The 47,598-nt window shown below is 68.4% G+C and carries 42 protein-coding genes and 3 tRNA genes; 22 read left to right on the top strand and 23 right to left on the bottom strand.

The genetic code is table 11. From position 1 onward, the window contains the following. Positions 1-43 precede the first annotated feature (43 nt). Positions 44-1,462: a family 2B encapsulin nanocompartment shell protein gene (locus KDK95_RS17875; protein WP_212519330.1), complete on the bottom strand. Its 1,419-nt coding sequence runs from the start codon at positions 1,460-1,462 to the stop codon at positions 44-46. Positions 1,463-1,585: 123 nt separating this feature from the next. On the opposite strand from KDK95_RS17875, the gene KDK95_RS17870 reads away from it, so the two are divergent. Together KDK95_RS17870 and KDK95_RS17865 are read left to right on the top strand one after the other, a co-directional pair. Then, positions 1,586-3,952, top strand: coding sequence for a terpene synthase family protein (locus tag KDK95_RS17870; protein ID WP_212519329.1), 2,367 nt, complete (start codon positions 1,586-1,588; stop codon positions 3,950-3,952). A gap of 107 nt (positions 3,953-4,059) precedes the next feature. Beyond that, positions 4,060-4,644 (top strand): GNAT family N-acetyltransferase, encoded by a 585-nt coding sequence (locus KDK95_RS17865; RefSeq protein ID WP_212519328.1) that lies wholly within the window; start codon positions 4,060-4,062, stop codon positions 4,642-4,644. A gap of 365 nt (positions 4,645-5,009) precedes the next feature. Here the strand turns inward: KDK95_RS17865 and KDK95_RS17860 are convergent, their stop codons facing one another. Both KDK95_RS17860 and KDK95_RS17855 read right to left on the bottom strand, forming a co-directional pair. Further along, complete coding sequence (locus KDK95_RS17860; protein ID WP_212519327.1) at positions 5,010-5,414, bottom strand: DnaJ family domain-containing protein; 405 nt, start codon at positions 5,412-5,414, stop codon at positions 5,010-5,012. Positions 5,415-5,431: 17 nt separating this feature from the next. After that, a complete protein-coding gene (locus KDK95_RS17855; protein ID WP_212519326.1) occupies positions 5,432-6,382 on the bottom strand; it encodes a DUF2218 domain-containing protein in 951 nt (316 codons plus the stop codon). Between the two features lie 135 nt (positions 6,383-6,517). On the opposite strand from KDK95_RS17855, the gene KDK95_RS17850 reads away from it, so the two are divergent. Continuing rightward, positions 6,518-6,925 carry a PPOX class F420-dependent oxidoreductase gene (locus KDK95_RS17850; RefSeq protein ID WP_212519325.1) on the top strand — a complete coding sequence of 136 codons (408 nt, stop codon included), beginning with the start codon at positions 6,518-6,520 and terminating at the stop codon, positions 6,923-6,925. Positions 6,926-7,462: 537 nt separating this feature from the next. Here KDK95_RS17850 and KDK95_RS17845 read toward each other — a convergent pair. Then, entirely contained in the window at positions 7,463-7,816 is a 354-nt protein-coding gene (locus tag KDK95_RS17845) for an SHOCT domain-containing protein (protein ID WP_212519324.1), read from the bottom strand. Between the two features lie 172 nt (positions 7,817-7,988). On the opposite strand from KDK95_RS17845, the gene KDK95_RS17840 reads away from it, so the two are divergent. Together KDK95_RS17840 and KDK95_RS17835 are read left to right on the top strand one after the other, a co-directional pair. After that, positions 7,989-9,197 carry a serine hydrolase domain-containing protein gene (locus KDK95_RS17840; protein ID WP_212519323.1) on the top strand — a complete coding sequence of 403 codons (1,209 nt, stop codon included), beginning with the start codon at positions 7,989-7,991 and terminating at the stop codon, positions 9,195-9,197. 509 nt (positions 9,198-9,706) lie between these two features. Beyond that, complete coding sequence (locus tag KDK95_RS17835; RefSeq protein WP_212519322.1) at positions 9,707-10,120, top strand: SsgA family sporulation/cell division regulator; 414 nt, start codon at positions 9,707-9,709, stop codon at positions 10,118-10,120. A gap of 61 nt (positions 10,121-10,181) precedes the next feature. Here KDK95_RS17835 and KDK95_RS17830 read toward each other — a convergent pair whose 3' ends face one another. Continuing rightward, the gene (locus tag KDK95_RS17830; protein WP_307844431.1) at positions 10,182-11,180 is read right to left on the bottom strand and encodes a chorismate-binding protein; all 999 of its coding nucleotides are present in this window, start codon (positions 11,178-11,180) and stop codon (positions 10,182-10,184) included. Positions 11,181-11,269: 89 nt separating this feature from the next. Then, a complete protein-coding gene (locus KDK95_RS17825; RefSeq protein WP_212519320.1) occupies positions 11,270-12,136 on the bottom strand; it encodes a S1 family peptidase in 867 nt (288 codons plus the stop codon). 165 nt (positions 12,137-12,301) lie between these two features. Here KDK95_RS17825 and KDK95_RS17820 point away from each other — a divergent pair. From KDK95_RS17820 to KDK95_RS17810, 3 genes are all read left to right on the top strand, one after another. Continuing rightward, positions 12,302-12,373: transfer RNA gene (locus tag KDK95_RS17820), tRNA-Gly, on the top strand. A gap of 44 nt (positions 12,374-12,417) precedes the next feature. Further along, a tRNA-Cys gene (locus KDK95_RS17815) sits at positions 12,418-12,488 on the top strand. Between the two features lie 31 nt (positions 12,489-12,519). After that, positions 12,520-12,591 (top strand) — tRNA-Val (locus KDK95_RS17810). A 721-nt stretch (positions 12,592-13,312) separates the two neighbouring features. Here the strand turns inward: KDK95_RS17810 and KDK95_RS17805 are convergent. From KDK95_RS17805 to KDK95_RS17795, 3 genes are all read right to left on the bottom strand, one after another. Then, a protein-coding gene (locus KDK95_RS17805; RefSeq protein WP_372463342.1) for an IS3 family transposase occupies positions 13,313-14,553 on the bottom strand; the annotation gives its coding sequence in 2 pieces (ribosomal slippage) (positions 13,313-14,271 and positions 14,271-14,553; 1,242 coding nt in all). Between the two features lie 39 nt (positions 14,554-14,592). Next, positions 14,593-14,937 (bottom strand): tyrosine-type recombinase/integrase, encoded by a 345-nt coding sequence (locus tag KDK95_RS17800; RefSeq protein WP_212519319.1) that lies wholly within the window; start codon positions 14,935-14,937, stop codon positions 14,593-14,595. After that, positions 14,934-15,575 (bottom strand): hypothetical protein, encoded by a 642-nt coding sequence (locus tag KDK95_RS17795; protein ID WP_212519318.1) that lies wholly within the window; start codon positions 15,573-15,575, stop codon positions 14,934-14,936. The genes KDK95_RS17800 and KDK95_RS17795 overlap by 4 nt, the downstream gene beginning before the upstream one ends. 522 nt (positions 15,576-16,097) lie before the next feature. On the opposite strand from KDK95_RS17795, the gene KDK95_RS17790 reads away from it, so the two are divergent. Then, positions 16,098-16,961, top strand: coding sequence for an IS5 family transposase (locus KDK95_RS17790; protein ID WP_372463341.1), 864 nt, complete (start codon positions 16,098-16,100; stop codon positions 16,959-16,961). Here KDK95_RS17790 and KDK95_RS17785 read toward each other — a convergent pair. Beyond that, positions 16,956-17,297 carry a hypothetical protein gene (locus KDK95_RS17785; protein WP_212519317.1) on the bottom strand — a complete coding sequence of 114 codons (342 nt, stop codon included), beginning with the start codon at positions 17,295-17,297 and terminating at the stop codon, positions 16,956-16,958. The two genes, KDK95_RS17790 and KDK95_RS17785, sit on opposite strands and share 6 nt — an antisense overlap. A 928-nt stretch (positions 17,298-18,225) precedes the next feature. Between KDK95_RS17785 and KDK95_RS17780 the strand changes: the two genes are divergently transcribed. Beyond that, positions 18,226-21,324 carry a type ISP restriction/modification enzyme gene (locus KDK95_RS17780; RefSeq protein WP_212519316.1) on the top strand — a complete coding sequence of 1,033 codons (3,099 nt, stop codon included), beginning with the start codon at positions 18,226-18,228 and terminating at the stop codon, positions 21,322-21,324. A gap of 683 nt (positions 21,325-22,007) precedes the next feature. On the opposite strand, the gene KDK95_RS17775 is transcribed toward KDK95_RS17780, so the two are convergent. Further along, the gene (locus tag KDK95_RS17775; protein WP_212519315.1) at positions 22,008-22,145 is read right to left on the bottom strand and encodes a hypothetical protein; all 138 of its coding nucleotides are present in this window, start codon (positions 22,143-22,145) and stop codon (positions 22,008-22,010) included. 620 nt (positions 22,146-22,765) lie between these two features. Here KDK95_RS17775 and KDK95_RS17770 point away from each other — a divergent pair. The 5 genes from KDK95_RS17770 to KDK95_RS17750 all read left to right on the top strand — a co-directional run bounded on the left by KDK95_RS17770 (position 22,766) and on the right by KDK95_RS17750 (position 30,093). Next, the gene (locus KDK95_RS17770; protein ID WP_212519314.1) at positions 22,766-23,239 is read left to right on the top strand and encodes a helix-turn-helix domain-containing protein; all 474 of its coding nucleotides are present in this window, start codon (positions 22,766-22,768) and stop codon (positions 23,237-23,239) included. 211 nt (positions 23,240-23,450) lie between these two features. After that, complete coding sequence (locus tag KDK95_RS17765) at positions 23,451-26,570, top strand: AfsR/SARP family transcriptional regulator (RefSeq protein WP_212519313.1); 3,120 nt, start codon at positions 23,451-23,453, stop codon at positions 26,568-26,570. A gap of 264 nt (positions 26,571-26,834) precedes the next feature. Further along, positions 26,835-27,035 (top strand): DUF397 domain-containing protein, encoded by a 201-nt coding sequence (locus KDK95_RS17760; protein WP_212519312.1) that lies wholly within the window; start codon positions 26,835-26,837, stop codon positions 27,033-27,035. Positions 27,036-27,198: 163 nt separating this feature from the next. Next, the gene (locus KDK95_RS17755) at positions 27,199-29,586 is read left to right on the top strand and encodes an ATP-binding protein (RefSeq protein ID WP_249161457.1); all 2,388 of its coding nucleotides are present in this window, start codon (positions 27,199-27,201) and stop codon (positions 29,584-29,586) included. Positions 29,587-29,736: 150 nt separating this feature from the next. After that, positions 29,737-30,093 carry a hypothetical protein gene (locus KDK95_RS17750; protein ID WP_212519310.1) on the top strand — a complete coding sequence of 119 codons (357 nt, stop codon included), beginning with the start codon at positions 29,737-29,739 and terminating at the stop codon, positions 30,091-30,093. Positions 30,094-30,242: 149 nt separating this feature from the next. Here KDK95_RS17750 and KDK95_RS17745 read toward each other — a convergent pair whose 3' ends face one another. Genes KDK95_RS17745 through KDK95_RS17735 form a run of 3 tightly spaced genes read right to left on the bottom strand, consistent with a single transcriptional unit; the run spans position 30,243 to position 35,334 of the window. Further along, positions 30,243-30,722, bottom strand: coding sequence for a hypothetical protein (locus tag KDK95_RS17745; RefSeq protein ID WP_212519309.1), 480 nt, complete (start codon positions 30,720-30,722; stop codon positions 30,243-30,245). Next, positions 30,722-34,624 carry an RHS repeat-associated core domain-containing protein gene (locus tag KDK95_RS17740; protein ID WP_212519308.1) on the bottom strand — a complete coding sequence of 1,301 codons (3,903 nt, stop codon included), beginning with the start codon at positions 34,622-34,624 and terminating at the stop codon, positions 30,722-30,724. Before KDK95_RS17740 ends, KDK95_RS17745 begins: the two co-directional genes overlap by 1 nt. Next, a complete protein-coding gene (locus tag KDK95_RS17735) occupies positions 34,624-35,334 on the bottom strand; it encodes a WXG100-like domain-containing protein (protein WP_212519307.1) in 711 nt (236 codons plus the stop codon). Before KDK95_RS17735 ends, KDK95_RS17740 begins: the two co-directional genes overlap by 1 nt. Before the next feature lie 908 nt (positions 35,335-36,242). Here KDK95_RS17735 and KDK95_RS17730 point away from each other — a divergent pair. Together KDK95_RS17730 and KDK95_RS17725 are read left to right on the top strand one after the other, a co-directional pair. Then, positions 36,243-36,602 (top strand): hypothetical protein, encoded by a 360-nt coding sequence (locus KDK95_RS17730; protein ID WP_212519306.1) that lies wholly within the window; start codon positions 36,243-36,245, stop codon positions 36,600-36,602. Between the two features lie 132 nt (positions 36,603-36,734). After that, positions 36,735-37,307, top strand: coding sequence for a GNAT family N-acetyltransferase (locus KDK95_RS17725; RefSeq protein ID WP_212519305.1), 573 nt, complete (start codon positions 36,735-36,737; stop codon positions 37,305-37,307). A 33-nt stretch (positions 37,308-37,340) separates the two neighbouring features. Here KDK95_RS17725 and KDK95_RS17720 read toward each other — a convergent pair whose 3' ends face one another. Next, entirely contained in the window at positions 37,341-38,018 is a 678-nt protein-coding gene (locus tag KDK95_RS17720) for a hypothetical protein (protein ID WP_212519304.1), read from the bottom strand. Positions 38,019-38,518: 500 nt separating this feature from the next. Between KDK95_RS17720 and KDK95_RS17715 the strand changes: the two genes are divergently transcribed. Genes KDK95_RS17715 through KDK95_RS17705 form a run of 3 tightly spaced genes read left to right on the top strand, consistent with a single transcriptional unit; the run spans position 38,519 to position 40,027 of the window. Beyond that, entirely contained in the window at positions 38,519-39,334 is an 816-nt protein-coding gene (locus KDK95_RS17715; RefSeq protein ID WP_212519303.1) for a class I SAM-dependent methyltransferase, read from the top strand. 31 nt (positions 39,335-39,365) lie between these two features. Further along, on the top strand, positions 39,366-39,542 hold the full coding sequence (locus KDK95_RS17710) for a hypothetical protein (protein ID WP_212519302.1): 177 nt from the start codon (positions 39,366-39,368) through the stop codon (positions 39,540-39,542). Further along, the gene (locus KDK95_RS17705) at positions 39,539-40,027 is read left to right on the top strand and encodes an NUDIX domain-containing protein (protein WP_212519301.1); all 489 of its coding nucleotides are present in this window, start codon (positions 39,539-39,541) and stop codon (positions 40,025-40,027) included. Before KDK95_RS17710 ends, KDK95_RS17705 begins: the two co-directional genes overlap by 4 nt. A gap of 55 nt (positions 40,028-40,082) precedes the next feature. Here KDK95_RS17705 and srmL read toward each other — a convergent pair whose 3' ends face one another. Beyond that, on the bottom strand, positions 40,083-40,916 hold the full coding sequence (gene srmL, locus KDK95_RS17700) for a PheS-related mystery ligase SrmL (RefSeq protein ID WP_443612921.1): 834 nt from the start codon (positions 40,914-40,916) through the stop codon (positions 40,083-40,085). Between the two features lie 28 nt (positions 40,917-40,944). After that, complete coding sequence (locus tag KDK95_RS17695) at positions 40,945-41,502, bottom strand: NUDIX domain-containing protein (protein WP_212519299.1); 558 nt, start codon at positions 41,500-41,502, stop codon at positions 40,945-40,947. Positions 41,503-41,637: 135 nt separating this feature from the next. Here KDK95_RS17695 and KDK95_RS17690 point away from each other — a divergent pair, with 135 nt between their 5' ends. Next, a complete protein-coding gene (locus KDK95_RS17690) occupies positions 41,638-42,852 on the top strand; it encodes a hypothetical protein (RefSeq protein ID WP_212519298.1) in 1,215 nt (404 codons plus the stop codon). Here the strand turns inward: KDK95_RS17690 and KDK95_RS17685 are convergent. The 6 genes from KDK95_RS17685 to KDK95_RS17660 all read right to left on the bottom strand — a co-directional run bounded on the left by KDK95_RS17685 (position 42,849) and on the right by KDK95_RS17660 (position 46,205). Continuing rightward, positions 42,849-43,433, bottom strand: a complete 585-nt coding sequence (locus KDK95_RS17685; RefSeq protein ID WP_212519297.1) for an SUKH-4 family immunity protein — start codon at positions 43,431-43,433, stop codon at positions 42,849-42,851. The two genes, KDK95_RS17690 and KDK95_RS17685, sit on opposite strands and share 4 nt — an antisense overlap. A 119-nt stretch (positions 43,434-43,552) precedes the next feature. Next, positions 43,553-44,185, bottom strand: a complete 633-nt coding sequence (locus tag KDK95_RS17680; RefSeq protein ID WP_212519296.1) for an SUKH-4 family immunity protein — start codon at positions 44,183-44,185, stop codon at positions 43,553-43,555. Positions 44,186-44,239: 54 nt separating this feature from the next. Further along, positions 44,240-44,671: a hypothetical protein gene (locus tag KDK95_RS17675; protein ID WP_212519295.1), complete on the bottom strand. Its 432-nt coding sequence runs from the start codon at positions 44,669-44,671 to the stop codon at positions 44,240-44,242. A 12-nt stretch (positions 44,672-44,683) separates the two neighbouring features. Beyond that, complete coding sequence (locus KDK95_RS17670; RefSeq protein ID WP_212519294.1) at positions 44,684-45,064, bottom strand: hypothetical protein; 381 nt, start codon at positions 45,062-45,064, stop codon at positions 44,684-44,686. Between the two features lie 209 nt (positions 45,065-45,273). Next, positions 45,274-45,693, bottom strand: coding sequence for an Imm10 family immunity protein (locus KDK95_RS17665; protein WP_212519293.1), 420 nt, complete (start codon positions 45,691-45,693; stop codon positions 45,274-45,276). 38 nt (positions 45,694-45,731) lie between these two features. Next, positions 45,732-46,205 (bottom strand): DUF5959 family protein, encoded by a 474-nt coding sequence (locus KDK95_RS17660; protein ID WP_212519292.1) that lies wholly within the window; start codon positions 46,203-46,205, stop codon positions 45,732-45,734. Positions 46,206-46,534: 329 nt separating this feature from the next. On the opposite strand from KDK95_RS17660, the gene KDK95_RS17655 reads away from it, so the two are divergent. Beyond that, positions 46,535-46,996, top strand: a complete 462-nt coding sequence (locus KDK95_RS17655; protein ID WP_212519291.1) for a hypothetical protein — start codon at positions 46,535-46,537, stop codon at positions 46,994-46,996. Positions 46,997-47,598: the final 602 nt, after the last annotated feature.

Here is a 47,598-nt window from a genome sequence, read left to right as displayed (position 1 = left end):
TATAAGAGACAGGAGGGGGGCCGGTTACGCCGGCGTCGGGCGCTCAGCTGTTGCCGTTGCTCACGATCTCGACGTTCTCCAGCACGCCGAGCGCGTCCGGAACCAGCACGGCCGCCGAGTAGTAAGCGCTGACCAGGTACGACATGACCGCCTGGTCGTTGATGCCCATGAAGCGCACCGAGAGCGAGGGCTGGTACTCGTCGGGGATGCCGGTCTGGTGCAGGCCGACGACGCCCTGGTTGTCCTCGCCGGTCCGCATGGCGATGATCGAGGTGGTGTGGTCCTTGCCGATCGGGATCTTGTTGCAGGGCAGCAGCGGCACGTCGCGCCACGCGGGCACGCGGTGGCCGAGGTACTCGGCACCGGCCGGATAGATGCCGGCCTTCGTGCACTGCTTCGCGAAAGCGGCGATCGCCTTCGGGTGCGCGAGCAGCACCTTCGTCTCTCGTCGGCGGGAGAGCAGTTCGTCGAGGTCGTCCGGCGTCGGCGGGCCGCTGTGCGTCTGCACGCGTTGGCGCAGGTCGGCGTTGTGCAGCAGGCCGAAATCGGTGTTGTTGACGAGCTCGTGCTCCTGGCGCTCGCGCAGGGCCTCGATCGTCAGCTTGAGCTGCTGCTCCACCTGGTTCATCGGCTGGTTGTAGAGGTCCGCGACGCGCGAATGCACGCGGAGCACCGTCTGCGCGACGGAGAGGTCGTATTCGCGGGGGCTGAGCTCGTAGTCGACGAAGGTTCCGGGCAGCGTCGGCTCGCCGTCGTGGCCCGAGGAGATCTCGATCTCGGCCTCGCCGTGCTTGTTCTGCCGCGCCTCGGTTTGCGCGAGGTAGCTGCTGACCTGCGCGGCGAGCGCGGGCGAGGCGTCCCGGACCGCGAGGAACGCGGCGCGCGGCAGCAGGAGGGCGATGACCCTCGTCTCGGCGCGTGCGGTGAACGGCCATTCGCCGGGCTCGTCGCCGGTCAGCGCGGAATCCCCGAAGTAGTCGCAGTCGCCGAGGAGCTTGAGCCGCACCTCGTTGCCGTACTTGCCGCTGGTGTGCCGGGTCACCTTGCCGTGCGCGATCAGCACGGCGTAGTCGGCCTCCGCGCCGCTCTGCGCGATGACCTCGCCCGCGGCGTACTCGCGCTGCTCGCAGCGGCCGGCCAGGTCGGCGAGGACCGCGCCGTCCGTGAAGCCGTGCAGCACGGGGAGTTCGCCGAGTTCCTCGGGGACGACGCTCACCCGGTCGCCGATGTTCGTGAAGGTCAGTTTGCCGTCGCCGACGACGAAGGACAGCCGCCGGTTGACGCGGTAGGTGCCACCGTCGACCTGCACCCAGGGCAGGACCCTGAGCAGCCAGCGGGATGAGATCCCCTGCATCTGCGGGGGCGTCTTGGTGGTGGTGGCCAGGTTCCGCGCGGCGGCGGTGCTCAGACTCTGCCGGGCTGCCTCTTCGGTGTCCGCGCTGAGCGCGGGTTCTATCGTCACGCTGCCGGACACTAGGCGGGGATTCCGCGGCCGATAAGGCCTTTTCCCGCCGCTTTACACGATCGAGTGAATACGTCAGCAGACGTGGTATGTCAGTTCTCCGATGCGGGGAGGCGTCCCCGCATGGCGCAGCCTTTCGAACTGCCCGATTTCTACGTTCCCTACCCGGCCCGGCTGAGTCCCTACGTTCAGCACGCCCGCGTGGAGTCGACCCGGTGGGCCCGCGACCTGGGCATGCTCGAGGATTCCGACGTGTGGACGGGAGAAGACCTCGCCGCGCACGACTATGCGCTCTTGTGCGGCTACACCCATCCTGATACGTCGCCCGACATGCTCACGCTCATCACCGAATGGTATGTGTGGGTTTTCTTTTTCGACGACCATTTCCTCGCGCGATTCAAGGCCGAGGGCGACCGGGCGCAGGCGCACGCCTATCTCACCCGATTGTGCGCCTTCATGGCGCCGGACCACGGTCTGGAGCCGACGAATCCGTGCGAGGCCGGCCTCGTCGATCTGTGGGAGCGCACGGCGCCGCACCGGGGCGCGGACTGGATCCGCCGGTTCACCGAGGCGACGCGTCACCTGATCATGGCCTCGATGTGGGAGCTGGACAACATCAGGGCAGCGCGGATCGCGAATCCGGTCGAGTACATCGAGATGCGGCGGCGGGTGGGTGGCGCGCCGTGGTCCGCGTGCCTCGTCGAGCACGCCGCGAACGCCGAGGTGCCGGCGGCCATCTCCCGGACGCGGCCGATGCGCGTGCTCAGCGACACGTTCTCGGACTCGATCCACTTCCGCAACGACATCTTCTCCTACCAGCGCGAGGTCGAGCAGGAGGGCGAGCTCGACAACGGCGTGCTGGTGTTCCAGGTCTTCCTGGACTGCCCGCCCCAGGAAGCCGCGGACCGTCTCAATGACCTGCTGACCTCGCGCCTGCAGCAGTTCGAGCACACGGCGCTCGTCGAAGTGCCCGCGCTGATCCTCGAATCGGGGCTGGATCCGGAGTCGTGCGCGCGGATCGCCGCGTACGTCAGGGGTCTGCAGGACTGGCAGTCGGGCGGCCACGAGTGGCACATGAGGTCGAGCCGGTACATGAACAAGGGCGGCGCGACGCGGTCGCAGAGCCCGTGGATCCTGCCCCCGGCGAGCGTCTTCAGCGTTCCCGGCCTGGGGAACGCAGCGTTCACCGTCAAGCATCTCGCGGACCGCGTACGCACGTTCGCGCACGTGCCCTACCAGCGCGTGGGCCCCTCGCAGATCCCGCACCTCGACCTGCCGTTCCCGCTGAGGCTCAACGAGCACCTCCCGACGGCTCGCGCGCACGTGACGGAGTGGTTCGGGCGGATGGGGCTGTTCGGCGACGGCCTGTGGGACTCCGCGACGCTCGAGGACTTCGACCTCGGGCTGGCCGCCGCCGGCCTCGACCCGACCGGCTCGGCCGCCGACGTGTGCCTGAGCGCTGCCTGGCTCACGTGGGGAACATACGCCGACGACTACTACCCCGCCGTCTTCGGCAGCAAGCGCGACCGGCTCGGCGCCACCCTGCAGACCGAGCGCCTCAAGATGTTCGTTCCGACGCAGGACGGAGCCGTTCCGCCGCAGCCGCAGAACGGCCTGGAGCGCGGCCTCGCCGACCTCTGGGCCAGAACGGCCGCCGACATGACCCCGTCGGCGCGCAGCCACCTGCGCAAGTCGCTCGTCGGCATGCTCGAAAGCTGGCTTTGGGAGCTCGACAACCACGCGCTGAACAAGGTCCCCGATCCGATCGATTACCTCGAGATGCGCCGCAAGTCCTTCGGCGCGGAGTTCACGACGTGCCTGGCTGCCCTCAGGCAGGGCGACCTCGTCCCGCCGGAGCTAGCGCGGCACGAGGCGATCGTGTCGCTGGAGAACAGCGCGGCCGACTACGGCCTGATGATCAACGACGTGTTCTCGTACCAGAAGGAGATCGAGTACGAGGGCGAGGTGCACAACCTCCTGCTCGTCGTGCAGACCTTCTTCGACTGCTCGTACGAGGATGCCCTGCGCATCGTGGAAGACGTGATGGCGCAACGCCTGGCCCAGTTCCAGCGCGCCGCAGACGTCGAACTCCCCCTCGCTTGCGCCGACTACGGCCTGGACGCGCAGACCCGCGCCGCCCTCGACGCGCGTGCCGCGCAGCTACGCGACTGGCTCGCCTGCCTACTCGGCTGGCATCGCCGTACCCGCCGATACCGCGAAGAGGACCTGCTGCGCCGCTACCGTCGTCCGTTGTCCATGCGAACCCCGGACAAGGGCCTAGGTGCGCCGATCCGTCCGTTGTCCACGCGAACCCCGGACGACGGCCTACACGCGCCGATCCGTCCGTTGTCCGCGGGAACCCCGAACGACGGCCTAGGTGCGCTGATCCGTCCGCTGTCCGCGGGAACCCCGAACGACGGCCTACACGCGCCGATCCTGCCGCTAAGCGAGGCTGTAGGTGCCGACGATGCCAGGTCAGCTTGGGACTGAGATTCTGACCGTAGCACCCGGCGTCGCCTGCGGGACGGGGCCGAGGCGGCGGCCGACGCACGCCACCGGCATGGGATCCACAGCCGCCGGATGAGACCATGGTCGCCGTGACGAAACCGCTGATGGTTCACCCCGGCACCGACGACGCCGTCCTAGACCAGGTCGCGGATATCATCGCCGCCGCCGTGGGCCGCCAGGAGGCCCTGGGCCTGGCCGCGCCGCTCGCCGCGGCCGACTACCGCGGGCACCTGGACGGCCTGATGAAGCACGCCGCCGTCGGCGACGCGGGCCTTGGCGTCGTCCTGGATCCGAACGGCGCCATACTCGGCACCGCGCAGTGGACCCGCAGCGGCTACCGCACCCGCCGCGTCCTAGCCGAACTGGACCGCGTCTGCGTCCAGCCCGCCGCGCGCGGCCTCGGCGTCGGACGCATGCTGGTCGGCCTCCTCGCCACCGACGCCGCCGAGCACGGCATCGAGGTCCTGGGTCTGGAGGTCCGCGGCAACAACCACGGCGCGATCGCCGTGTACGAACGCTGCGGCTTCCGCCGCACCGGCGTGATCCCCAACGCCGTCGCCGTCGACAAGGACCGCTACGACGTAGTCCTCATGCACCGCGAACTGGTCCGCCCCTCCGGCGTCCGCCTCATCGGCTCCGAACCCACCGGCGCCGGCTCCAGCAACCGCCGCTGACATCCGACCATCTGACTAACCGACCAACCGGGCAGTCGGACGATCGGAGAACCGCGCAACCGGGCATCCGGAGAACCAGGCACCAGAGAACCAATCAACCGGACGTGATTCCGGGGACCTGATCTCGTTCCGGCTGACGGGACGCTGACCAACCGGCAGCCACGCCGCCCAGGACACGATCCTGTGCATCACCGTCGCCGTCGCCGTCGCCGTCGCCGTCGCCGTCTCCGTCACGGTCACCGTCACCGTCGCCGTCACGGTCACCGTCACGGTCACCGCCGGCCGAGGCCCGACCGCCGAGCTCTCCGACGCCACCCTGTTCGTCCGGCAGTGGGCTCGGTGACGTAGAGAATCCCCGCGGGCGATCAGCGCCGGGCGCGCCAGGTCTCGACGATCTCGTCCGGCTTGAGGCGCGGGAGGATGATTGCGCGGCGGCCTTCCTGCGGGAGGGAGCGGACTGCGTCGGCGCGCTCGTTGTAGTCGTCGACGGCCTCACGGACCTCGTGCTCGGAGGAGAAGGCGGTCGCGCCGGCGCGGAGTTCGTCGGCGATCTTGCGGAGGGCCAGTACCGGCGGGATCGCGAAGGAGCCCGCGTTCTCGCGCTGCACGACCTGGTTCACCCACCAGTCGGGGCGGTACGGGACCGACTCGGATGGCAGGGGCTTGCCCTTGCCGGGCAGGTCGTCGAACTCTCCGCGCTCCTCCGCGGCCCGGATCTGCCGGTCGAGCGCGCTCTCGAACCGGCTGGCCCAATCGGCGTTCTGACTCATGTCCGAATTTTACCTGCTTATCGCCTGCGGGCGATCGTCACCCCGTCCCGCAGCGGCAGCATGACGACGTCGACGCGCCCGTCGGCGGCGAGGCGGGTATTGAGTTCGCGCATCACCACCACGTGCGACTCGGTGAACGCCGGGTCGACGACGCGGCCGCCACGCAGCACGTTGTCCAGCACGACGAGGCCGCCGGGGCGCAGCCGTCGGACGATCTCCTCGTAGTACAGCGGGTAGCTCTCCTTGTCCGCGTCGATGAAGGCGAAGTCGATCGAGGCGGTCGCGGGTAGTCCGCGGAGCGTCTCGATCGCCGGTGCGATCTTCAGATCGATCCTGTCCGCGACGCCCGCCCGCTGCCAGTATTCGCGGGCGATCGAGGTCCACTCCTCGCTTACGTCGCAGGCCAGCAGCCGTCCGCCGGGCGCAAGGCCGCGTGCGATGCAGATCGAGGAGTAGCCGGTGAACGTGCCGACCTCGACGGCGCTCTTCGCACCGACGAGCTGGACGAGCATCGTGAGGAGCGTGCCTTCGTCGTGCGAGACCTGCATGGTGGCCCGACCGCCGGTCGCCTCCCGCGTCCGCGCGATCAGTTCGCCGAGCAGGTCGTCCGGCGGCGTCGAGTTGACCAGCGCATAGTCGGCGACGGCCAAGTGCACCGGCTCGACCTCGTCGCCCGACGTCGTGGGCGACCAGTCGATCCGTACGCCCGAGCCTTCGCCCGCGAAACGCAGCAGGTGCCGCGCGACCACGTCCTTGACCGACTCCAAGCCATCAGTGTCCTGTGACGTGGCGATCAGCTCCAGGTGCCGCGCACCCGGCGCGACCACGCAGGTACCGGCGCTCAGGGTGATCGTCGCGCGGCCGTCGGCGGACTGAGCCGTCTCAGCCCGGTGGCCGAGGTGCGAGACGAGTTGCCTGGCATAGCGCGCGGGACGTTCGATGGAGACAAGGGCGGTGGCGAAGGGCATGACTCCACCGTATCTGCGGCCGTGACCGGAAGATCACCCCGTCCGGTGGCAGGAATACACCCGGATGACCTAGTGCGGCGGGGCAGCCGGGCGAATCGGGGAATCCACAGCGCCCCTGCGACGGTTTCACCGAACATGACCGACATCGACGAAGCGCGCCGCTTCCTCGCCGAGAACCACCACGGCGTGCTGGCCACCTACCGCCGCGACGGCAAGGTCCAGCAGTCCCCCGTCTCCGCCGGGATCGACGCGGCCGGCCGGGTGATCATCAGCGTCACCGAGGACCGCGCCAAGGCCCGCAACGCCCGCCGCGACCCGCGCGTCTCGCTCTGCGTCTTCAACGACGCCTTCTACGGCCGCTGGGTGCAGGTCGAGGGAACCGCCGAATTCGCCGACGGCCCGGACCGGATCGACGCCCTGGTCGACTACTACCGCATCCTGCGCGGCGAGGAGCACCCCGACTGGGACGAGTACCGCGCGACCATGGAACGGGACGACAGGGTGCTGCTTCGCTTCGAGATCGAGCGCGCTTCAGGACTCTGACGGGCAGGCGAGGTGGTCACCTGGGGAAACTCCTTACCTCACCCCCGACGTCGGCTGCTCCGGCGCGTCGGACGAACTGGTCTTGGAGGAGCTTGCCGACGCCGCTATTGGGGGGTTGGTACCGCGGGGTCGGTTACCGCGGGGTCGGTGGTCACCGCGGGGTCGGTTACCGCGGGGTCGGTGGTCACCGCGGGGTCGGTTACCGCGGGGTCGGTTACCGCGGGGTCGGTGGTCACCGCGGGGTTGGTTACCGCGGGGTTGGTCGTCTGCCACTGCGGACGTGGTGCTGGCTGCGGTCCGCGATCGGGCGTGCCTCGGGGACAGGCTGTGCCCAGGCGCCGCCGTATGTGCCAACGCTATGCGTACTCTCGCCGTAAGCGCGCCGGTCTGCACACCTCCGCCGTAAGCGCTGCCGGCCTGCACACTTCCGCCATAAGCGCTACCTGTATCCGCACTTCCGCCGTAAGCGCTACCGGTCTGCGCACTTCCGCCATAAGCGCTACCTGTATCCGCACTTCCGCCATAAGCGCTGTCGGTCTACCCCCTGACGGCCGGGCCGCGGGCGCCCGGTTCGGTGCCGGCTGCGGCGAAACCGGTCTGGCGCAGGACCTCCAGTCTGTCGCGGTACTCCTCCTCGGAGATCTCGCCGCGGGCGTAGCGCTCGGCGAGTATTCGCTCGGCGCTCTGCGCGCCGGGGCCGTGGCCCGGCCCGGGACCCGCGGCGGGCCAGACCGGCCTGGACACCATGCCAGGGCCCTGCCGACGGCCGCCGGACAGCAGCCTGATCAGCAGCAGGATCGCCATCGTGACCAGCACGACGAACAGCGCCGTACTGAAGATCGACCACAACCAGTCGCCCGTGCCGTAGCCGTACCCTGAGTGGAACGGCATCCCCATCCTCCCGTCTATGCCTCGGTACTGATACCGGTGCAACGAGCCGCCGATCTTCGCGGTTCCCCCGTTTCCGCCCTGACCGCCCTTCTTCGTTGATTCTCAGGAATTTCGGACTTCTCCGCGGAACGCCGCACGGGCGTTTGTCGGGGCGGCGGTGTTGACTTGTGCCATGGCAGCGAACGATTTCACTCCGCGGGGTCTGAGCCGCGTCCACCGCATCCTGTCGGGCTACGTCCAGCGGGGTACGGTGCCCGGTCTGGTGGCGGCGGTGGCGAAGGGCGATTCGACGCACGTCGAGGTGCTCGGGCGGCGGGACGGGGACCGCGGCGAGGCGATGAGCCGGGATTCGATCTTCCGGATCGCCTCGATGAGCAAGCCGATCACGGCCGTGGCCGCGCTGACGCTGGTGGAGGACTGCGTGCTGCGCCTCGACGATCCGGTGGACCGATTCCTGCCGGAGCTCGCCGAGATGCGCGTGCTCAAGACGCCGGCGAGCCCGCTTTCGGAGACCGTGCCCGCCGAGCGGGCGATCACGCTGCGCGATCTGCTGAGCTTCCGGGCCGGCTTCGGCCTGGTCTTCGAGCCGGACTGGCCGATCACCGCGGCGCTGGAGGAGGCCGGGGTCGCGGTCGGGCCGCCGCGGCTCAAGCCGGAGCCGACGCCGGAGCCCGACCTTTTCATGCGCCGCCTCGGCGCGCTTCCGCTGCTCTACCAGCCGGGCGAGGCGTGGCTCTACCACCAGGGCCTCGCCGTGGCCGGGGTGCTGATCGCGCGCGCGTGCGGCAGCTCGTTCCCGGAGTACCTGCACAAGCGGATCTTCGAGCCGCTGGGCATGGACGACACGGCGTTCCACGTGCCGCCGGAGAAGCAGGAGCGGCTCGTCTCGGCGTACCGCGCGGACCCGGAGTCGGGGGCGCCGGTGCTCGTCGATCCGGGCGAGAACGGGATCTGGAGCGAGCCGCCGCTGTTCCCGGACGGCGGCGGTGACCTCGTCTCGACGGTGGACGACTTTCTCGTCTTCGCGCGGATGCTGCTCGGCGGCGGCGTCTACAGCGGCACCCGGATCCTGTCCCGGCCGAGCGTCGAACTGATGACGACCGACCACCTCACCGAAGGCAACCGGCGGCACGGCGGCCTGACCCCGGGCATGTGGGACGCCGCCGGCTGGGGCTTCGGAGTGCAGATCACCACAGCGCGCACCGGGCTCGGCGCCGTCGGCCGGTACGGCTGGAACGGCGGTCTCGGCACGTCCTGGTTCAACGATCCGCGGGAGGGGCTGATCGGCATCCTGCTCACCCAGAAGCTATGGCAGGGCCCTCAACCGCCCGAGGTCTCGACGGACTTCGAGACCGGCGCGTACGCGGCGCTCGCGGCGTAGTCCGTTGCGCCGAAAGGATGTTCCGGGCGCGCCGCGCGGCGGCCGGGCCCGTCAGGGTTCGAGGTCGCCGGACCCGGCCGGATGGTTCATCAGGGTATTGGGAAGGCGCGCCGGGCGGCACCCGTCCGGACGATCCACCACCGTGTGGCGGCGACCGGGGCCGCCCCGGGATCTCCGGAGGGCGGCCGGAATCCGCCAGGTCAACCGCCGTACGTCGAGCACCGGCCGCCGCGCGCCGCGCCGGATCCGCCGCCGACCGGGTGATCTTGGCCGGCGGCGCGGCGCGCTTGCGTGCATCCCGAACATCCATAGGAGAGCATCAAGACCTGTCCGGAACGGCGCCCTCTGCCTGGCCGCGATCCGATGGGACGGACCCGGCGGCCATCAGCCCAACGGCGCAAGCCTGCGGCGTATCCCGGCCACAGGGGTTTACCGACCACGCTGCGGTGGCATCTTTGCCACGTTCCGTGCGTAACCCCAACGCACTCCTACGGGAAAGGCCGGCCGCCATGAGCACCTCGGTGACCTGTGAGCTGCAGTTGCGCCTTGTCGTCTCCAGCGAATCGTCACTACCGGTGCCGGCGGGCCTGCGATACGACTCGGCGGACCCCTACGCCGTGCACGCTTCGTTCCACACCGGCGGCAACGAGACGGTGGACTGGGTATTCGCCCGCGATCTGCTCGCCGAGGGGCTGCGACGGCCCACCGGCTGCGGCGACGTCCGCGTCTGGCCCTCGCGAAACCGCGGCCAGGGCATCGTCTGCATCGCGCTCTCCTCGCCGGAGGGCGAGGCCCTGCTGGAGGCGCCCGCGCGCGCCCTGGAGAGCTTCCTGAAGCGCACCAACGCCGCCGTGGCGCCCGGCTCCGAGCACCGGCACTACGACATCGACACCGAGCTCGCGCACCTGTTCGCGGACAACTGAACCGGCAAGGCCTCCGGATCCGGCTGCGGATCCGCGGAACCCCGTCGCGACGCGGCGGGGTTCACTTATTCGAGGCGTTGGCCAGGCCGATCAGCCGGGCGGCCTTGAGCTCGGTCTCCGCCCACTCCCGGGCCGGGTCCGAGCCCCAGGTGATCCCGGCTCCGGTGCCGAAGCGCAGCAGGCCGTGCTCGAGCCAGAAGGTGCGGATGCCGACGGCCAGCCGCGCCTGCCGCCGGTCGCCGTCCACCCAGCCGATCGCGCCGCAGTAGGGCCCGCGCGCCTCCCGTTCCAGCTCGGCGATCGTCTTGAGCGCGCTGTACTTCGGGGCGCCGGTCACCGATCCGGGCGGGAACGTCGCGTCCAGGATGCCGGGCCAGCCCTGGCCCTGCCGGATGCGCGCGGTGACCCGGGACTCCAGGTGCACCAGGCCGGGGTGCCGGCGGACGACGCACAGCTCGGGCACGTCCACGGTCCCCGGCTCGGCGACGTGCGCCAGATCGTTGCGCACCAGGTCGACGATCATCACGTTCTCGGCGGTGTCCTTGGGCAGCAGGTCCTCGGCCGTCTTCCCGGTGCCCTTGATCGGCCCGGAGGCGAGCACGTCTCCGCTGCGGGACAGGAAAAGCTCCGGCGAGGCCGAGACGACCCGCACCCCGGCGTCGGGCAGGTCCACGACCCCGGCGTACGGCGCGGGGTTCCCGGCCGCCAGCACGCGCGCGAGCCCGGCCGGCTCGGACCGGCCGGAGACCGGCGCCGTGAGCACGCGGCACAGGTTCACCTGGTAGATCCAGCCCTGGGCGATCTGCTCCCGGATCTCCCGCACGCCCTGCTCGTACGCACGGCGCCCGAGCGAGGTGCGCCACGCGCTCTCGCTCGGGCCCGACCACAGGCCGTCCGGCAGCGGCGCCACCCGGACGTCCGTGAACCGGGCGAAGGTCCACTCCCCCTCGAAGGTGCCCACCACGGCCCACCACCCGGGACCGTCGAGCACGGCCGGGTCGTGGCTCAGCTCGGCCAGCCCGGTGGCCAGCCGTCCGTCGAAGTAGGCGTAATCCCGCACGGACCCATGATCTACCACCGCGGGCCGTCGCACGCGCGCGGCTTGTGAACGCTGAGCGTACGGAGGGAATCTGCCCGGAGGACTGGCGCTCAGCCGTTGATGGTGCTCTTCACGAAGGCGTTGATCTGCTGATCGGACAGCCGCGTGTAGACGCCGGGCACACCGCGCACCGCGCAGCCGGCGCCCCAGCTGACAATCCCGACCTGCGTCCAGCCCGCGGCCCCGTCCATCACCATCAGCGGGCCGCCGCTGTCCCCCACGCACGCGTCGTGCACGCCGTCGCCGCCCGCGCAGAGCATGAGCGTGGTGTGCGCGGCGGGTTCCGAGGTGCCGTTGAAGACCGAACTGCAGGTGCTGTCGGAGTCGATCGCGACGGTCGTCTGCTGGAGCGTCGCGGGGTATTGGATCGCGCCGTTCCCGTTGACGTCCTCGGGATCGACCGAACCGTAGCCGATCACGGTCGCGACCTTTCCGGCCTGCGCGTACGCCGTATCGCCGGAGCCGGCTGGGTCGATCGCGATCGATTGAACGCCGTACGCGGGCGTCGTGAGGTGCACGAGCGCCGCGTCGTAGTCCTCCGAGTTCGCGTCGTACCGCGGGTCCACCACCGTGCGGTCCACGCTGAGCGACTCCCCCGCCGAGCCGTCCCGCGCCGCCTGGTCCACCACCGCGCTCAACTCCGACGCCGTGCGCCCGCTGACGCAGTGCGCGGCCGTCAGCACCCAGGAGGGCGCCACGAGCGTGCCGCCGCAGTAGGCGTAGCCGTTCTCCCGCAGCGACACCATGAACGGGTACTCGCCCTGGGACGCCGCGCTGCCGCCGACGATCGCCCCCGCCGGAGCCGCGCCGAACACCGTCGCCGAGGTCCCGGCCATCAGCGCGGCAAGCGAACAAAGGACCCGGCTCGCACCGCGCGCGGCGCCGCGGTGCTGGTGAAAGGGGTGATCAGGACGCATGCCCCCATCCTGACCCGACGAACCCCGAACCGCGCGCGCTTGGCCCACCCGCTCACCCGATCGAAGGACGGCCAGGCCCGGCGAGCAAAGGAATTTGATCCTGAGACGGAATCCGATACAGTTTTCCTCGTCGCCAGGAGCGCCGAACGGCAACCTGGAAGACACGCGGACGTGGCTCAGTGGTAGAGCATCACCTTGCCAAGGTGAGGGTCGCGGGTTCAAATCCCGTCGTCCGCTCGCGTGGGACTCAGGTCCCGGGTGCACCGCCACCCAAACCGCGCGGTGGAGTGGCCGAGAGGCGAGGCAACGGCCTGCAAAGCCGTGTACACGGGTTCAAATCCCGTCTCCACCTCCGCTCTCGCCTCGCGCGAGGGAGATTTCCCGGACGATTAGCTCAGCGGGAGAGCGCTTCCCTGACACGGAAGAGGTCACTGGTTCAATCCCAGTATCGTCCACTCGCATTACCGCAGGTCAAGGCCGTGGCAGCTATCAAGGTTGTCACGGCCTTTATGATTTGTGTGTGCCATTTTCACCGCTCCCCCTGCTCCCCGGGGAGCAGGGCGGGGAGCAGGTCAGATAAGTGCTCACCTGCGGGTTCGTGTGGTCGCTTTTGACGGTCGGATTCTGTTCAACCTTCCGCAACTGACCGAGTACCGTGATCGCCGCAGTGGGGGCATGTGGCAGCCGACCGCGACACGCGGACGCGAAGCGTCTCGAACCCCCGAGCCGCACCGGTAGTGCCTCCGCTCCGTGTTAATTCGTCAGGAAGGTATGGGCGGAGCTCTTCTGCGCAGGCCGCCACGGCGCGGCGCGACGCGGCATGTCAGCACGTCGGACTGCGAACCGTTTGGGTCAGGGCGTTTGCACCGCGCCTCGTGATGCAATCTCTGCGGCCGCGGCCGGCCTGCAGTTCAGTGCCTGCTGAGCGCAGTTGAGCGGTTGGCCGCCAGACCGGGCAGCACGCCTGTGACGGACATGGTGCACAACGGGCGGCCACCACCGTGGAACTGCCACCAACGGTGGCCCAACCGGCCGTATTGGGCCGTCTGCGGCTCGCTGTGAACGGCCTGCGATGGCGTGGGGCGCCGCCACGCGACTCGGCCGTACCGGATGTCGGTCGCGAGGCTAAAGCGGAGGCGAGCCGGGCGATGAACCGTACCGGGATTGGTCCAGGCTCTAGGGTTGGGGTTCTAGCTGCCGGTTTGGCTGGGTGAGGTAGAAGTTTGCCTCGTATTCGACGGGTGGGACGTGGCCTATCTCACCGTGCAGGCGGCGGTTGTTGTACCAGTCGATCCACTCGGCGGTGGCGAGTTCGACGTCCGTGAGGGTGCGCCAGGGCCCGCGTCGTTTGATCAGTTCGGTCTTGTACAGGCCGATGGTCGATTCCATCAGGGCGTTGTCGAGGGCGTCGCCGACGGTGCCGATCGAGGCCGCGATCTGTTCTGTGGCCAGGTGGGCGGCCAGGCGGAAGCTGGTGTACTGAGATCCGGCGTCGGAGTGGTGGATCAGGCCGGCGCGGTCGGCCCCGTCGCGGTCGCGCTGCCACAGGCCCATCTCGAGCGCGCCGAGCACGAGCGGTGTCGCCCTGCTGGTCGCGGCCGACCAGCCCACGATGCGGCGGGAGAAGGTGTCGAGGGCGAACGCGACGTACACCGTGCCCGAGAACGCGGCGACGTAGGTGAAGTCGGCCACCCACACCCGGTTCGGCGCCGAGGCGACGAAGTTGCGTTTGACCAGGTCCGGTGCACGCTCGTGCGCCGGGTCCGGCACGGTGGTGCGCACCTTCTTGCCGCGTACCGCACCGGACAGTTCGAGCTCGCGCATCAGCCGCTCGACCGTGCAGCGGGCCACCGCCTGGCCGCGGCGGTGAAGCTCGCGCCAGATCTTGCGGGCGCCGTACACGCCGTAGTTCTCCTCGTGCACGGCCGTGATCAGCTGCTTGAGTTCGGCATCGCGCACGGCGCGGGCCGAGGGCAGGCGCTTTTTGAAGTGGTAGTACGTAGAGGGGTCGATGCTGCAGCCGTGCGCGGTGAGCGTCCTGCAGATCGGCTCGACGCCGCCGAAGCGGTCCCGGTACTCGTCGATGAAGCTCACGAGCGCGTGTGTGGCCGGTCGAGCTCGGCCGCGAAGAAAGCCGAGGCCGCCTTCAAGATCTCATTAGCCCGGCGCAGCTCCGCGTTCTCCCGCTTCCGACGCTTGATCTCCTCGGCCTCCGAGGTCGTGACACCGGGCCGCTCACCGGCATCGACCTCGGCCTGGCGCACCCAGTTCCGCAACGACTGAGCGGTCCCGATCCCCAGCTTCGCCGCGATCGACTTGATCGCCGCATCCCGCGACGGGTACTGATCCTCGGTCTCGAGCACCAGACGCACGGCCCGGTCACGAAGATCCCGCGGATACGGCTTCGACTTGTTCACCATAACGGACTCGATCCTTCCAAAAAGATCGAGCCTGGATCAACCCCGGTACGGTTCATTGTGCAGGAGGGTGGCCGGTTTGACACCCTTCGCTTGTTGGCTCGCGACCCACGCGCGTACGTCGGATGCGGTGATGGCCGTCAGGGGCATGCCTCCGAACGTCGGGATCAGGTGGCGGTGCAGAACGTAGATGTAGGTCTGCCGGGTTACGGCCTCGATCACGTGGTGCGGCAGCCAGAACGATTCGGCATAGACGCTGAACGTCACGTCGTGCGGCACAGTCGACACCGCGTCGACTGCAGCGCCGGGCACTTCAATGGAGGAGGGCTGCGATCCCGCCGCGGCATGTGCGCGGGTTTCAGCGGCCCGGGCAGGAGGTGTCATGGCGTCTCCAAAGCGGATGTGATCGGTGCATCGCGGTAGCGGTGAAGCTCGTCGGCGCTAGGCTCGGGGATATCGGGAATCGTCAGTGCCTGCCGGGTTGGATCGATGTGGTCGGCGTGCCCCAAGGCCCAGGTAATCCACCTCGCTGTATCGACCTGGTCCGGCTCGTCGGCGGTGCGCTGCACGCGGGCGCACAGAGCTCGGATCTGTTCGGCCAAGTGCCAGGCTGCAGCGTGCTCACGCAGCACGCCGATGGCGTAGTCGCGGGCGTAGGCGGCCCGATACCTGGCGATCTCGGTTTGCCGCATGATCTCTGCTTCGCGGGCGAGGTGCTCGCGTTCTTGACGGCGCCGCTCGGCCTGCCCGGCGTGCTCTTCCAAGCGGGCGAACACGTCGGTGAGCTTTTGCTCCAGACGGGTGCGCTTGCCATCGACCCAGACGCGGCGGCCGGAGTAGACGCCGTCGAGTTTGAGGGTCAGAATCCCGCCGTGCTCAACCAGCAAGATTCGGTACTCGTGTCCGAACACGACGATGCCAACGGTGTGCGGGCGGTCGACCGGTGACGGCGCACGGATCGTATGGCCGCGAGCCTCAGCTTCGATGAGGATTACGTTCAATACCCGCAGAGCTCGCGGCATTGCGCGCGGCGGTATCGCCGGCAGGCGCGGATCAGGCCGAGGTCCGCAGCCAGCCGGTCCGGATAGAGCGCGAAGTTGAGAAACAAGCGGATGAGTCCGTCGTGTCTTGGGTCGCGCCGCCGGTGCGCTGACGCACGGTTCGGCGGCCGCGTCCGGCTGTGTCGCCGGCTTCGCCTCGACGGCGATGACTACGTCTCCGTGCCGCCGACCGGTGTGATGCAGCCGGTGCCCGGCCTGGAGCGCGGTCTGGATCAGCCCAAGCAGTGTGGCCCGAGTATCCGCGTCGGGATCTGCGAACCGTAGAGATCCTCCGGCGGCGCGCACCTGCGCCACGAGTGCTGCTGCCTGCGATACTGCGGCCGTATTCCTGGGCGCCCTAGGCCGTGTCTTCAAAGGGGGTCGTGGCGTGATGTTGCTGGTCACGGTCTGATTGCTGCGGCGTGTCGCAGCGTACGTATAGGTGAGGTCTCCGGTAGGTGAGTCGTCGACCAAGAAGACTGCCACCACAACCGGAGACCTCGCGTGCAGACGATACCTGCTGGCGCCCGCTTTGACCTGACCGACGCCCAGTGGGCGGTGTTGGTGCCATTGCTGCCGGCCCCGGCGGGCCGTCCTCCGGTTCATCCGCGACGGCGGTTGATCGACGGAGTGCGCTGGCGCGTGCGTGTCGGCGCACCCTGGCGCGACGTGCCCGAACGCTACGGCCCCTGGCAGAGCGTGTACACGTTCTTCCGCCGCTGGCAGTTGGCCGGAGTGTGGGCGACGCTGGTCACCGCTCTGCAAGCACGTGCGGATGCCGACGGGCTGATCACCTGGGACGTCTCGGTCGACTCCACGACCGTACGAGCGCACCAGCACGCCGCGGGAGCCCGGCGGGACGTGGCCGTTGCGGGCGAGCCTGAGGATCATGCGCTCGGGCGCTCGCGCGGGGGATGGACCACGAAGCTGCACGTAGCCTGCGAGCAGGGCCGCAAGCTGATGTCGCTGATGCTTACCGGCGGCCAGCGCGGTGATAGCCCGCAGTTCATCCCCCTGCTCGAGCGCATCCGCGTTCCGCGCCTGGGTCCCGGCCGTCCGCGCACCCGCCCGCAGCGGGTGCTGGCTGACAAGGCGTACGCGTCCCGGGCCAATCGCGCCTACCTGCGCCGACGCGGAATCCGGGGCACCATCCCGATCAAGGCCGACCAGGCGGCCAACCGGCGCAAGCGCGGCAGCAGCGGCGGGCGCGAGTACGCCTTCGAGCCCGAGCACTATAAGCAGCGTCACGCGGTCGAGTGCGGGATCAACAAGCTCAAGCGGCACCGCGCGGTGGCCACAAGGTACGACAAGCTCGCCGTACGCTACGAGGCCACCGCGCAGATCGCCGCCATCAACGACTGGCTATGACCAGCTTTGAAGACACGGCCTAGCCACGCTTTCCGACGTATTCGTCGACGGGCACGTGCCTGGCTCAACCGCAAGATGCTCATAGCAAAGCCGACCGGCGATGGTCGGCTGTGCGACCCACATCCCGTCGGCCCACTTGGTCTCCACCAACCCGCGCCGGCGCAGCGCATAGACACTGGGAGCCAACGCCGACTCGCGCGAGGTCACCGGCTCCCCACCACGCACGATCCTCTGCAACACCGCAATCTGACGCGCATTGAGGCATTCTCTCGATCCCCGAAGAACTTGCTGGCGCTCGGCCTTCGGCTGATGCTGGCGGTCCTCGTCGTCGTTCATCACGAAGATCTTGCTCGGTCCAGCATGCCTCCAACCGACAAATTTCGTGGACCACTCGATGGTGCGGTCAGTCTGGAAGGCGCATCAAATCACCGGTGCGGAGCGTCGAACCAGCCGGATTTCTGGAGGTTCGCGGGAACTCGTGTTGCATCAGCCGTCGGAGGGGCGTCAAAATGCGTCCATTTGCCGCTGCTGGACTCTGGGTCACGGAGTGTTCTCGGCTTGCTGGCGGCGCAGGACGACGGCTTTAGTAACAAGGTCGACATCGGTTGCTTTCCAGCCGGCGGCCGCCCTACCCCACAGCCTGAGAGCCCGCGCCACCGCAGGCAATCCGAACCTCGGAAACACTTGACGCGCTCTGCGATTCCCGCTCCCCGAATATCCTGAACCTTCGGCATTTCGCCGGGCTCACCACCGCTCGCAGGACAAGAGCCGGCATGACCACCGGCTTCGCCGACCAAGCAAACCGTCCGCGCTCCATCGACTCCAGAATCGCTCAACCGCTTATTCCACAACGACAACAAGCAGTTATGATCCGTCACAGAGTGACAGGGAGCCGGTTGACGTGCACTCGAAGATCAGCGGTCGTCAGCCGAGGCCAAACATCTCTGTGCTCGCGATCTCCCCCACTCGCCCCCGCCAACATCACCAGTCCCAGCGCAGCATGTCAACGTGACCTGACTAATCAACAGCCAAGCGGGGAAGGTTCCTGATACAGGAAGGTCTGGGGGGTGGTCTCACGGTTGCTACTGACAGATTTGCGACGCTCGTCTCCGCGGCGGTCGCCCACTTCGGATCGACGGTAGCCCCCAAGCTGCAAGGTCCAGGTGCTGCCGAAGATCAACTCCGCGGCCCTACCGAAGTCCTGATCCGGCAGGTGGCAGAGGGCTTGGGGCTTGGAGCTGTTCTCCACGGCGAGGTCCATCTCGTGGATTTGCAGGCGCGGCCGGACTACGCGGTGGACGTCGCGGGCGCCACCGTTGGCTACATTGAAATAAAGAGGCCGGGCAAGGGTGCTTGTCCGGACGCGTTCACCGGGCATGACGCGCGGCAGTGGGCGAAGTTGCGTCTGCTGCCCAATGTGCTATACACCGACGGAAATGAATGGGCCGTATACCGCTCAGGCCTACTGGTTGGAACGATAGCGCAGCTCAATGCGCATGTGGCTCGCGCCGGCAGCCGGCTTGCACCGGTTGATGACGCATTCGCCCGCGTGATCACCGACTTCCTCTGCTGGCGTCCGCAGCCGCCCCGAAGCATTAGCCAGCTCGTGCGCGCTGTAGCAGGACTGTGTCAACTCCTGCGCTCCGAGGTTCGCACCGCGCTCGCCCTCGAGGGAGCCGGTCACAGAAGTCCTCTGTTTAGCTTGCTGGCACAGGATTGGAGGAATCTTCTGTTCCCTGACGCGAGCGACGCCTCTTTCGCGGATCAGTTCGCGCAGACGGTGACGTTCGCACTTCTCCTGGCACGGGTTGAAGGGATCGCCTTCGACGGGGAGGACTTGGGCTCGATCGCCAAGAAGCTCGGAAAGAAGCACTCGGTCATGGGCAAGGCACTGGCGGTCTTGACCGATGATCCAGATGGCGGCTTGCAGGTCACGCTCGAAACACTACTGTACGTTATCGGCGCGGTCGACTGGGATCGCTTGGATGAGAACAGCAACGCCGCCTACCTGCTGCTCTACGACCAGTTCTTGGCGGTCTACGACGCGGAGCTGCGCAAGAAGACCGGCTCGTACTACACCCCTGACCCAGTAGTCGCGTTCATGGTGCGGTTCACCGATCAGATTCTCAAACACCGGCTACAACAGTCGGAAGGCTTCGCCTCGCCCGACGTTGTTGTCGTTGACCCCGCCATGGGCACCGGCACCTTTCTCGCGCACGTCATCGAGCACGCCGCGGCCACGGTCGCCAAGGCAGAGGGGCAAGGCGCTGTCGGCCCGCATGTGCGCGAGCTCGCCATGCGGCGCCTGGTCGGCTTCGAGCGGCAGATCGGACCCTACGCGGTTGCCGAGATGCGTCTGCATGAAGCGCTACGCCACCACGGCTCCGAGGCCCCGGACCGAGGAATGCGCATCTACGTCGCAGACACTCTCGACGATCCGTACGTGGAGCAGACGGAACTCGGCAGGACTTACGAGCCGATCGCCCGCTGCCGCCGCGCCGCGAACAGGCTCAAGCGGGAAGAGCCGGTCATGGTAATAATCGGCAACCCGCCGCATGACAAAGCGAGCCGGGGAGCCGGAAAATGGGTCGAACACGGATCCGACGGCACGGGGCGCATCCCACTCGACGCCTTCCGTGCCGCGGGAAACGGCCGATATGAGTACGTGCTCAGCAATCTCCATGTCTACTTCTGGCGCTGGGCCACCTGGAAGGTCTTCGACCACCACCCGACCTCACCTACCGGCATCGTCGCGTTCATCAGCCCGTCCGCGCACCTCACCAGCCGCGGGTTCGCCGGCATGCGCGAGTACCTACGGCGTACGGCCGACGAGGGATGGATAATCGACCTCTCCCCTGAGGGTCACCAGCCCGACGTCGCGACACGGATCTTTCCCGGCGTGCAACAGCCACTCAGCATTGGAATCTTCGCCCGCTATGGACCGCCCACTTCCGACCGACCCGCTCGCCTGCACTACACGGCAGTGACTGGACACCGCGACCACAAGCACCGGCGCCTCACCGAACTCGCGCTCGACAGCCCATGCTGGGCCGAGTGCCCCACCGCTTGGCACAGCGCCTTCCTTCCAGAAGACGACACCGAATGGAACAACTCACCAGCCCTCAGTGACCTATATCCCTGGAATTCACGCGGCGTGACACCCGGACGCACCTGGGTGCGCTCCCCCGACCGGCAGACACTCCAGGACCGCTGGAACACCCTGCTCGCCGCAGACGGCGACCGGCGCAGAGAACTTTTCATCGAAGCGCGCGACCGCAAACTAGACACAGTCGTTGAACCACTGCCGGGCATCCCACCCCACCATGGCCCGCTAAGCCGCGAGTCCGGCCCTCCCCCAGCGCCGGTCCGAGTTGCTTTCCGCTCCTTTGACCGCCAGTGGCTCATACCAGACAACCGTGTCCTGACCGTGCCCAGGCCCGACCTCTGGCGCGCCCGCGGTACGCATCAGATGTTCATCACAGAACAGAACGCGCACCCAATCACCGAAGGACCCGGCCTGACCTTCAGCGCTCACATCCCCGACATGGACCATTACAACGGTCGCAGCGGACGCGTCCTTCCGCTCTACCGCGATGCACAGGCGACCCGCCCGAACCTGGCTCCTGGACTCCTCATCCACCTATCGGAGCGGCTCGGGATTCAGCTCACCGCGCACGATATGCTCGCGTACATCGCTGCGACCGTCGCCCACCCCGGCTACACGCGTAGGTTTCAGGAGCAGCTGAAGGTCCCCGGCATCCGTATACCGTTGAGTGCGAACCCGGCGCTCTGGCACGAAGCAATCGCCATAGGCAGCGAGGTGCTTTGGCTGCACACCTACGGCGAGCGCTACGCGGATCCAGACTCCGGTCGCCCGGCCGGCATCCCGTGGCTTCCAGCCGACGAACGCCCCAAGGTCGAAGCAACCATCCCCGACAGCCAGCAGGACATGCCTCAGACCATCGCCTACACGGCTGAAACCTTAAGCCTCTGCGTCGGGTCCGGCCGCATCTCACCGGTATCACCACAAGCGTGGGCCTATCAGGTCTCCGGTATGCCGATCATCAAAAAGTGGTTCGGCTACCGCTGTAAGACCCCCGCTGGCCGCACCTCCTCACAGCTGGACGCGATCAACCCTCCCACCTGGTCTCCGGCCTTTACGACCGAACTGCTCGCACTATTGAACGTCCTCGAACGGCTCGTACGCATCGAACCCGATCAAGATCAATTGCTCGAGCGTGTATGCGGCGAAACGCTGATCTCGACGCATGAGCTCGAGCAGGCGGGCGTGTTGCCCGCTCCGCCCTCTAGCAGTAAGCCGTTCAAAGAGTACGGCGACACCCTCTTCGATCTGCCAGGCTGACAGCGCATGTGGCCCACGACGCGCGGCATCCCACACGACCCGACACGAGCTGGAGGAAGACTGGAAACGGACATCATGGACTTCCGCTGGCGGCGCGCACCGAAGCCCGGCTGCCCTCCGACAAGGGCTTTCTCAAGCTCGCCGGTAAGGAAGAATATATGGCCGCTGTGGCGGAGTTGCGCCCGCGCTCCCCACATCGAGGAGTCTCAACGAGGAAGTCAAGGTACCCGCCAGCTGTGGAGTATGTCGTCGGGACACCGCTGACTATCGACACCTTCTGGTGTCCGACTCCCGACCGTTGCCGGAACTCATCGACAAGTACTGCTGCTACCCGTAGACAAAGCCACCTCTCCCGTGTGCACGGCCGCGTCAAGATCCTGGCGGTCGACGCTCGCCATCGCCGCGGCCGCTTCGGCACCGATCTGTGCGAGCCCTCTTTCAGCCATGCGCGACCACGGAGCCGTGTACGTCGAGAACGGAACCGGCGGCGACGCGTTTCATCCGGTGGTCAGAGCGTTATGCGAAAGCGTCGGCTGCGTTAAGTGGCCCTGAGGCCGTGTACGTGGCGAATTCCAGGCCCCACGCACACCTGCGCCTGCCGGTCGGAAATTCGTCGCCATGACGGATTTCCGACCGGGCACCGTCCACCCGCCGATCACGATAAGAACTCGGAACAGCTAACTTCACGCCGAGAGATGCGTTGACCTGCTGCAGAGATTGTAGCTGGCGGTGCCGTACTCGACCCACGCCGGCTGTGCCGCCGCGTCCTCGGCGGAATGATGTTCGGTCAGCGGCGGCAGGCGCGCCTCGTCATCGGTCACCGTGCCGCGTGCGGGCGTCGTCGGGCATGCCTGCGTGGCCGGATTGGCGTGATGTGCGACTGGCGCTGTGGGCAACCTGCCCGCGATGGCTGCTGTCGCGGCGGCGTGGTGGTGCGGGCCCGGTGCGGCAGCGTCCTGGCTCGCTGTCCATCCGGATGCGGCCACGGCCACTGCCGCTGCGGCGACGGCACAAGTCGTACGTATGGAGCGCATCTCTTGGTGATTCTCCTGTTCGTTCCCTGATTAGCGGCGCTCAGCCTAGCGCCTGGTGGGGGGTGGGTAGTGCCGATCCATGACCTGGTTCGATGCGGCAAATGCGCAGGCAAGAGAGAGATGATATTGATTTCTCTGCCTACATGGATCTTCGGGTGGCGGCGGAAGCACGGTAGTGATTGGCGGCGCGTACGCGCGGTTGCGCGCCGGTCGCATTGCTGGGCAAATCGGGCTGGGCGTCTTCAGCACCGAGCCCGATATGCGTACGATGGCGTCCGAGTGCCGCGGACCGACGAAAGGGGGGCAGCCCGTGCGATCATTGCGAGCCATCGTTGTGCGCGGCGCCCCGAACCGCGGGCGGGTGGTGGAGTGGACAGGGCTTAACGAAGGCCGATGTATTGATTGACGTGGATCCGGTCGCGCGGGACCGGGCGGTACGGTGGATGGCCGAGTTGCGCGCCGCCCGGTATTCGGCGGGTTTTACGCAGCAGGACGTTGCTACGGCCCTGGGTGTGCGCAAGTCGACGGTGAACCAGTGGGAGAACGGCCACTTGGCGTCCTGGGAGCGCTTTTGTGCGGAGGGTCGCGAGATCGGCGTGCGGCTCGTCGTTGTCGACCAGAACGGGTGCGTGCGCGACGGACTCGCGGAGGTTGTGGCCGGCGAACCTTGGGCGCGCACGGAATTGCGGCGGCTCGCCGGCGTGCTGCGCGGCGAGCGCAAAGGCGCGGGGCGGTCCCGGGCCTCGCTCGCTGCCGAGGTCGGGGTGTCGCTGTGGTCCTTTGCCCATCTGGAGCGCGGCCAGCTCAACCCGAGGCTGGTCGTGCTTTCGGCATGGGTCGGATCGCTCAAATGCGACATTCGGTGGCAGCCCGTAGTTTGACGCCTTATTGCGCCGGAAATATTAAGTAGTCGAGTTCTGATATTCGTATGCGTTGCTTTCGCAATTGCGGGTGCAATGTTGCACGGCGCAGTTTCGAACAAGTGTGCGCATTTCGAGGACATTTGCATCATCCCGGCGGTCGGGATGCCAGCTGGTTTTCGATGCGAGAGACGAAGGCGGGCTTCGGCGTCGCGGCCCGCGAGGAGGGGTCGTGATCTTTCGTCTGCTCGGCCCGGTCGACGTGTGGGCGCACGGGCGCAGCCACCCGGTCGGCCACGCCAAAGCTCAGACCATCTTGTCGATCTTGCTGCTCGAGGCCGGTCGCGTGGTGCCGGTCCAGACGCTCGCCGAGCGGCTGTGGGGCGACGAGATGCCCGGACAGGCGCGCGAGACAATGCAGGTGTACATATCAAGATTGCGCCGTAGCCTGCGTGCGGCAGGCGACTCGGGCGGCGTCATCGTGAGCGCGCCCGGGGGCGGGTACCGCCTGGACGTCGAACACGACGAGATCGACGCGCACCGGTTCGGCAAACTGATCGCCAGTGCCCGCTCCGCCGCGGGCAAGCATGACCTGCAACGCGCCCGGGAACTGCTGTTGCAGGCTGAATCGCTCTGGCGCGGAGAACCGCTTGAAGGCCTGACCGGCTCGTGGGCTGCGACCGCGCGCCAGGATCTGGTCAAGCGCCGCCGTGAGGGCCAGCTCGCCCGCATCGGCCTGGATCTGCGCATCGAGGCCAACCGGGATGAGGCGATCAACGAACTGGCCGTGTTCATCCGCGCCGGGCGGATCGACCAGAACGCCATCGAGATGCTCATGACCGCCCTGGCGAACGCCGGCCGTCAGGACGAAGCACTTGAGGTCTATCGGAGCGCACGGATCCGGATGCGCGAGGAACTCGGGGTCGAACCGCGCCGGGAACTGGCCGAGCTGCACCTGGCGATCCTGCGCGGCGAGCCGCTGGCGGGGCGGGCCAGCGCCGGGCCGGCGGCACGGATCGGGCCGCTCGCCCCCAACACCTTGGACCGCAACCCGGCCCACCTCATCGGCCGCGACGAGCTCCTACACCAGCTGATGGGCTCGGTGGCCGAAGACCTGAGCCGTCCGCAGGGCATTGCGCTGTACGCGATCGATGGGATGCCGGGCATCGGCAAGACCGCGCTTGCGCTGCGCGCCGCCCATCAGCTCGCCCCGCGCTGCCCCGACGGCGCTCTGCAGGTCAGCTTCCGCACCCACGATCCGCGCCAGAACCCGCTCGACTCCCGCACGGCGCTCGTGATGCTTCTCGAGGCGCTAGGCGCCACCGTCGAGGAACTGGGCCGAGCCGCCTCCCACGACGAACTCGCTGCTCTCTGGCGGCGTCGTACTCACGGTTTGCGCCTGCTGGTCGTCTTCGACGACGTGCGCGACACCGACCAAATCCTCCCCCTGCTTCCGGCGAGCGCCGGCTCGGTGGTCCTGGCCACCTCCCGGCAACGCCTCGCGCACCTGCCCGACGCGCGCCACCTCACGCTGAGCGCGCTCAACGACCTCGCCACCACCCGCCTGCTCTCGCGTGTCGCAGAACGCCAGTTCCCCGGTCAAAGCCGCGACCTGCGCCGCTTCGCTGCGTACTGCGGAGGCCTGCCGCTGGCCGTCACCGTCGCCGCGGCCCATCTACGCGCCCACCCCGCATGGTCGCTCTCCGACCTCGTGCAGCGACTGGAGAACCCGCCTGCGGGCACCGCGGATAGCATTTCAGCGCCCGTGCACCACGCCTTCGAACTGTCCTACCGAAACCTGACGACGCGCCATCGTCTTCTGTTCTGGCTCGCTGCACACCAGCCCGCACCCGATCTCGGCGTTCACGCCGCCGCGGCGCTGCTGGACATCGACACCGCCACGGCGGACCTGCTCCTGGAAACGCTGGTCGAACACCACCTGCTCGAAGAAGTCAGCCGACACCGCTACCGGCTGCACGACGTGCTTCGTTCCTTCGCCGCCCGGCAACCGCCCGACGAGCACGACGACGGCGAGATCGCCACCGCGGTCGACCGCATGATCTGCTTCTACCTTGCCGCGACCGCGCACGCCGAACGCACTCTGCGCCCGACCCGCCGCCTACCCTCCGGCATTCCCACGAGCCCGCTGACCGACGAGTTGGGCCTGGACACCGACGCCGGCGCGCACGCGTGGCTGGAGAGGGAAACGGCAAACCTGCTTGCCATCGCCGCGAAAACCGACATCCCCGGCTCCCTCTACGCGGGCCTTCTCGCGGCGCTGCTCGCCCCCTACTTCGACCGGCGCGGCCTGTGGCCTCAAGCGGTCGAGATCCTCTCCCGCGCCCGTCGTGCGGTGGCGCCGGCGCGAGCCGAACAGAAGGACGCTAACTTCGCTCAGCTCCTGGTGCACCTGACCGCCGCGCACATGCGCACCGGAGCGCTCCAGCAGGCAACCGAATCCGCCAGCGAGGCACTCTATGCCTGGCGCAGGTTGCACGACGACCGCGGCCAGGCCGACGCGCTGCTCGAACTCGGCCGCATCCACTGGCGCTCCGGGCGCTTGCAGGATGCCGTCGCGGCCTATCAGGACGCCGAAGGCTTCTACGCCAGCCTCCGCCTTCCCCACGGCAGCGTGCTCGCCAACTACCACCGCGCCATCGTCTTGTTCGAGCAGAACCACTACGCCGACGCCGTGAACGCGGCCCGGCGCGCTCTGGAAATCGTCGAGGACGCCGCAGACCCGGCCCTGGCGTGCGAGGTCCTGATCAACCTGGCCGAGCTTTACCAGCGAACCGGCCAAGACCAGCATGCTGCACGCTACCTTGAGCGCGCACGCGAACAAGGCCGCGGTCGCACTGATCCGCAATGGCTCGCCGCCCTCGCCCTCAACACCGGCATCCTCGCTCACCGCGCCGGCAATGACGCGCTGGCCTGCGAATCGCTGAGCACGGCGCTCGATCTCTATCGAGTCCTCGGCGACCGCGACTACCAGCTGCAAACCCTCACCGCCCTCGCCGCGGCGCACACCGCAGGCAGCCGCGCAACCGCGGACGCCTACCTGCGACAGGCCGAGGAACTGCTCGGCGAAGGCGACGAGCCCAAGCAGCGAGCCCGCATCGAAATCACCGCTGCGGGCATCGTTGCGCAGCAGGGGCGCGAGACCGACGCCATGGCACGCTTGCGCACGGCGATAGACATCTCCAGCCACGCCAACGCGCCGCTCGAGGAAGCCCACGCGCGCCTGGCGCTCAGCGACATCCTGGCACGCCGAGGAGACAAGATCGCCGCACGCCGCCAGCACCGCCGAGCACAAGGCCTCTACCGCCATCTCGGACACGCCAACACCGGCTAGAGGTGGGACCAGATCAGCACCTTCTCGGCAACTGCGCGGCTCGAACCGCTCCGCGGGTCGGAAAGCCCGCTTGTAAGCGCGACGTCAACTTCCGTGTAAGTGCGCTGTAAGAACGCGTGGAATCCCTCTGTCAGCGAGGCCGGCACGGAATCTACTGCGGTCGTCTCCCCCGGCCGCTCTTCCCGCGCCGCTCGCCGATTACGCGGCGCCGCAATGACCAACGGGGTCTCCCGGCGCCATTACCGAGATGGAGGGAGTAGGGGGATGAGCCTGCCAAACGGGGGCTGGTTTAAGAGCAGCTACAGCAATCCGAATCCCAACTGCGTCGAGGTGCGCTTCCTCGACGGCACGGCGCAGGTGCGCCAGAGCCGCCAGCCCGACGGCCCGGTGCTGGTGTTCGACCGCGGCGAGTGGGAGGCGTTCCTGCTCGGCGCGTTCAACGGGGAGTTCGAGTTCCCCGAGTAGTTCACACGACACCACGTACGCGACCTGGTGAGCGCGCGGCTCGTCCCCGAGGTCTCGAGGGCGGGCCGCGTCGCGTCCTGGCGCCCTGGGCGCGAGCGCCGCCAATCGTTAGAGTACTGATAAATGCGGTCAAATGCGCTGACGGTAAAGAGGGGCGGGCGCGATGAATGAGAACAAGGGGACTGCGGGTTCGGTGTCCTCTTCGTTGTCCGGCACGGCCCACGATGTGGTCCAGGCGCGGGACGTGCATGGCGGCATCCACTTCCACCACGCCGGTCCGCCCCCGCAGGTACCGCACCAACTGCCCGGCGAGGCCCGCGGGTTCATCGGGCGCGAGCGAGAACTCGAGCACCTGCACGCGCTCGCGGCCCAAGGCAGCCATGCCGGCATCGTGATCGTGGTGGCCGGGACGGCGGGGGCGGGCAAGACCGCATTGACGATGCGTCTGGCCCATCAACTGCGTGAGCGATACCCCGACGGGCAGCTGTTCGTGAACCTCCACGGCTACGACACCGGCCCGCCGCTCGCCCCGGCCCGCGTGCTCGACCGGTTCCTGCGCGCGCTCGGCGTCGCGCCTCAAGCGGTGCCCACGGAGCTCGAAGAGCGGGCGGAGCTCTACCGATCTCTGCTGGCCGGGCGCCGGATGCTGGTGGTGCTCGACAACGCCGCCACCGCCGGCCAGATCCGCCCGTTGCTGCCGGGCGAACCGGAGTGCCTGGTGCTCGTGACCAGCCGAAGCCGGCTGTCCGCGCTGGCCGCGCGCGACGGCGCGCAACGCGTGCCCCTGGGATTGCTGCCCGAGGCTGAGGCGGTGGCGCTGGTCGAGACGAGTATCGCGGGCCGTCGTGGCACGGATGATCCAGCCCAGGTAGCCGAACTGGCCAGGCTGTGCGCATACCTGCCGCTCGCCTTGCGTATCGCCGCCGAGCGCGCCGCAGCCCGCCCCTGGATGCCACTGCGCGCATTGATCGAAGATCTGCGCGACGAGTCCGGGCTCTGGGACGCGCTTACCACCGAGGACGGAGAAGAAGCCGACGCGGTCCGCGCCGTGTTCGCCTGGTCCTACCGGGTTCTGCCCCCAGCCGCGGCACGCGCCTTCCGGCGGCTCGGGCTGCACCCCGGCCCACATTTCGCCGTCCCGGCCGCCGCCGCAGTCACCGACCAGCAACCTGACGGCGTCTCCGCCCTGCTCGACCTACTCGTTGGAGCGCACCTGCTCGAGCAGACCGGAGCGCAGCGCTACCAGTTCCACGACCTGCTGCGCGCCTACGCCGCCGACCAGGCCCGGCGCGAGGAAAGCCCAGACGAACAACGAGCCGCACTCACGCGCCTTGCCGCCTGGTACCTCCACAGCACCCTGGCCGCCCTGCGCGCCGCCGGAAGCTTCAACCCGCCACAGCTCGGCCAACTGCCGGAGAGCGCCATCACGCCGATGGCGTTCGACACTTATGACGCAGCGCTCAGCTGGCACCGCGCCGAACAGGCCAACCTGCTCGCCGTCGTGCGCGCCGCAGCGGCCGCCGGGCTCGACCAGCTCGCCTGGCAGCTACCGGCCGCGCTGCATGGACTGAACGTTGCGCACAACCCGCTCGACGACTGGACGCAGATGGCCACCATCGGCATCGACGCCGCCCAACGACTCGGCGACCGGCGAGCCCAAGCACTGCTGCACGAAAGCCTCGGCATAGCGCACGCCGCGGCGGGTCGGCTCGAACCTGCCGCCGCCGAACACCGCGCAGCCCTCACACTGCGCAGCGAACTCGCCGACCCACCCGGTGTCGCGGCATCCGCCCACAACCTCGGCCTAGTCCATCTCCAGCGCCGCGAACTCGACCAAGCACTCGCCAACTTCGAGCAGACCCTCGACTTTGCGAAGCAGCCGGGCAACGAAGCGTGGCAGGCGCCAGCGCTCTGCTGCCTCGCCTACGTGCACGCAGAAGCCGGCGACCTGGAACCGGCGGCCCGGCTGGCCGAACAATCACTCGCCGAACTCGCGAACCGATCCGCCGCCGCCTACCTCCGCGTCGACCCCCTGCTCCTGCTTGCCCGCATCGACCGAGAAACCTCCCGCTACGACCGGGCCACTGCCCACCTCGACCAGGCTGCCGCAGTCGTCGAGCAGCTCGACCACCCAGCCCTCGAACACGCCGTCCTGCTCGAACGCGCAGAACTCGCCCGTGCCCGCGGTGAACACGAACGAGCGCTCGAACTCTACTGGCAATACCAGAACCAACAGCGCTCTGTCGGCGACCCCACACGCCAGGCACTCGCCTACGACGGCGCCGGACTCAGTCTGCAGGCGCTCGGCCGGCTGGAGGAGGCAATCGAATTCCATCTCGCTGCAACGCTGCTCAACCGCCACCCCGTCGCCCCGTGGCAGCTCTCCGCGAGTCTCTCCCACTTGGCCGATGCGCTCGAGCGGAACGCCGAGATCGGCCGTGCTGAGGCTGCGCGAGCCGAGGCGTACAGCCTTCTTGAACCGTTCGTCGACCGACGCGCAACGGCGCTGCGTGAGCATGTGCGCCGCCTTCGTCAGAGCCCTACGGCGTGAGATTGATACCGAAGTCCGATCGCGGAAGGCACGTGTGACCACCGCCGGCGCCGAGACAGCCTTCATGTCGATTGAGTGTGGTGTCGGCCGCACGGGCAGAACGTCTAAGACGTCCGGCAGCCACGCCGGGCGCTCGAATGGAGGGGAGCGATGGTGGATCCCGCATTGGCGACCTTGGTTCTTAGCAGCGTGAACACGGCGGCCAACGCCGCGTCGCAGGAGGCGGGCAAGCAACTCTGGCAGGGCCTTGTTGCTCTTGTCCGCAGGGCGCGCCGCGAGCCTAACGCCGAGGTTGAGCCCGCGCACGCCCAAGCCCTAGCAGCGATCCTCGTCACGACAGCGAGCCGCGACCCACAGTTCGCCGCCGATCTCCGCAGCTGGATCGAACAGGCCGCCCAACTCACCCCGACGAGCGGGGACACGAGCAACTCGATTTCAGGTGATGCCCGGGTTGCAGGCAACGTCGTCCAAGCCCGGGACATCTCGGGACCAGTCACGTTTCGCTGACGGTCCCCGCTCCGCCGGTCACGCCCGTCCGAATTCCCGACCGGCCCACCGCAGTCTTTCCCGCTAAACCCTCGGGAATTTCATCAAATGCGTGATTGCCGCAGCGGCGACCTGCTGAGCTGCGGCAACCTTCAATCCTTGACGAGCCGTTATGCGCTCGCGGCTTCGATCTGGCGCTTCTGGGCGGCGATCACGGCATTGCACCGCGGGTTGGCTTCTTCGGCCTCGATGGTCCACTCGGGGATCTCCTCGCGGTCGAGGGAGCCTTCGTAGAGCCAGGAGTAGATGCCGTAGAGCTGGCCGCCAGTGACGCCTTCGGCGTCGGCGGCGGCGAAGGTCGCGGACAGGTAGTGGGGTACGCCGGATTCTTCGGCGTCCTGGGCGATCTCGTCGTAGGCGCTGTCGAGTTCGGCGGGCAGTTGGACGGCTGCGGCGCCGTTCTGGACGGCGCTGCGGCACACGGCGAGCGCCTCGGTGATCCAGTTGTGTGCTGCCCGGTCTTCGAGCGGCTCGGGGAGGGTTTCGAGTGTCCAGGTGATCGCTTCGACGGCGAGCTTGAGCCGTGTCGCGGGGGCGAGTTCGTCGAGCCGCGCTTTGTAGCCGGACATCTCGCGGTCCCACAGTTCCATCAGCCATACCTTCCGACCAGTCGGATTTTCGGGAGATACGAAGCCAGGCGCGCGGCGCAGTTCTGCGCCTTCTTCGTCGGGTTGTTGGGGCGGAACTCCTGGCAGGGCACCCGTGAGGTGGCGATGCGTCCCGCGTTGGGCACATCTCCCTTGTCCACGGCGTTGAGCATGAGTTGTTCCGCGTCGGTTTGGTTCGGTCCCTTGTATTTCGCGCCGGCGATCCGCTTGTATCCGAGCTCTTTCGCCAGGTCGCGCATGTCGGGGTTGGTCTGGTTGTTGTTGACCGTATAGTACAGACCGCCGTCGTCGCCCTGGAAAGTGCTCACGGTCGCGCCGTTGCCGGCTCGGTCGTTGTACCGGTCGGGGATGGTCTTCCACAGCGCGTCGGCGTCCGCCTGGAGTTCGTCGTCGGTTTTCAGTGGCGGGTTCGGGGTTTGCGGGGTGAGCCCGAGCGGGTCGGTGACGGTGAGCGGGTTGGTGACGTACCGGTGCGGGTTCGGTGAGGCGTCCAGGCCCTTGGGGTCCGGGCTGAGGTAGGTGGCCGTCTCCGGGTCGTAGTAGCGCTGGTTGTTGTACGCGAGGCCGGTCTCGTCGTCGAGGTACTGTCCGGGGAACCCGAGCGGGCATTCGGCGTCGGCTGCGCTTCCTGCGGCGCTGCGGGTGGGTACGGCGGAGCCGATGCCGCGGCCCCACAGCAGTCGCCGGGGTGCCCAGGCGATCGTGCCGTCAGGGGTGATCAGTTCCTGCGCGGTGCCGGTCAGGTCGGTGACGATCGCCCAGAATTTCTCGTCGATCTGGGCCTGCTCGATATCCCGGCTGCCTGCTGTGCCGGTGTTCGGTGCCTCGGTCAGGCGTCGTTGGGCCGCCGGGACGTGGCTGTCGGGTTCGTAGTCCCAGGTGAGAGTGGTCGCGCCACCCTCAGTGCGGGTGGTCTGTTCGGCCAAGCAGACCCCGTCCCACGTGAACCATGTGGTTTCGGCGGGGCTGCCGTCCGCGTCCAGGCGGGTTTTGGTCGTGCGGCGTCCGAGCGCGTCGTAGCTGTAGGCCCAGCGGGTGCCGTCCGGTGTGGTGGTGCCGGTGAGCCGGTCTTGGGCATCCCAGGTGAAGTGCCAGCGCAGTTGCTGTCCGGACAGGGTTCGGCGGGTCTTGGTGGTGAGCCGGTCGGCGGCGTCGTACGTGAAGGTGGTTCGCCCGGCGCGCTCGGTGCGGGTGCCGCGGATCTCTCGTGCGCCGAGGGAGACGGTTTCGGCCTGTGGGTGCGGCAGGCGCGGCGCGTCGGCTTGGCTGATGTTGCCGAGTTGGTCGTAGAGGTAGATTTCGTTCCAGTCGGCCCCGGTGACCTCGGTGATGCGGCCGGCCTGGTCGATGCCGAGTTCGCGTACGCCGCGCAGCAGGTCGCCGATGCGCACGGGGAAGCCGTCCGGGTCGTAGCCGTAGCGGCGTTCTTGGACGAGTTGGTCGGCGGCGAGGATGCGCTGGCCGGTGAGCTCGTCGTTGGCATCGAAGCTCTGGGTCACCGACACCTCGGCCCCGAACTCACGGCGGATCTCCCGGCCGAGGATGTCGCGGGTGATGGTCACCGTCTCGGCGCCTACGCGCAGCCCGGCCGCATCGCCGTTCACGTCGTAGGTCCACACCGAGTGCCTGCCGGAGGGGGTGGTGCGCTCGATCAGGTTGCCGGCGAGGTCGAAGGTGCGGGTCAGGCGCCGCCCGTCGACCTCCTCGGCGATCGGCTGTCCGATCGCGTCTCGGATGATCGAGACGGCGGCGGTGGAGTTGACCGCGCTGGTCAGCCGTCCGACCGCGTCGTAGCCGAAGCGCGAGACCTCCTCGCCTGCGCGCAGTTCGAGCAGCCTGCCGGCGAAGTCGCGTTCGTATGCGACGACCGACCCGTCCGCGCCGGTGTATGCGGTGACCCGTTGGTCGGGGTCGTAGGTGTAGGTCAGGGTGCGGCCGTTGAAGTCGCGTTCGGCGACCCGGTTGCCGACCTGATCGAACTGGTAGGTCCAGGTCAGCCCGGTCGGGCCGGTCACCTGGGTCAGGCGCAGTTCGGCGTCGTAGGCGAACTCGTAGCGGGCCCCGTCGGGATTGACCCGTGCGGTCGGCCGGTGGAAGGGCCCGTATTCGACGCGGGATATCGCGCCGGAGGCGTCGACGGTGGCGACCTGGTTGCCGCACAGGTCGTAGGCGAACTCGATGCGGCTCCCGTCCGGGGCGATGCGCGCGATCACGCGGCCCTCGCTGTCGCGTTCGAGGCGGCTGACGGCGCCGTCCGGGCGGGTGACCGCGGCTATTCGCCCGTGGGCGTCGCGTTCGATCTGCGTGCGCACGCCGGACGGGTCGGTCGCGGCGATGGGAAGCCCCGCGGGGTTGTTCTCGTAGCGCTGGACCGCGCCGAGCGGGTCGACGAGTTCGACCACGGCCCCGTGCTCGTCGTAGGAGAACGCGGTGAGCGCGCCGAGCGGGTCCTGCTCGGTCAGCAGGTTCCCGTGCTCGTCGTACGTGTAGCGCCAGACCACACCACCGGGCAGCTCCACCCGGCTCACCAGGCCGGGTGCGTGATACGCCATGGTGACGGTGTTGCCGTCGGGGTAGGTGATCCGGGTGCGGTTGCCCGTGGCGTCATAGTCGAACGCCATCGTGTGCCCCAGCGCACTGGTCTGGGACAGCAGCCGGCCGTAGGAGTCCTTGCGCAGCACGGTCTCCGCGCCGGACGGGTCCACGATCTTCGTGATCTGCTGGTAGCGGTCGTAGTGGTAGCGCCACCTCGCCCCGACCCCGTCGGTCACTGTGGTGACCCGCGCGGCGCGGTCGTAGGCGAGCAGCGCGTGCTTGAACCCGCCCGCCTCGCCGGCCTCCACCACCCGGCCCTCGGCGTCGTACCGGTAGGGGTACCGGTAGCCGGCCTTGTCGATCCACGCGCGGATCCGGTCGTGCTCGTCCCACTCGTAGCAGTGCGCGGCCGCGGTCGAATCCAGCACACGCACGAGACGTCCGGCCTCGTCGTAGTCGAAGCCCACCAGCAGCCCCGGGTCCTGCTGCGGGTGCTCGAGCGTGTAGGCGCCGATCCTCGGTCCGGCGCTGGTCTCGATCAGCGAGACCGCGATCCGGTACCCGCCCGAGTGATCGATCGCCACCGGCAGCCCGGTATCGTCGCGCGCGAACCGGATCTCGTTGCCGACCCGGTCGCGAATCGCCTCCAGCAGCCGCACCTCGCCCACCGCGCCGAACAGGTAGCTGATCCCGGCGCCCAGGTCCGTGACCATCAAGGCGCCGGAGTGCTCGCGGGTCAGGGCCCAGCGCGCGCCGTGGCCCGGATACGCCGGCAGACCCAGGCCCAACCCGGCGGGCACGCCGAAGTCCAGCACCTGCGCGTCATCGCCCAAAAACCGCACCGCGCCGTCACCGGCGACCAGCATGCGGATGTCCGCGGTCGAGGACCATCCCGGGCCGAACAGCGCGCCGTGCCGGTAGCCGGAGGTGTACGCGCGGCGCAACACCAGCGGCAGCACCCCGGGCAGCGAGAAGTCGATGACCGTCTCGAGCAGCTGCCCCGAGACGACGTCGACCGGGTCCGTCGGGCCGGACTCGGCACTGGAGGCACCGCCGCTGGTCACCCCGGCGTCGGTGACATCACCCTGCGGGACCTCGCCGGTGTTCGAGTTCGTCTTAGGCGCCTTGGCCGGCCGCACCTCCTGCGGCTCCTCGGCCGGGCGCTTGCCGAGCGCGGTGAGGTTCTGCTCCTGCGCCGCCTCGTTCTCCGCGTGCCTGCCGAGCGCGGCATCCATCCGCCCGGCGGTGTCGTCCGCGAACGAGCTCGCGTGCTTGGCAGCGCCCGGCAGCGTCTCCTGCAGGTCGTTGCGCACACCGACGAAGATCGCTTTCTCTTCCCCGTCCGCCATCAGAAGCTCAACCCTCCCAGGCCCTCGTGCAGCCTCTGCGCGTGCCCGCGCATCGTCTCGGCGTGCGCGCGCAGGATCGCCACGTGCTGACGGGCCTCGGCGAAATCGATCGAGAAGCCCTTACTCGCGCTTCCGCCACCAACTTGGGCGTTCGACCAGTCCAACCCGGAGAGCATCTTCTCGATCTTCGCGAACAGCGGCTTGAGCGCCGCCTCGATCACATCACCCATGATCGTCTGGATGATCTGCTGCTTGAGGGTCTCCATCAGCGCCTTGCCGCCCGCGATGATCGCCGGCACGGCGGCCTCGGCCAGGCCGAAGGTGACCGCCGAGGCGGCCTGGTCGGCCAGGAACTCCGCGGCCATGATCCCCAGCTGGATCGCGGCCTCCACCTTCTGCCCGACCACGAAATCCGCCCCGACCTCCAGCGCGTCGGCCAGAATGTGGCAGCCCTCGACGATCTCGTTCACGTGTGCCGCCGACAGTTGCGTCCAGCCCGAGTGCATCGCCTCGGTCGATGCCCCCTGATACGCCTGCGCGAAGTTCGCCACCGCCGAGGTCGCGTCCTGATGGGTCTGCTCGACCGCCTGCCCGAACTCGCGCACCAGCTGAGCCATCGACCGGATCGCGTCCTCGTTCAAATAGGGCCAATCGATACCGATAACATTCAAAAAGGTCACAACGGGACCTGGCAGGTCATCCGCAGCCACAACCAACCCCCTTCATGCGACTCACTCGACTCTTCCCGAAATCCGACCGGCACGCCGCACCGCAGGTGGTGCGTGCCGGAAGCCTCGCCGGCTCGGGAAACTCGGTGTGGCACCGGTCGCGATCCTCGAAGATCCAACCCAGGCGCCCGATCGGGTTCGACAGCGCGCCCCACGGCGACCCCGCTTCCTGATCGTCGGCGGATATCACCGTCGAACCTCCCGACGCCCCGTTCCGGCTGCACATCCCAGGTGTCCCTCACCGGAGAAGGACTTCCCGCTCGGACACGCACCGTACCAGAGTTCTCACTCGATAAAGATCTCTGATGTTGCAACCTTCTCGCCCACCAGTCCCGCGCTACGTCGCATGCGACACCATGCGAGGCCACACGCCCATCCTGGGCGCGGACCATCCGCTGTGGCTCTCTACCACGTTTATCGGCTCGCCTTGCCTCGGGCGCATGTGCGAGTCTGCCCGGTATGCAGGCTTCAGGTCCGATGCCGGCGCGAGGGTGGCAGGCCCCGCTCGCTGCAGCGTTGGCCGAGTTCGCACAAGCGGACTCGCGCGTGTCCGGGGTGGAAACGCACGGATCGATGGCCGGGCCACTGCACATGGTCGACGAGTGGTCCGACCTCGATCTACTGATCAAGGCACTCGACGCGCATTCGGTAGCCGAGGACATAGCCGGTCATATCGCTGCATGTCACGCACCGGTCTTCGCCTCCCACCGCAGCGGCGGACCCGATCGACACACGCTGCGCCTGGTGCTCACCGACCTCCGACGGATCGACATCACAGTGGTTCCGCCATCGGTCCGGAGCCGCAACCAGCCGACACCGCGCCCTCCGAGCCGAGCCAGGCCCTGAACACCGTAATCGAGGAGTTCTTCTTCGATGCCGTCCTCGCCGCCGTGAAAGCAGCACGCTCCGACGTGCTGATCGGCGCGCATCTCACCCTGGGGCTCGCCCGTCACGTCCTGGTCGCCGCGATAATCCTGCGTGACCACGACGAACGCACCTCTCACCACCGGTATGGCGGCACCGCTCACGACGCGTGGGCGGCGCGTCTGGCCACGGCACCGACCCCGCATGACCGGGCGTCGATCACCGCCGCGATCCGGCACTACACCGCGGTCTTGGGCGACCTGCTCGCCGAGCGCGGCATCACCCCGCGCGGGGGCCCCGGCCCGCTCTGGAGGCTGCTGGACGCCGTGGATTCGGCACCGAGGATCGGATGCTGCGATACCGCGGACCGTCGCGGCGGCGGGTGAGACGCCCTCCGCGACGACGGCCGCCGCGCTGGCGCGCGGATTCGCTGCTCCCTTCCCCACGCAGGCACAATGCCATCGCGGCGAGAGAAACGCGATTGCCCGCAGGCGCTGCGACTGTCACGATCTCGTCGCATGAGCCACTCAACGCGGCCCGGGCAGGCCCTTGCTCTGGACGACTTCCCACCGGAGAGCATCGAGATCGAAGAGCTCTGCTTGCGACGCCCGAGCATGGCGGATCTCGAGGCGTTCCACAACGCGGCCGTAGCCAGCTTTGCGCAGTTGAACCCGTGGATGTCCTGGTGCACCAAGCCGCTCAGGATCGAGGATCGCCGCGGCTTCATCGAACGCGCCGCCGACAAGTGGGCGGCACAGACGGCGTTCCACTGGTTCATCTCCGACGCGGACACCAGATACCTCGGAACTGTCTCGCTGATGGACAGCATCGGCCCAGGCGCATTGGAGATCGGGTACTGGCTGCGCACCGAGGCGACCGGCCGCGGGATCATGACCCGTTGCGTGACGCGGGTGACCGCGCTCGCGCTCGCCCTGCCGGGCATCGAGCGCGTAGAGATCAGGTGCGATGCCGCCAATGTGCGCAGCGCCGCGATACCCCGCAAGCTCGGTTACCGGATGATCCGGCAGGTCTTCACCGAGCCGGGCGCGCCGGGGGAATGCGGAGTCGAAGAGCACTGGGTCACGCCCTGACCATCGGCGGCCGGTGGGGATCAACGAATTGCCTTACGCGCCACGACCGTCCAGGGCGGCGTACGCGAAGTCGAGGACGGCTTCCACCGTGTCGATGTGTCGTGTGCACGCTCCGGTCACCGACCAGCGGCCGTCCCATTCGACGCGCCAGACCTGGCCTAGGCGGTTTTCGAACTCGACGAAACTGCCAGGGGAATTTTCCAAGAGTTCCAGCTCGCGGGCCATGGTGTGCACTTTGGTGAAGCCGCGCTTGTCCCCAGTTGTACCGGCTTTGGTGGTCACGTTGTTGTAGCGCAACTTCACGTAGGTGCTGGGCATGCGGTTGAGGTTGGCGAGCAGGATGCCGCGAGAATCGAGGCTGCGCAGCTCGGCCTCGCCGATCGTCTCGCGGCCGGAGTACTCGCCCTGATACGCGGGAAAGACCAGGAACGTGATCGCGTGCAGTTCTCGGCGTTCGTCCCGGTAGGCCTTGTGCACGGCGGGAGAGACGAGCACGGCGATGTCGAATCTGCGTCCAGGGGTGGTGAACCCGGTCAGGATCTGCAACGGCTGGCCGCCGGGCGACAGGTGTTCGGCGTGTTCGCGGGCGTAGACGAGTACGTCGCGCACGACCGGTTCGTCATAAGCGTCGAGGGTGTAGGTCTGCAGGATGTGCACGCCGTCGCTCGCGGGTGTGGCGACGAACTGGAACCGGGGTTGGGTCCGGGCCACCGCCAGACCTCGTCGGCGGCGGGAACGGCGACCGCGCCGGGGGTCTGCGCGATCGTTTCGGCAATGCTCACGGCGGCCTTTCCGATCGTTCCTGTGCCAGCACCTCACGTAATTCGGGCCTGAGCCCTGACAGTAGTGCTCGTCCGAATGGTGGTAGGGGTCGTCATGGAACCGCTTTTTTGCGGGTGGCCCGCTCTGTATCGTAGCCAACGGCGTTCCAGCGTTCGACGAGCATCGGGGCGTAGGTCAGCGGGTCGTCCGCCGGGAATTTTGTCTGCTGTCGCTCTCGCCGCGCCAGGCGAGCTGGTCGCGCGGGATGCGGGCGCCGCATGCTAGATCGCGCGGCACTTTGGTCGCCCGGACGACGGGGACGCCCCCTCAAGACACCGTAGCGGGACGGTGGTGCGATGCAGGGAACTCACATGCAGTGCAGCCTAGCGAGGTGCGAGAATCGTCTTCGACCCGCTACCGTCCGCCGCCCCTGGAAAGGACGCTCGCGCATGCCTCGAGACGACGCCGTTGTGCTGTTCGCCGGGACCTCCCAGGCGTATGCGACCTACCGGCCCGGTTATCCGGACGCCCTGTTCGACAAGATGGCCGCCGAACTCGCCTTCAACCCGCGTACGCGCGTGGCCGACCTCGGCTGCGGCCCGGGAACCGCGAGCATCCCCCTGGCTCGGCGCGCCGGGGCGGTCCTGGCCATCGACCCGAACACCGAGATGCTGCAGGCGGCGCGCGCCGCAACGCAGCGCGCCGGGCTCGCCAACATCGAGTTCCGCCACGGCCATGCCGAACGCCTGCCGGACCTGGATCCCGGAGGTATCGAGCACGTGGTGTTCGGCAGGTCGTTCCACTGGACCGACCGGGCCGCGGTAGTCGCGACGCTCGACACGTTCCTGCCTGCGCACGGCGCGATCGTGCTGCTCGGGCCTGGCCGTAGCGAGAAGGGCGCCTGGCACCGCTGGCCCTGGGACGAGGCGGTCCGCGAGGTCCGCGAAGCCTTCCTCGGGCCCGAGAGCCGGGCCGGGGCCGGTACCTACGCCCAACCCGAGGTCGGCCACGAGGAAGTGCTTGGGGCCGGGGGCTTCGGCCGGATCGAGCGGCACAGCTTCACCGAACGAGTCGAATACGATCTCGATCACGTCCTGGGGCTCCGGCGCTCCTACTCCCACTCCGCCGAGCGGCTCTTCGGCGACCGATACGACCAGTACCTCGATGCCGTGGCCGCCGCCGTGACCAGCGCGTGCGGGCCTGGACCGTACCGGATCGACAAGCAGGACTCCATGGTCATCGCCCGCAGACCTACCAGCAGCTGAACCACTCGCGACCCGGGAAGGACGATCCTCGATGAGCGATACGAGCACGACAACGGTTCGCGTCGAGCACTACCCCCGCGATGTCGTCGACGCCGCGCCGACCGCCACACACGGTCTCCCTCAAGCCGTGACCGCCCGCGAAAGGGCGTTCGCCGGCGTCCACCGGGAGTGGCTGGAGAAGGCGGCCGCCCTGGGCGGAGGATCGTGACCGTGTCGCTGCCGGCCAACGAATGGTGGGCCAGCCTGCCCAAGACCCCCGTATCGGCCGACCTGGTCATCCGCGACCCCGCCGGGCGGGTGCTGTTTTGCCGCACCACCTACCGGCCGACCTGGTGGGTGATCGGCGGCGTCGCCGAGTACGGCGAGCCGCCCGCGGCCTGCGCGCGCCGCGAGGGCCAGGAGGAGCTCGGCATCGACCTGCAGATCGGGCGGCTTCTGGTGGCCCACCACCAGGTCCGACCGGGGCTGGTGATGTTCTCCTTCGCCTTCGACGCCGGCGTGATCGACCCGGACCTGACGAAACTGACGCTCGACCCGGGCGAGATTGCCGAGGTGGCCTGGTTCCCGCCGGACCGGTTTCCCGCGGACCTCGGGCCCTGGCACGCACGGCGCTACCGTGCCGCGATCAACGCCCTCGGCGACGGGTCGACCGCGTATCTGGAAGACACCGAGCCGGAGCCCGACCCGCTCTAGGCCGCCGGGCAGGCGGGCGAGACCTGCCCGGCGCACGCGCCGACCGCGGCGCACGCTATCTGGTTGCCGCCCATTGACGCGCGCCGCCGCGATGCACGGCGGCATAGATGCGGTCGCGCAGCACGTTGGCCTCGTGGTCAGTCAAGGTCCGCTCCAGGCTCCGCAGCACCACTTTCAGCAGCACGTTCTTCTGGTCCGGACGCGCTCCGAGGCGCTCGAGCGCTTGCGGCGGCAACTCGGCGCAGGCGGTCTGCGCGAGGATCTCCACCGACTCCACGCAGTCCGCGTCCTGTCCGAGCGCGTCACGCACCCGGTCGCCGAGGTCCTCGGCAGCTTCGTCGTGCTCGACAGCGACGGAGATGTCGCGGCGGATCGCGGGCATCGTCGATACCGGTCGGTAGGGGTTGAGATCGGTCATTTGCGCGGCCACGGCGGGCTTGACCGAGCGCAGGAGGCGGATGTCCGGAATCTGCTTGATGAGCATCAGCATCCGGTCCAGGCCCATACCGAGCGCGAGCCCGCTCCACGTATTGTCGAGACCGGCCTGTTGAAGCACCCGTGGGTGCGCCAGGCCGCACTCGGCGACCTCGATCCATTCGCCATCTCGCTCGACGTCGACTTGCCTGCCGGAGATCGTGTAGGGGTGGACGCGCTCCTCGAGCCGGTGGATCGAGCCGGGCAGCAGTGAGCCTGTGAGGATCTCGACCATCTCGTCCAGGTCGGCGGTGTTCATCGGCGCTTGGCGCTGGGTGATGCGCCACAGGTCGAGCTGGTGCGGCTTGCCGGTATGTAGCCGGTCGATGCTGTCGCGGCGATAGACGATTCCGGGGCAGACCAGGAGTACGTCGTCGTTCAGGTCCTCGGCCAGCGTCCGCAGGGCGGCGGGGATGCGTGTGTAATGTCGCTGGTTCCCGGGCTCACCGTCGGGGGCGAGAAAGCAGGACGTGCATCAGGGTGATCAGGGTGCCGCTGTTCCAGATCTCGCCTCGAGCGATCAGGTCCGGGATGCTGGCGAGTGGAAGCCACTGCTGGCGTGCCGACTCGTTGACTTCGGTCGGCTCCCCGAACCGTTCAAGGCCCCTGGCGATGAAGAGATGGTGCGGGCTATCGACCATGCCGACCATCGGCTCGAAGCTGAGCAGGTGCTCGATCCTCGCGGCGCGAAAGCCGGTCTCCTCCCTCATCTCGCGGGCGATCGTCTCGATGGGCTCATCACCGTCGTCCACCAGCCCGCCGGGCAGTTCGTAGCCCCATCGGTCGGCCACGAACCGGTGGCGCCAGAGCATCAGAACACGGTCTTGGTCATCGATCATGGCGGCGATGGCCGCGGCGCGCAGGCGGACCACATGGTGTTCGAAGCGGTGGCCGTCGGGCTGCTCAACGTCGACGAGGTCGAGCTTGATCCACGGGTTGTCGTAGATGGCGCGGGTTCCGTGGATTCTCCACGCGAAGCGCTTCTCGCCGTCGCCGCCCACGAGGCGAGTATGCCAGAGCGTTCACCGGGCCAAGCGTTTATTGCAGCGGTCAGCAGCCGAGAACCGAGCAAGGCGCGTCTTGGGACGACGTCGTCCGCGGACCGGCGACTGTCTCGACGCGTTCCGGTCGCGGCGGTGTTGGGGATCGCGGCATCTGGTGCCGGCGGCGCGCGGCCCGATGCTACGCTGGCGCGCGTGACGCAGGGGGCAGGGGTCGGTGTAGCGGCGTCGTATTCGGAGTTTCACCTGCTGGTTGCGCAGGATGCGGTCGATGCGGTCGCTCAGCGCCTGGCGCTGCGCGGGCATCGCTGGGTGACCGTGCGCGATGACGGGGTCGAGTCGCTGTGCGTCAACCCGCCGTCCGCTGATTCCGGTGGCCGGTGGCAGGACTGCGAGACCGCCGCGGTCGAGGCGATCGCGCGCGAGTACGGCGGCTATCTCGGCAGCGCGGGCGAGGGCAGCGGCGCAAGCCCGGAGCGCCATTTCCTGCGCGAGGGCCGGCGCGCGAGCATCGAGCTCGACGCGGAGACCGCGCTGCAGCGGCGGCGCGTGGCGATCGCTGCTTTCCCGACGCAGCTGCCGGAGCCCGCCCAGGCCGGGCCGTTCGATGACGACCCAGAGCCGGGTTGGGATGGCGACTTCCTCGCGGTGGTCCGGGAGATCTCCCGGCGCCTGCTGGGTGATCCGCAGGCCGCGTTCGACATGGCGGCCCCGGACGGTCCGGGCAGTGGGTGGGTGCCCGGCGCGGCAGACGAGTTCATAGGTGAGCTGCACAACGCCGTCATGCACCAGGACGCCTGCTATCCGCACACGGCCGAGGCGGTGCCGCTGATCGTCGCGCTCGCCACCGACGAACGGATGCCCTTCTCGGTGCGGGATTACGCCTACGGCATGCTCTACTCCGCGGCCTCCAACGGCGACCGGCTGATCGCCTACCTCGCCGACAAGCTCATCGCCGAGGGCGACGGCATCGAAGTCGGAGACGGGCTTCGGTTGACCCACGCGGCGGTCCAAGCCGAAGCGGCCAGCCTGTTCGCGCGCTGGGACCGCGAACCCGGTGCGATCCGGATGACGCTGGCCGCGCTCGCCGCCACCTATCCGTCGCAGGCCGCCGCCTCCGGTCTCCTGCCGGAACTGGCCGAGTTCGCCCAGCGGTGGGCCGGGACCTATCGGGGCGCCGCACTGCGCCTGGCCTCGGCCGCGGCGCAAGCGGACGATCAGGACACGCTCGCGCAGGTCGCCGCAATCGAGTCTTGGCACTGGAAGGGGCCCTTGGCCGGCGGTAGCCCGCTCGCGCCGGCACGCTCCCGGGCACTGTACCTGCTCGACGAGATGCTCCTGGTCGCCTAGCTCGCCTCGTCGTATCCGGGGTGCTCGAGGATCCAGCGGCCGGACGCGTCGCACCGCACGAGTTGGTGGAGCGGCCGGTCTCCGGCGACCATGCGGGGCAGGGTGTATTCGAGTTCTTCGAAGAAGACCGGCCACCAGCCGTCGCCATCGGCGAAGACGGCCGGATCGGCGCCGACAGCGCGACAAATCGTCTCGGTCACCAGGTCCTCGTAGGCTTGTTCGTCCGTCTCGTCGACGCTTGAGCTCTTCATCTCGCACCAGGCGCCCAGGACGGCCTGGAACGCCTCGACGGAGGTGTTGATGCGCTGCGTCGACTCGGCCGGCCGGTCCAGTATGCCCCACCGCATCCACACCGAGGAGTCGGCCAGGCGCAGCCAGTACGTGTTCCATTCATCGGTATACCGGCCCAGGAAGGCAGCCTGGCCGCAGCCGGGGAGATCTGCCACCTCCAGCTCGCGCGCCTGATCCCGGACGTAGACCTCGAACGCGTTCGCGGGCAAACCGCGCCCCGTCAGAGCCTCAACCACCGATGTCGACACGCCGAGGGGTGCGAGCGCCTCCAGCGCGAATGAGCGCCACATAGCCGCCTTCTCTTCCTTCCCGGTCACCACGTTCTTTACGAGCCGGGCGCCTGGCAGCGCCGTCCGCGCAGTGCGGTGTGGCGCCGGCCGGTCTGTCGGTCGCGCCGCGCAGCCCCGGGTTAGTCGTCGTCCTCGTAGCCGGGGTGGTCGAGGACCCACGTGCCGGTCTCGTCGCGGTGTACGTACTCGTAGAGGGCCTTGTCGCCGTTCAGGAAACGCGGGCCGGTGTAGCCCGCTTCCTCGACGGTCCTGGGCCACCAGCCCTCGGGGTCCGCGTAGACTTCGGGGTCGGCACGCACCGCGTCGAGGACGAAGGTGTCGAGCAGGTGCTCGTAGGCGCGCGGGTCGATATCGACGGCGCCGCGCGGGCCATCGAAGGCGCACCACGCGTCAAGGACAGCTTGCAGCGCGGGAACCGACGTGTTGGCGGGTTTGGCGAGTTCGACCGGCCCGTCCTGGCGGCCGTAGCGCATCCACACCGACCCGTCGGTCAGGCTGAGCCAGTAGCTGTTGTTGAACCCGTCATGCACCTGCGCGAGAAAGGCCGCCGGCCCGCACTCGGGCAGCCTCACGATCTCGAGTTCGCGCTGCGGATCCCGGTTGAAGTGCTGGTGGGCGTTCAGCGGCAGGCCCCGCCCGGTCAGCGCGGCCGCGGCAGCGGCGGGCGCTGCAATGCGCGCGAGCGTGTCGGCATCGTACGGGCGCCAGACGGGTGGCTCGTGCGGGATGGAGATGACATCGATCCGCCCCATCCGCGCTCCCCCGCTCGAACTCGCCGCAGCCCCCGATCAGTGCCGGGTGTTGTTTCAGCCATCGTATCTGCGCACGAGGTGCGCGGTCAGCTCCGCGGTGGCGAGCATCCGCGTGACCACCGGCGGTACTTGTCCGAGCCCGTGGTAGACGATGTCCATCGGCGAGGTCTCATACTCGCCTCCGTCGTACCCGATGGTCACCAGCATGTAGTTCGGGCCCCGCGCATCGTGGCGCAGCCGCCAGCGCGCGCCGTACTTGCGGATGAGCACGTCCGCGATGTAGGCGGCGAGGATGGCGTGCAGGTAGCGCCAATCATCCTGGTCGAAGGCGTCATAGTCCTGATCGGCGACAAACCGGTTGAGGTAGGGCAGGAACGCCAGCGGGTCGGCCTCCAGGTCCACCTCGCCCGCATCCAGCGCGACCATGAACGCGGCGAGCGCCTCTCGCCGTCCGCGTTCCCAGGCTTCGAGATCGGTCTCCGGCATCCCGCCGCCCTCCTACTGCCCGTCCCAGGTGTACTCGGTGAGCAGACCGGAGATGTCCGGGGCCTTCAACAGCACGGTCAGGCCTAGTTCGCGCGGGGCGATCTGGTTCCTCGCGACGATGGTGTCGACGCCGCCGATCAGCAGCACATCGTCCTCCGCCTCCTCACTGTCCGTTTCGATCGGGACGGTCAGCGTGTGGAACTCGCCCTCGCGTGCAAGGGTGATGTAGGAGTAGTCGTCGCCGACCGCGACGAGCGGGCCGTTGTCCCGGTCGGCGGCACAGGTCGCGGTCGCGGATGCGGCCTCGCTGAGCTTCGCGTACGCCTCGGGCAGGTCACCGCTGGTCGCCGTGGTCTTCATATGCGGGATGAAGGTCTCGATGGTGTAGTGCATGGGCACTCTCCCAGGGCCCTGGAGCTATTGCTCTTCCAGCTGCACTCGGCGAGCAGCCAGGAAATCTCGGAATCTCGTTGCAGGACGGCCAGCCCAAGGTCGCGCGGCAGCCAGGGCCTTGCGCGGCACGGTGGTGTCGTTGTCGCCGGAGACGACCAGCTACCATCTCGCTGAAGCTTGGCGTAGAAGAAGTCGTCACCGCCTGCGCCTCATATTCCGCGGAGCGCAGGTACCTGGCCAGGCAGCCCCCACGTCACCACTTTCGGCAGCATGGCCTTGAAATCGTCGAGGGCGCTCTCCGGGACGTCGAAGCGAACCTGAAGCTGTTCGGTGAGACCGAGGATGTCAGCGAAGCCTGGGTCGATGCGGATGACCGCATCGCGATCGGTGACGAATTCGATCGACTTCAAGCCGCCGTACACGGCCTGTCCTGAGCCGACGGTGACGCAGTAGGTGTTGTTGAACAACTCGGTCTCGCCCGGGTCTCCCGGCCACGGGTCGGGTGCGGAGCGGGTGCGCTGGAACACGACGGCGATTCCGGTACCGTCCTCGTTCTCGGAGAAACCCGCCTCCAGCACATCGTCATATGGGTCGTCGTCGGCGCCCGCGGCGCGTGCGACCAGTTCCACGTCTCTCCAACCTGTCGTCACGGGGATCACATATGCGGCTAGCGTTCCGCGGTAGAACTCCACACGTATGCGCCCGGCGCCGTTTCACAGACTTCTCGCGGCCACGCCGCCCGCACGCGCTCAAGACGCCGAAGGTGTTCTGCGATCCACGCCTCGGCCGGTCGAAGGCCTAGCTGCGCAGTGAGCCGGTCTGGGTCCTCGACGGTGATCGCGAGCCAGCCGTCCTCATACACGCGAAAGCCCAGACTCAGGCCACGGTCTGCGCCGAGGGTGGCGCTCCCGCCCGCAGCCAGTTGCGCGAGATCGCGCCGCCACTCGTCCAGGTCCCCGGGAGATAGAAAGAGTTGCAGGCGGGCATCGACGAAGCTCGCGGAAACCAGAACGTCCGTGCGCAGAATGTCGTGGCCGGTGAGCACCCCTGGTTGGAAACGACCCGCGACGCGGACGACGCAGCCGGTTCCAGCCGCGTCCGCAACATCAACAAGATCAATCTGGTCATGATCGACGGCCATGCCCACTTCCCCAAACATCCCGTGGCCGATCGGCGCCGTCCGGCGCCTGCGGCTGTCCCGCTTTCACGGACATCAGCCTCTCCGCGGACATCCTAAGAACCTGACCGACACCTGCACGCCGGCATCAAGCTGACGATCAGCCAGATCCTCGCCCTGCCACCCAGGACGAGTGTCGGCGCGCGGCCGAGCCCCGCCATCGTAGCCTCACTCGGCGCTGGAAAGCCGATGTGCACCCCGTGTGGGACTACGATCGACACGGGCGCCGGGGCGGCACCCGCCACCCATTCAAGAGCTCCGGCCCGCCGCCGAAGGAGGGCGAGGGTCAACGGATGGCAAGCCGACTCGAGACAAGATCGGCCCAACTCTCGCAGTTGATCGAGGCCGCCGACGCCGAACCACAGCGGCGCATCGCGGTCAGGGCGGCCAAGGCCGCCGTCTCGGCGGTAGCGCTCGACGAGCCTGAACTCGCCCCCGCGCTCGCCGACCTCGCCCTCGGCCGCTGGGGCGGCCCGGGCGCGCAGGCTGCGACCGCGCTCACCGACCGGCTCGATGCCCAAGCCTGGGGCATCCACGACGAGATGGAGCAGGGCACAGCCGAGCAGGTCGAGTACCGTGCGACGTTCCGCCGCGCCCGCGCCGCAAGCGCCGTGGCCTTCGCCCTCGCTACAGACCCGCGCAACGCCGCGCTCGAAGCGGCCTACGAGGCTGATGCCGCGATCGAGAACCTCGAACTGATCCGCGGCATCGTCAACGAGGTCCTGGGCATCGAACAAGACGCCGAACGGGCCTAAGGCAAAATCGCGCGCTGACAAACTGCCGCCACGCCACAGGTACCCGCCGGCGGTCTACGCCGGCGATCCGGCCACCGGACAGGCTGCGCCAGCCCGCGAAACCGACTCACCAACTCCCTGCCGTGTCGCAGCTGGCTGACCATGGTTTGTCCGAGACCGGCGCGTGCGCACTGCCCGGTGTCCAGTGGCTTGGTACCAGCCGAGCCACCGCTGGGCGCGTACGCTGTCACGCGAGGCAGACCAGACCTGAGACCCCAAGCACGAGCGCGAGCCCGGTCAGCACGCGGACACCCCGTAGCAGCGCGAGACCGCGTCGGGAAACAGGCAGACACAGGCTCGCCACGATCGCCGCGATAGCGATGGCCGCCGATACCAGTGCACAGATCAAGCAGGCCAATTCGCGATCCACGGCGCCCGCACTCGGCGGGATGCCGGTATCGCCTCCGACCGCCGCCCACGCGTAGAAGAAGTCGGTTGTCGGCGACTAGTGAAAACTGACCCCCAGGCAACGGTTGAAAGTTGACCCCCTTGCTTAGCCTGGAGGGTGCTGAACGTGGAAGATTGGGCCGAGATCCGGCGGCTGTCCCGCGCGGAGGGTATGA

This window comes from Actinospica acidithermotolerans (assembly GCF_018139625.1).
GTDB classification, from domain to species: Bacteria; Actinomycetota; Actinomycetes; order Streptomycetales; family Catenulisporaceae; genus Actinospica; species Actinospica acidithermotolerans.
The sequence above is the reverse complement of the archived record's forward strand: the minus strand, read 5'-3'. Positions and strand labels throughout refer to the sequence as shown.

Bases quoted from the DNA above. Each gene is read 5' to 3' on its own strand.
- KDK95_RS17760 (WP_212519312.1), top strand. From the start codon at position 26,835: ATGAGCCTGCCAAACGGGGGCTGGTTTAAGAGCAGCTACAGCAATCCG.
- KDK95_RS17710 (WP_212519302.1), top strand. From the start codon at position 39,366: ATGAGCGATACGAGCACGACAACGGTTCGCGTCGAGCACTACCCCCGC.
- KDK95_RS17870 (WP_212519329.1), top strand. From the start codon at position 1,586: ATGGCGCAGCCTTTCGAACTGCCCGATTTCTACGTTCCCTACCCGGCC.
- KDK95_RS17675 (WP_212519295.1), bottom strand. From the start codon at position 44,671: ATGCCGGAGACCGATCTCGAAGCCTGGGAACGCGGACGGCGAGAGGCG.
- KDK95_RS17750 (WP_212519310.1), top strand. From the start codon at position 29,737: ATGGTGGATCCCGCATTGGCGACCTTGGTTCTTAGCAGCGTGAACACG.
- KDK95_RS17685 (WP_212519297.1), bottom strand. From the start codon at position 43,433: ATGTGGCGCTCATTCGCGCTGGAGGCGCTCGCACCCCTCGGCGTGTCG.
- KDK95_RS17725 (WP_212519305.1), top strand. From the start codon at position 36,735: ATGAGCCACTCAACGCGGCCCGGGCAGGCCCTTGCTCTGGACGACTTC.
- KDK95_RS17660 (WP_212519292.1), bottom strand. From the start codon at position 46,205: ATGGCCGTCGATCATGACCAGATTGATCTTGTTGATGTTGCGGACGCG.
- KDK95_RS17795 (WP_212519318.1), bottom strand. From the start codon at position 15,575: ATGCCGCGAGCTCTGCGGGTATTGAACGTAATCCTCATCGAAGCTGAG.
- KDK95_RS17825 (WP_212519320.1), bottom strand. From the start codon at position 12,136: ATGCGTCCTGATCACCCCTTTCACCAGCACCGCGGCGCCGCGCGCGGT.
- KDK95_RS17860 (WP_212519327.1), bottom strand. From the start codon at position 5,414: ATGAGTCAGAACGCCGATTGGGCCAGCCGGTTCGAGAGCGCGCTCGAC.
- KDK95_RS17715 (WP_212519303.1), top strand. From the start codon at position 38,519: ATGCCTCGAGACGACGCCGTTGTGCTGTTCGCCGGGACCTCCCAGGCG.
- KDK95_RS17745 (WP_212519309.1), bottom strand. From the start codon at position 30,722: ATGGAACTGTGGGACCGCGAGATGTCCGGCTACAAAGCGCGGCTCGAC.
- KDK95_RS17855 (WP_212519326.1), bottom strand. From the start codon at position 6,382: ATGCCCTTCGCCACCGCCCTTGTCTCCATCGAACGTCCCGCGCGCTAT.
- KDK95_RS17755 (WP_249161457.1), top strand. From the start codon at position 27,199: ATGAATGAGAACAAGGGGACTGCGGGTTCGGTGTCCTCTTCGTTGTCC.
- KDK95_RS17655 (WP_212519291.1), top strand. From the start codon at position 46,535: ATGGCAAGCCGACTCGAGACAAGATCGGCCCAACTCTCGCAGTTGATC.
- KDK95_RS17785 (WP_212519317.1), bottom strand. From the start codon at position 17,297: ATGAACGACGACGAGGACCGCCAGCATCAGCCGAAGGCCGAGCGCCAG.
- KDK95_RS17835 (WP_212519322.1), top strand. From the start codon at position 9,707: ATGAGCACCTCGGTGACCTGTGAGCTGCAGTTGCGCCTTGTCGTCTCC.
- KDK95_RS17840 (WP_212519323.1), top strand. From the start codon at position 7,989: ATGGCAGCGAACGATTTCACTCCGCGGGGTCTGAGCCGCGTCCACCGC.
- KDK95_RS17850 (WP_212519325.1), top strand. From the start codon at position 6,518: ATGACCGACATCGACGAAGCGCGCCGCTTCCTCGCCGAGAACCACCAC.
- KDK95_RS17680 (WP_212519296.1), bottom strand. From the start codon at position 44,185: ATGGGGCGGATCGATGTCATCTCCATCCCGCACGAGCCACCCGTCTGG.
- KDK95_RS17800 (WP_212519319.1), bottom strand. From the start codon at position 14,937: ATGACACCTCCTGCCCGGGCCGCTGAAACCCGCGCACATGCCGCGGCG.
- KDK95_RS17845 (WP_212519324.1), bottom strand. From the start codon at position 7,816: ATGCCGTTCCACTCAGGGTACGGCTACGGCACGGGCGACTGGTTGTGG.
- KDK95_RS17670 (WP_212519294.1), bottom strand. From the start codon at position 45,064: ATGCACTACACCATCGAGACCTTCATCCCGCATATGAAGACCACGGCG.
- KDK95_RS17740 (WP_212519308.1), bottom strand. From the start codon at position 34,624: ATGGCGGACGGGGAAGAGAAAGCGATCTTCGTCGGTGTGCGCAACGAC.